Annotated in this window: 54 protein-coding genes; 20 read left to right on the forward strand and 34 right to left on the reverse strand. The window is 62.0% G+C overall.

What is annotated here, in order from left to right; genetic code table 11:
- Positions 1-53 precede the first annotated feature (53 nt).
- Both AC6CIG_RS21550 and AC6CIG_RS21555 read right to left on the reverse strand, forming a co-directional pair.
- Complete coding sequence (locus AC6CIG_RS21550) at positions 54-956, reverse strand: sugar phosphate isomerase/epimerase family protein (protein ID WP_100670336.1); 903 nt, start codon at positions 954-956, stop codon at positions 54-56.
- Positions 957-969: 13 nt separating this feature from the next.
- Positions 970-2001: a Gfo/Idh/MocA family protein gene (locus AC6CIG_RS21555; protein WP_018096980.1), complete on the reverse strand. Its 1032-nt coding sequence runs from the start codon at positions 1999-2001 to the stop codon at positions 970-972.
- A gap of 222 nt (positions 2002-2223) precedes the next feature.
- On the opposite strand from AC6CIG_RS21555, the gene AC6CIG_RS21560 reads away from it, so the two are divergent.
- Both AC6CIG_RS21560 and AC6CIG_RS21565 read left to right on the forward strand, forming a co-directional pair.
- Positions 2224-3273, forward strand: a complete 1050-nt coding sequence (locus AC6CIG_RS21560) for a LacI family DNA-binding transcriptional regulator (protein WP_018096981.1) — start codon at positions 2224-2226, stop codon at positions 3271-3273.
- A 200-nt stretch (positions 3274-3473) separates the two neighbouring features.
- Entirely contained in the window at positions 3474-3773 is a 300-nt protein-coding gene (locus tag AC6CIG_RS21565; protein WP_102762427.1) for a hypothetical protein, read from the forward strand.
- A gap of 84 nt (positions 3774-3857) precedes the next feature.
- On the opposite strand, the gene ampC is transcribed toward AC6CIG_RS21565, so the two are convergent.
- The 7 genes from ampC to arfA form a co-directional block, all read right to left on the reverse strand.
- Positions 3858-5048, reverse strand: coding sequence for a class C beta-lactamase (ampC, locus tag AC6CIG_RS21570; protein WP_498323748.1), 1191 nt, complete (start codon positions 5046-5048; stop codon positions 3858-3860).
- 278 nt (positions 5049-5326) lie between these two features.
- Positions 5327-6247 (reverse strand): ArsR/SmtB family transcription factor, encoded by a 921-nt coding sequence (locus tag AC6CIG_RS21575; RefSeq protein WP_018096984.1) that lies wholly within the window; start codon positions 6245-6247, stop codon positions 5327-5329.
- A gap of 121 nt (positions 6248-6368) precedes the next feature.
- Positions 6369-7193: a carbohydrate ABC transporter permease gene (locus tag AC6CIG_RS21580; RefSeq protein ID WP_004434537.1), complete on the reverse strand. Its 825-nt coding sequence runs from the start codon at positions 7191-7193 to the stop codon at positions 6369-6371.
- A 3-nt stretch (positions 7194-7196) separates the two neighbouring features.
- On the reverse strand, positions 7197-8072 hold the full coding sequence (locus tag AC6CIG_RS21585; RefSeq protein ID WP_018096985.1) for a carbohydrate ABC transporter permease: 876 nt from the start codon (positions 8070-8072) through the stop codon (positions 7197-7199).
- A gap of 79 nt (positions 8073-8151) precedes the next feature.
- Positions 8152-9420, reverse strand: a complete 1269-nt coding sequence (locus AC6CIG_RS21590) for an ABC transporter substrate-binding protein (protein ID WP_018096986.1) — start codon at positions 9418-9420, stop codon at positions 8152-8154.
- 85 nt (positions 9421-9505) lie between these two features.
- The gene (locus tag AC6CIG_RS21595) at positions 9506-10594 is read right to left on the reverse strand and encodes an ABC transporter ATP-binding protein (protein ID WP_498323749.1); all 1089 of its coding nucleotides are present in this window, start codon (positions 10592-10594) and stop codon (positions 9506-9508) included.
- A 61-nt stretch (positions 10595-10655) separates the two neighbouring features.
- Positions 10656-12176 carry an arabinosylfuranosidase ArfA gene (gene arfA, locus AC6CIG_RS21600; RefSeq protein ID WP_102764459.1) on the reverse strand — a complete coding sequence of 507 codons (1521 nt, stop codon included), beginning with the start codon at positions 12174-12176 and terminating at the stop codon, positions 10656-10658.
- 277 nt (positions 12177-12453) lie between these two features.
- Between arfA and AC6CIG_RS21605 the strand changes: the two genes are divergently transcribed.
- Positions 12454-13575 carry a site-2 protease family protein gene (locus AC6CIG_RS21605; RefSeq protein WP_102764458.1) on the forward strand — a complete coding sequence of 374 codons (1122 nt, stop codon included), beginning with the start codon at positions 12454-12456 and terminating at the stop codon, positions 13573-13575.
- Between the two features lie 121 nt (positions 13576-13696).
- A complete protein-coding gene (locus AC6CIG_RS21610; RefSeq protein WP_498323751.1) occupies positions 13697-14197 on the forward strand; it encodes an anthrone oxygenase family protein in 501 nt (166 codons plus the stop codon).
- An 8-nt stretch (positions 14198-14205) separates the two neighbouring features.
- On the opposite strand, the gene AC6CIG_RS21615 is transcribed toward AC6CIG_RS21610, so the two are convergent.
- Positions 14206-14688 (reverse strand): DUF1772 domain-containing protein, encoded by a 483-nt coding sequence (locus tag AC6CIG_RS21615; protein WP_498323752.1) that lies wholly within the window; start codon positions 14686-14688, stop codon positions 14206-14208.
- Positions 14689-14854: 166 nt separating this feature from the next.
- On the opposite strand from AC6CIG_RS21615, the gene AC6CIG_RS21620 reads away from it, so the two are divergent.
- Entirely contained in the window at positions 14855-16105 is a 1251-nt protein-coding gene (locus AC6CIG_RS21620; RefSeq protein WP_102762416.1) for a S41 family peptidase, read from the forward strand.
- Positions 16106-16157: 52 nt separating this feature from the next.
- Here AC6CIG_RS21620 and AC6CIG_RS21625 read toward each other — a convergent pair whose 3' ends face one another.
- Both AC6CIG_RS21625 and AC6CIG_RS21630 read right to left on the reverse strand, forming a co-directional pair.
- Positions 16158-17156 carry an ABC transporter permease gene (locus tag AC6CIG_RS21625; RefSeq protein ID WP_498323754.1) on the reverse strand — a complete coding sequence of 333 codons (999 nt, stop codon included), beginning with the start codon at positions 17154-17156 and terminating at the stop codon, positions 16158-16160.
- Between the two features lie 29 nt (positions 17157-17185).
- Positions 17186-17926 (reverse strand): ATP-binding cassette domain-containing protein, encoded by a 741-nt coding sequence (locus AC6CIG_RS21630; protein ID WP_018097000.1) that lies wholly within the window; start codon positions 17924-17926, stop codon positions 17186-17188.
- Between the two features lie 416 nt (positions 17927-18342).
- Here AC6CIG_RS21630 and AC6CIG_RS21635 point away from each other — a divergent pair, with 416 nt between their 5' ends.
- A complete protein-coding gene (locus AC6CIG_RS21635; RefSeq protein WP_102762414.1) occupies positions 18343-19332 on the forward strand; it encodes a sugar-binding protein in 990 nt (329 codons plus the stop codon).
- Positions 19333-19403: 71 nt separating this feature from the next.
- Here the strand turns inward: AC6CIG_RS21635 and exsH are convergent, their stop codons facing one another.
- Positions 19404-20801, reverse strand: coding sequence for an endo-1,3-1,4-beta-glycanase ExsH (gene exsH, locus AC6CIG_RS21640; protein ID WP_102762413.1), 1398 nt, complete (start codon positions 20799-20801; stop codon positions 19404-19406).
- A gap of 177 nt (positions 20802-20978) precedes the next feature.
- Here exsH and AC6CIG_RS21645 point away from each other — a divergent pair, with 177 nt between their 5' ends.
- Together AC6CIG_RS21645 and AC6CIG_RS21650 are read left to right on the forward strand one after the other, a co-directional pair.
- Positions 20979-23702, forward strand: a complete 2724-nt coding sequence (locus tag AC6CIG_RS21645) for a PAS domain S-box protein (protein ID WP_498323755.1) — start codon at positions 20979-20981, stop codon at positions 23700-23702.
- Entirely contained in the window at positions 23699-24082 is a 384-nt protein-coding gene (locus AC6CIG_RS21650; RefSeq protein ID WP_498323756.1) for a response regulator, read from the forward strand. The genes AC6CIG_RS21645 and AC6CIG_RS21650 overlap by 4 nt, the downstream gene beginning before the upstream one ends.
- Positions 24083-24168: 86 nt before the next feature.
- On the opposite strand, the gene AC6CIG_RS21655 is transcribed toward AC6CIG_RS21650, so the two are convergent.
- The gene (locus AC6CIG_RS21655) at positions 24169-24420 is read right to left on the reverse strand and encodes a helix-turn-helix domain-containing protein (RefSeq protein WP_018097005.1); all 252 of its coding nucleotides are present in this window, start codon (positions 24418-24420) and stop codon (positions 24169-24171) included.
- An 868-nt stretch (positions 24421-25288) separates the two neighbouring features.
- Between AC6CIG_RS21655 and AC6CIG_RS21660 the strand changes: the two genes are divergently transcribed.
- Positions 25289-27109, forward strand: a complete 1821-nt coding sequence (locus tag AC6CIG_RS21660) for an ABC transporter ATP-binding protein/permease (RefSeq protein WP_498323757.1) — start codon at positions 25289-25291, stop codon at positions 27107-27109.
- A 46-nt stretch (positions 27110-27155) separates the two neighbouring features.
- Here the strand turns inward: AC6CIG_RS21660 and queE are convergent, their stop codons facing one another.
- From queE to queC, 3 genes are read right to left on the reverse strand one after another with little or no spacing between them, the layout of a single operon-like run.
- On the reverse strand, positions 27156-27893 hold the full coding sequence (gene queE, locus AC6CIG_RS21665; protein WP_498323758.1) for a 7-carboxy-7-deazaguanine synthase QueE: 738 nt from the start codon (positions 27891-27893) through the stop codon (positions 27156-27158).
- Entirely contained in the window at positions 27890-28246 is a 357-nt protein-coding gene (queD, locus tag AC6CIG_RS21670) for a 6-carboxytetrahydropterin synthase QueD (RefSeq protein WP_026168810.1), read from the reverse strand. Before queD ends, queE begins: the two co-directional genes overlap by 4 nt.
- Positions 28246-28956, reverse strand: a complete 711-nt coding sequence (gene queC / locus AC6CIG_RS21675) for a 7-cyano-7-deazaguanine synthase QueC (RefSeq protein ID WP_018097009.1) — start codon at positions 28954-28956, stop codon at positions 28246-28248. The genes queD and queC overlap by 1 nt, the downstream gene beginning before the upstream one ends.
- A gap of 400 nt (positions 28957-29356) precedes the next feature.
- On the opposite strand from queC, the gene AC6CIG_RS21680 reads away from it, so the two are divergent.
- The 3 genes from AC6CIG_RS21680 to AC6CIG_RS21690 all read left to right on the forward strand — a co-directional run bounded on the left by AC6CIG_RS21680 (position 29357) and on the right by AC6CIG_RS21690 (position 30796).
- The gene (locus tag AC6CIG_RS21680; RefSeq protein ID WP_498323760.1) at positions 29357-29896 is read left to right on the forward strand and encodes a hypothetical protein; all 540 of its coding nucleotides are present in this window, start codon (positions 29357-29359) and stop codon (positions 29894-29896) included.
- 64 nt (positions 29897-29960) lie between these two features.
- Positions 29961-30338 (forward strand): hypothetical protein, encoded by a 378-nt coding sequence (locus tag AC6CIG_RS21685; protein ID WP_498323761.1) that lies wholly within the window; start codon positions 29961-29963, stop codon positions 30336-30338.
- An 11-nt stretch (positions 30339-30349) separates the two neighbouring features.
- On the forward strand, positions 30350-30796 hold the full coding sequence (locus AC6CIG_RS21690; protein ID WP_498323762.1) for a hypothetical protein: 447 nt from the start codon (positions 30350-30352) through the stop codon (positions 30794-30796).
- Positions 30797-30952: 156 nt separating this feature from the next.
- On the opposite strand, the gene AC6CIG_RS21695 is transcribed toward AC6CIG_RS21690, so the two are convergent.
- Positions 30953-32767 carry an ABC transporter ATP-binding protein gene (locus tag AC6CIG_RS21695; protein ID WP_100670354.1) on the reverse strand — a complete coding sequence of 605 codons (1815 nt, stop codon included), beginning with the start codon at positions 32765-32767 and terminating at the stop codon, positions 30953-30955.
- Between the two features lie 531 nt (positions 32768-33298).
- On the opposite strand from AC6CIG_RS21695, the gene galE reads away from it, so the two are divergent.
- Entirely contained in the window at positions 33299-34285 is a 987-nt protein-coding gene (galE, locus tag AC6CIG_RS21700; RefSeq protein WP_498323764.1) for a UDP-glucose 4-epimerase GalE, read from the forward strand.
- An 88-nt stretch (positions 34286-34373) separates the two neighbouring features.
- On the opposite strand, the gene exoZ is transcribed toward galE, so the two are convergent.
- From exoZ to exoY, 4 genes are read right to left on the reverse strand one after another with little or no spacing between them, the layout of a single operon-like run.
- Entirely contained in the window at positions 34374-35381 is a 1008-nt protein-coding gene (gene exoZ / locus AC6CIG_RS21705) for an exopolysaccharide production protein ExoZ (protein WP_498323766.1), read from the reverse strand.
- Positions 35378-36685, reverse strand: coding sequence for an O-antigen ligase family protein (locus AC6CIG_RS21710; protein ID WP_498323768.1), 1308 nt, complete (start codon positions 36683-36685; stop codon positions 35378-35380). Before AC6CIG_RS21710 ends, exoZ begins: the two co-directional genes overlap by 4 nt.
- A 7-nt stretch (positions 36686-36692) precedes the next feature.
- A complete protein-coding gene (gene exoF / locus AC6CIG_RS21715) occupies positions 36693-37958 on the reverse strand; it encodes an exopolysaccharide production protein ExoF (protein ID WP_498323769.1) in 1266 nt (421 codons plus the stop codon).
- Between the two features lie 53 nt (positions 37959-38011).
- Positions 38012-38692 (reverse strand): exopolysaccharide production protein ExoY, encoded by a 681-nt coding sequence (gene exoY, locus AC6CIG_RS21720; protein ID WP_018097018.1) that lies wholly within the window; start codon positions 38690-38692, stop codon positions 38012-38014.
- A 770-nt stretch (positions 38693-39462) separates the two neighbouring features.
- Between exoY and exoX the strand changes: the two genes are divergently transcribed.
- Positions 39463-39759, forward strand: coding sequence for an exopolysaccharide production repressor ExoX (gene exoX, locus AC6CIG_RS21725; RefSeq protein WP_004434938.1), 297 nt, complete (start codon positions 39463-39465; stop codon positions 39757-39759).
- A 133-nt stretch (positions 39760-39892) separates the two neighbouring features.
- The gene (gene exoU / locus AC6CIG_RS21730; protein ID WP_498323771.1) at positions 39893-40921 is read left to right on the forward strand and encodes a succinoglycan biosynthesis glycosyltransferase ExoU; all 1029 of its coding nucleotides are present in this window, start codon (positions 39893-39895) and stop codon (positions 40919-40921) included.
- Here the strand turns inward: exoU and exoV are convergent.
- Both exoV and exoW read right to left on the reverse strand, forming a co-directional pair.
- A complete protein-coding gene (gene exoV, locus AC6CIG_RS21735) occupies positions 40912-41862 on the reverse strand; it encodes a succinoglycan biosynthesis protein ExoV (RefSeq protein ID WP_338280987.1) in 951 nt (316 codons plus the stop codon). The two genes, exoU and exoV, sit on opposite strands and share 10 nt — an antisense overlap.
- A gap of 114 nt (positions 41863-41976) precedes the next feature.
- Complete coding sequence (gene exoW, locus AC6CIG_RS21740) at positions 41977-42936, reverse strand: succinoglycan biosynthesis glycosyltransferase ExoW (RefSeq protein ID WP_498323773.1); 960 nt, start codon at positions 42934-42936, stop codon at positions 41977-41979.
- 124 nt (positions 42937-43060) lie between these two features.
- Here exoW and exoT point away from each other — a divergent pair, with 124 nt between their 5' ends.
- The 5 genes from exoT (at position 43061) to AC6CIG_RS21765 (ending at position 46725) form a co-directional block, all read left to right on the forward strand.
- Positions 43061-44545: a succinoglycan biosynthesis transport protein ExoT gene (gene exoT, locus AC6CIG_RS21745; RefSeq protein ID WP_498323775.1), complete on the forward strand. Its 1485-nt coding sequence runs from the start codon at positions 43061-43063 to the stop codon at positions 44543-44545.
- Positions 44546-44918: 373 nt separating this feature from the next.
- On the forward strand, positions 44919-45494 hold the full coding sequence (locus AC6CIG_RS21750) for a thermonuclease family protein (protein WP_498323777.1): 576 nt from the start codon (positions 44919-44921) through the stop codon (positions 45492-45494).
- Positions 45495-45513: 19 nt separating this feature from the next.
- Positions 45514-45771 carry a hypothetical protein gene (locus AC6CIG_RS21755; RefSeq protein WP_018097026.1) on the forward strand — a complete coding sequence of 86 codons (258 nt, stop codon included), beginning with the start codon at positions 45514-45516 and terminating at the stop codon, positions 45769-45771.
- 146 nt (positions 45772-45917) lie between these two features.
- Entirely contained in the window at positions 45918-46208 is a 291-nt protein-coding gene (locus tag AC6CIG_RS21760) for a type II toxin-antitoxin system TacA family antitoxin (protein WP_018097027.1), read from the forward strand.
- The gene (locus tag AC6CIG_RS21765) at positions 46201-46725 is read left to right on the forward strand and encodes a GNAT family N-acetyltransferase (protein WP_498323778.1); all 525 of its coding nucleotides are present in this window, start codon (positions 46201-46203) and stop codon (positions 46723-46725) included. The genes AC6CIG_RS21760 and AC6CIG_RS21765 overlap by 8 nt, the downstream gene beginning before the upstream one ends.
- Before the next feature lie 531 nt (positions 46726-47256).
- On the opposite strand, the gene AC6CIG_RS21770 is transcribed toward AC6CIG_RS21765, so the two are convergent.
- From AC6CIG_RS21770 to AC6CIG_RS21815, 10 genes are all read right to left on the reverse strand, one after another.
- Entirely contained in the window at positions 47257-47640 is a 384-nt protein-coding gene (locus AC6CIG_RS21770) for a VOC family protein (protein ID WP_018097029.1), read from the reverse strand.
- Positions 47641-47791: 151 nt separating this feature from the next.
- Positions 47792-48292, reverse strand: a complete 501-nt coding sequence (locus AC6CIG_RS21775; RefSeq protein WP_437405909.1) for a GNAT family N-acetyltransferase — start codon at positions 48290-48292, stop codon at positions 47792-47794.
- Positions 48293-48294: 2 nt separating this feature from the next.
- The gene (locus AC6CIG_RS21780) at positions 48295-49425 is read right to left on the reverse strand and encodes an ABC transporter ATP-binding protein (protein ID WP_018097031.1); all 1131 of its coding nucleotides are present in this window, start codon (positions 49423-49425) and stop codon (positions 48295-48297) included.
- An 88-nt stretch (positions 49426-49513) separates the two neighbouring features.
- The gene (locus AC6CIG_RS21785) at positions 49514-50743 is read right to left on the reverse strand and encodes an ABC transporter substrate-binding protein (protein WP_018097032.1); all 1230 of its coding nucleotides are present in this window, start codon (positions 50741-50743) and stop codon (positions 49514-49516) included.
- A gap of 29 nt (positions 50744-50772) precedes the next feature.
- Positions 50773-51630, reverse strand: a complete 858-nt coding sequence (locus AC6CIG_RS21790) for a carbohydrate ABC transporter permease (RefSeq protein WP_102762398.1) — start codon at positions 51628-51630, stop codon at positions 50773-50775.
- The gene (locus AC6CIG_RS21795) at positions 51627-52511 is read right to left on the reverse strand and encodes a carbohydrate ABC transporter permease (protein WP_102764449.1); all 885 of its coding nucleotides are present in this window, start codon (positions 52509-52511) and stop codon (positions 51627-51629) included. The genes AC6CIG_RS21790 and AC6CIG_RS21795 overlap by 4 nt, the downstream gene beginning before the upstream one ends.
- Positions 52512-52523: 12 nt before the next feature.
- Complete coding sequence (locus AC6CIG_RS21800; RefSeq protein WP_018097035.1) at positions 52524-53684, reverse strand: Gfo/Idh/MocA family protein; 1161 nt, start codon at positions 53682-53684, stop codon at positions 52524-52526.
- 188 nt (positions 53685-53872) lie between these two features.
- Positions 53873-54610 (reverse strand): ABC transporter permease, encoded by a 738-nt coding sequence (locus AC6CIG_RS21805; protein WP_102762395.1) that lies wholly within the window; start codon positions 54608-54610, stop codon positions 53873-53875.
- On the reverse strand, positions 54610-55548 hold the full coding sequence (locus AC6CIG_RS21810; protein WP_437405910.1) for an ABC transporter ATP-binding protein: 939 nt from the start codon (positions 55546-55548) through the stop codon (positions 54610-54612). The genes AC6CIG_RS21805 and AC6CIG_RS21810 overlap by 1 nt, the downstream gene beginning before the upstream one ends.
- Positions 55545-56744 (reverse strand): ABC transporter permease, encoded by a 1200-nt coding sequence (locus AC6CIG_RS21815; protein ID WP_498323780.1) that lies wholly within the window; start codon positions 56742-56744, stop codon positions 55545-55547. The genes AC6CIG_RS21810 and AC6CIG_RS21815 overlap by 4 nt, the downstream gene beginning before the upstream one ends.
- Between the last annotated feature and the right edge of the window lie 77 nt (positions 56745-56821).

The following is a 56821-nucleotide window of genomic DNA, read 5'->3' on the forward strand; positions in this document are numbered from 1 at the left end:
TCTTTCGGGTTTCTCCGCAGCCGGCGCCCCCCGTGCCGGCCGTCGGGCATGTCTCAGGCCGGATCGGCGACGAAGTCGCCGCCGCGGCAGCCTTTCAGATAATTCAAAGCGTGCACCTGGCCCGTCATTTCCAGCGCATCGCGATATACCGGGTCATGCCAGCCTTCGATGTCGATCGAACCGGACCAGCCGGCAAGCCGGAGTTCCGAGATGATGTCGGTCCAATTGCTGTCGCCGAACCCGGGCGTGCGCATGAAGACGAACTTCTCCTTGCCGAAGATGCCGTGCTCGCGGATGACGTCCCAGCGGATCGTCGCGTCCTTGCCGTGCACATGGAAGATCTTGTGCGCCCATTTGCGGATCTGCGGCAGCGGATCGATCAGATAGACCATCTGGTGGCAAGGCTCCCACTCCAGGCCGATGTTATCGTCCGGCGTCTCGTTGAAGATGAGTTCCCAGGCGTCCGGATTGTGAGCGATGTTCCAGTCGCCGGTCGCCCAGTTGCCGTCCATGGCGCAGTTCTCGAAGGCGATCTTTACGCCCTTGTCGGCGGCGCGCTGGGCGAGCTCGCGCCAGACCTTGCGGTAGCGCGGCAGGCTGTCGGTCAGCGGCCGGTTGCGGATGCGTCCGGTAAAGCCGGCGACGCATGTCGCGCCGAAATGGTGAGCGTTGTCGATGCAGTCCTTCCAGCCCTGCAGGCTCTGGAGGTCGATGTCGGTCTCCTCCAGCGGATTGCCGAACATGCCGAGCGTCGAGATCGTGATGTCGCGGTCGCCGATCGCCTCACGGCAGCGCTTGCCGAGCTCGGCAAGATCCTGGCCGTTGGTGGTCTGCCAGAAGAAGGGTTCGAAGCTTTCGAAACCCAGATCGGCGATCTCGCCTATGCGCTTCGCGGCTTCGCCCTTTGTGGCGCTGATCATGGTGCCGACGCGGATGGATTTGGCTGGATTGCTCATCAGATGCCTCACTTCAGATTGTCACGCGTTGCCGGGTGCGGGCGCTTTCGATCGCCGCAAAGACCATGGCAAGGCTGTTGATATTGTCGTCGCCCGCCGTCTCCGGCTTGGTGCCGGATCGGACCGCAGCGACGAAATCGGCGATGACGCTGGCATGACCGTGCGTCTCAAGCGGATCGGCTGGTTCGGGAACTTCGACCGGTACGAGTGGACGGAAGAAGCCCTCGCTGCCGGCGACACGGTTGGCGCTCAGCGCCTCGGCGCCATCCCAGAGCAGCGTGCCCTTGGTGCCGATGATCCGCCACTCGCTTTCCCAGCTCGTATTGGCCCCTTCGGCACACCAGGAACCGCGATAGGTGAAGGTCACATCGTCCGAAAGCTCGAATATCGCGGTGGCCGCCGCGCCGTGCGCGTACCAGGAGCCCTGCGGGTTTTCTTCGTGGCAATATACGGCGAGCGGCGTCTTGTCGGCGATGAACCGGGCGGCATCGAAGGTGTGGATCGCCATGTCGAGAAGCAGCACATGCTCCATCTCTTCGCGAAAACCACCGAAATGCGCGCCGATGAAGAAGTCGCAATGGATGCTCGTCAGATCGCCGATCGCGCCGCTTTCGATAAAGCGGCGGATGCGGCGTATGCCGGAGATGAAGCGGCGATTCTGCACGATTGCATGGATCCTGCCCGCATTCCTGGCGAGTTCGATCAGCTCGCGGCCGGCCTCGAGTGAGCTCGCCATCGGCTTTTCGCTCAACACGTGACAGCCGTGCCTGAGCGCGGTGGCGACCACGTCGCGGCGCGCCGTCGGTACGACAATGTCGAAGAGGATGTCGGGTGCCGCCTCCGTCAACACGCTATCTAGGTCCGAACCGATAACGGCGTCTTCGATCTCGAACTCCGCCGCGAGCGCACGAGCCGCTTCCGGGTTCACGTCGACAAGCCCGACGATCCGGATTGCCGACTGGAGTTCGCGGTCCGCGGCGATCGCCTTGAGCCAACCTTTGGCCATAGCTCCGCACCCGCACAGAACTGCGCGCAAAATCACCATTCTCCTCCCGCAAACCTGCGTTTCCGGCTTGTTTCAGCCACCGTAAACGTTTACGGAACTATGCGGACTTTCCGAAACATGTCAATAGGGATTCGGAAATCCGGGTCGGTGCCGGGAATGGCGGGCTGCTTATGGCCACCTGCCCGGTTCAACTGCACAGTATCTCGCTCGTGTCGATTGCCGGTCGATGTGACCGGTGACCAGAGAGGAAAAGCGCTTCGCATGAAGGGAATTCGGCGCCTGGCGCAACATCTCGATATTTCGATCGGAACCGTTTCGCGCGCACTGAACGGCCGCCCCGACGTCAATGAGGAGACGCGCAGGCGTGTCCTGGAGGCGGCTGAAAGGCTCGGCTATGTGGCGAACCAGTCTGGCCGCAGCCTGAGGCAGGGCACCACCAACATCATCGGCTTCATGATGCAGACCGGAACGGAGATCACCGGCCAGGGCGACACGTTCTTCATGAGCGTCTTCGACGGCGTGCAGGCGGTTTTCGCCAGGCACAAGCTCGACCTCGTTGCCCTGCTCTGCTCGTCGGAGGAAGATCCGACCGATTACCTGCGCCGCGTCGTCGCGCGCGGTTTTGCCGACGGGTTGATTCTTTCGGCAACGCGGCGCCACGATCCGCGCATAGAGTTTCTGGCCGAACGCAATATCCCCTTCGTAACGCTCGGCCGAAGCCTGACGGATGCCGGCCGCCCCTGGCTCGACCTCGATTTCGAGGGGATGGCGCAGATCGCCATCGACCGTCTGGTCGCGCGCGGACATCGCCGCATCGCGGTCACCCGTCCGCACGACGATGCCAACCTCGGCTACATCTTCGTCGACCGTTGCCGAGAAGCGCTTGCCGCGCATGGCCTTCCCTTGGAGGAAGAGTTGATCTTCCGATCGACGCCGAACGAGACCGGCGGCTATCAGATCGCGCGCGAACTCCTGGCGCTCGAGGATCGACCGACGGCGGCCCTGCTCGTCAATGAGACGATTGCCATCGGTTTCTACCAGGGCCTCTCCGAAGCGGGCGTCAGGCCCGGCCGCGACATCGCGGTGATCGGACGCTACAGTCCGCATGCACACTTTCTCTCGCCGCCGCTCACCTGCTTTCGCTTGTCGCTGCGCAACCTCGGCATAGCGCTTGCCGAAACGCTTCTGTCGACGATGCCTGCCTTCAAGCAGCATTATCCGCAAGCGCCGGCAAACGCAGTCTGGCCGATGGAACTGGTCGAGGGCGAGAGCGACGGCTTTCTCGTCAATGGCGACGAAAGTCGTGGCTGACATAAGCCTCGCCGCGGTGGATCATTTTACCGATCCGCAGGTTTGAAGCTTGCTGCATGATTCCTTAAATCCGAGCCGATTGCGGGGCAATGTCATGGAGTACGCGAAGTGCTAGGCGGGTTCTGCGCTTTGGGCACACGCCGCCGTAGGAACCTGCCGGCTGCAGTCCGGATCGGTGACTGCTCCTGAAAGGAGACCCCATGCGCGGATTTTTCTTCCTACTCGCCGGGCTGTCCGCAACGACGGCCTTTGCCCACGACGCTCCAAGCGGTTGGCAGTATCCGAGCGCCTGCTGTTCAACAATGGATTGCCGCCAGGTCGCGCAGACCGCGATCAGCGAACAGCCGCAAGGCTATATCGTCAGAGCAACTGGCGAAGTCCTCCCCTATGCCGACAGCAGGGTCCGAATGTCGCCGGACGGCGAGTACCACTGGTGCTCTGCGGCGGGCAAAGCCTATGGGAAGACGATCTGCCTGTTTGTACCCCCGAGGGGTTATTGAATAACCGAGGCGTCGAGGGCCGCACTTCTCGTCATGCGGGTCCGGCACCGCGCCCGATCGGAGCGCGGTACGATGGCGGCCGCGTCAGCGGGCGTCTGCCGATCCGGGGTCGCTCTCGAGCGTCGACAGGATTCGGTATGCGGCTTTCACACGGGCAGGAATCGGGTAGTTCCTGTTGGCTAGCATTACGATGCCGATGCGCTCGGCCGGGACGAAGGCTGCATAGGCGCCGAACCCGTTGGTCGAGCCGGTCTTGTTAATCCACACGTTTTCCCGGGGCGCCGCGGGTGGAACGAGTCTGGTGACCTTGTGCGGTTCGAGCGCCATCTGACTGGAATTGCCGGCAAGCAGATCGTCGAGCTTCGTCGGATAGGAATACATCTCCCAACCGAGCCCCTGCGTCATGGCGCCGACCTTGAAATATCCCGTGTGCGTTGCGGCGATCGCGCGCCGCATCGTCTCGTCCAGGCTTGTGCCATCCATGTTCGCCTCAACGACGCGGATCAGATCTGCAGCGGTCGTCTTTACGCCGTAAGCTTCAGAGTCGAGAACGCCGCGCGTGACGCGGATGGGCTTGCCGGCTTTCGAATAGCCATAGGCATAGTCGTCCAGCCGGTCCTGCGGCACGGCTATGAAGGTGCTCGTCAAGCGGAAGGCCGGGAATATCCTCTTCTCCATCAGATCGGCGAAGGGTTCGCCCATGCTCTTTGCGGCGAGATAGCCGAAGAGGCCGATGCTCGGGTTCGAGTAGCGCCTGTACGTGCCGGCGGCATAGGTCGGGCGCCAGCCCCTGTAGTAGTCGATCATGCTCTTCTGATCGGTAACGGAATCGGGAAACTGCAAGGGCAGTCCGCCGGCGGCATAGGTCCCGAGATCGAGAAGGCTGATCTCGTCGAAGCTCGTTCCGGCGAGCGCCGGCAGGTATTTGCCGGCGGGATCGGACAGGACCAGATCCCCACGCGCTTCGGCATAGGATGCGAGCGTCGCCGTGAAGGTCTTGCTGATCGAGCCGATCTCGAACAGCGTTTCGTCGGTGACCTTCTGCGCGCTCGTCTTCGACGCGAGGCCGTAATTGAAGATGTACCTCTTTCCGCGGGCGGTGACCGCGACCGCCATTCCCGGAACGCCATTCTCCTTCATCAGCGGCCGGATCGTCTCGTCCACTACGCGTGCAAGCTGTCCTTCATCGCTTCGGTCGGCGGCGTGCGCACCGGCTCCGCAGCACAGCAAAGCAGCCGCAGCCATTGCTAATTTCGTCGCGGAAATCTTTGTCATGACAGGTGTCTAGCCTCGTGTTCGTTTGGATCTCCCGCATAGCGGGTGCGGCCGTCCGTCAGCCCGAATGCGCCGGAGCTGCGGCGCGTGCCCGGCGCACAGCAACCGGACGAGGCAAACGGACAGGACATGCTTATGAGCCCTGTGCGCATTTCACAAACGACAAGAACTTGCGCGAGCCATTAGAAGAACTTGGGCATCGCATTGCATGTGGTCGCCTCCGGGCCCGGCTTGTCGAGACCACGAACCGGCGCTACCCTTTGCCCGACACCGCGACCCTAGAAATAGATCGTCATGACGATGTCCTGATCGAAATCGCCGAAACCCTTGCCGAAGATATTCAGCCCTCCGGGGTTCTCTGCCTTCTCATCGATGCCTATCCGGAACCGTATCGAATGATGATCCGGTATGCCGAGGGAATTTATCGTCTGAGTCGACACCATCGCGCCGTCGATCCATGTACCGCGGTCGTCGATGGACCAGGTCTTGAGCTTGCCGTATTGCGAGCCGCTGAGTTTCCACCAGGCCGGCGAATACATGCCCCGCCGGTCGCCATAATCACCGGGCGACGTCCAGTAGCCGGCCTTGATGCCATTGATCCAGATGGAGATATCGGAGGGCCAGTTGGCGTTGGTGGCCGGCGTCTCGGAGCTCAGTTCGGCGGAGAACTCGATCTTCCGGACCGTCCGTCCCGTGACCTTGGCATTGTTCGGAAACTTGTATTCGACATAGCCGCGCGTGAACCAGAGCAGTGCGGCCTGCATGCGCTGCGGATCGAGAAAGACTTCCTGGACGTCGAGCATGCCTATGACGTTGTTGACCGAGCAGAGTCCGCAGGGCGCTTCAACCTCGAATTCGGTGAAAAGGCCGATCGGCATGCTGACGGTCACGACGTCGTCCGCAAGATTGGTGCGGTCGTCGAAACGGATGAGGATCTCGCCGTAGATGCTGGAACAAATCTTCTGATTGCCCTTGGTGGCCTTCATCGTATGCGTCTGGATGAGGCCGGCCCTCTCCAGAGACTTGAGGTTGGTCGCCGTCGTCGATTGAGGCAGGCCCATATGGGTCGCGATCTCGTTGACGTTCAGAGGCCCCTTCAGGCGCAGAAGGTTGAGTATCTCGATGCGCGTTGCCGAGCCCAATGCCTGGACGACATCCGCATCCTTGATCGGGTCCACTGTAAGAAGCTTCGTCTCCATACTCTGCTACTGCCGCTCCGGCTCAGGCGTGATCTGCGCTGATAACACGCCCCTCCGCCAATTGTCGCACTGTTTCGTTTCACGAATGCCGATCCGGTCGAAACCGCCGCGGATCGCCCGCTCAGCCCTTGATGCCGGATGACAGCATCAGCGCCTGCGTCACCCTCTTCTGGAAGAGCAGATAGGCGAGCGCGACCGGCATCGCCGCGAGAATTGCGACGGCCATGTCGCGTGCATATTTCACGCCGAAGGCGTCGTCGACCTGCGTGATACCGACGGTCACCGTCATCATCTCCTCCGAATTCGTCACGAGGAACGGCCAGAGGAAGGCGTTCCAGGCCATGATGTAAGTGATGATCGCCAGCGCCGTCGTGATCCCCCAGTTGAGCGGAAGATAAAGCCGGAACAGGATCTGGAAATCGCCGCAGCCGTCGAGCTTCGCCGCCTCGCGCAGCTCTTTCGGCACGGAGTCGAAGAATTGCTTGTAGACGATCACGACCACCGGGACGATGAGCTGCGGCAGGATGATGCCGCCCCAGCTGTTGATCAGGCCGAAGCGGTACATCAGCACGAATTGCGAAACGACCAGGGCCTGGGAGGGAACCATGAAGCTCGCGAGAATGATCCCGTAGAGGAGCCGCCGGCCCGGAAAGACGATCTGCGACAGCGCATAGGCGCACATGACGCTGATCAGGATCACGACCACGGTGACCGTTATCGAGGTGACGAGCGAGTTCACATACCAGGTTGCGAGATTGGTCTCGAACAGAGCGAAATAATAGGCCGAGAAGTTGAAGACGTCGGGGATGAAGGTCGTCTTGCTGATGACTTCCTGTTCCGGCTTCATCGACGTCACCGCCGCCCAGTAGAGGGGAAAGGCCCACATGCACGCGACGCACAGGGTAAGAAGCAGAAGAAGGATATTGCCGATGGATTTCCGTTGCATCGCTCAGCGCCCCCTCACGCGCAGAAGCTGGTACTGAAGCACCGATACGGTCACGATGATCAGGAACAGGAAGACCGCCACAGCCGAGCCGAGCCCGCCGTGGTTGAGGCGGAACGCCTCGCGATAGACGAGCTGAAGCAGGACGTAGGTCGAGTTGAAGGGACCGCCTTCCGTCATCAGATAGACCTGATCGAAAATCTTGAGCTGCAGGATGAGTTGCAGTGTCAGGACGAGCGCGGTGACCGGCCAGATCAGCGGCCACGTGATGCGCTTGAAGCATTGCCAGCGCGTCGCGCCGTCGAGCATTGCCGCCTCGTAATAGTCGGCCGGAATGTTGCGCAGGCCGGCTATGAAAAGCAGAAGATTGAAGCCGTTGGTCCACCAGACGGTGACGAGGGCCACCATAGGCATTGCCCACAGAGGGTCGCGAAAGACACTGATGCGCCTGCCGGTGACGAATTCGATGACATGTTGCGCAATCCCGAATTGCTGGTCGAGCACCCACTCCCAGATCTGCGTCACGACCGAGACAGGCAGGATATAGGGCAGGAAGAACAGCACCAGGATGAGGCTCTGAAGCCAGCCTTTGAGGCGCACGACCATGAGCGCCAGACCGAGACCGATCAGCGTGTTGGGTACGACGGTGAGCACGACGAAATAGCCCGTGTTCCACACCGATGTGAAGAACAGTTTCTGGTTGAGCAGCTTCAGATAATTGTCGAAGCCGACCCACTCGCCTTCGCCGATCAGCGGCGCGTTGGTAAAGCTCAAGGCGAACATCTTGTAGACGGGATACGCGAAGACCGTCAGATAGGTGATCACGAACGGTGTGATCATCAGAACCGCGGTCAGCGTCTTGCTCCGTCTCTCGCTCGTCATCACCGAAATAGTCCTCCCCGTTGCCGAATGTACGAACCACCGGCCGGCGCAGTGGCCGGCCGGTTCGTTGATTTTCGCGTTACATCTGGCTCTTCAGTTCTTCGCGCATCTGCTCGATGGCATCCGCCGGATCGAGCTGGCCGTTCAAGGCAGGCACGATGAAATTCTGCGTCGCCTCGTAGATCGGTCCGCCAACGCCGGCCAGCGGAGAGACGGGATCGAAGACCGCGGTATCGGCGAGCTTGACGTAGGTCGAATTCGGCTGCATCGCTTTGAATTCGGCGCTCTCGGTCACCGGTTTATAGGCTGGAATGTGGCCGGCACCGGCCCAGGAGATGCTGTGTTCGTTCATCCAGGCAATGATCTGGAGAACCGCTTTCAGCTTCTCCGGCGAGATCGGCCTTTCTTCGCTGTTCGGAACGGCAAAGGCATGGGAGTCCGCCCAGGTTGCGGGCTGTCCCATCAGAACCGGGATCTGGACAGCGCCCCATTCGAAGCCGAGATCGTTGTTCTTTTCGAGATCGACCATCGTCGGCACTTCCCAAACGCCGTTGATGTGCATGGCCGCCTTGCCGGAGGTGAAAAGAGCGATCGAAGCCTCATAGGATATGAGTTCCGGCGAATAGCCGGACGAAACCCAGTTGGCCATCGATGTCAGCGCCTTGACGCCGGCCTCGCCGGGCAGGATCTCCTCGCCTTCGATGAACTTGGCGCCCTGCTGGGAAAGGAGCGTGTAGAACACCCGCCACATCGAGCCGCCTTCGTCGGTGTGGAGCGAAAGCGGATATTGGACCTTGCCGGTCGCCTTGATCTTTTCGAGGGCGGCGTTGAAGTTGTCGAGCCCGTCCAGGCCCTTCGGCAGGCCGTCGTCCCCGAGCAGGCCCGCCTCCTTCAGAATGTTCTTGTTGTAGTAGAGGACAACCGAATGCACGTCGAAGGGAATGCCATAGGTCTTGCCGTCGGCAGAAGCCGAGTTCCAGCTCGCTTCGACATAGTTTTCCTTCTTGATTCCGGCTGCCTCGAGCTCTTCAGGTGCCAGCGGCCGCAGAACGCCCGAGGGTATGGCAAGCGGGAAGCGTGACAGATGATAGGTCATGATGTCGGGCTGCTGGCCGACGGCGGCCGCCGTCTGGACCTTGCTGTAGAAGGGTACGCCCCATTCGAGCGTGGTCGCGTTGATGCGGATGTCCGGGTGCGTGTCGTTGAACTCCTTGATGAGCGCCTTCATGCGGACGCCGTCGCCGCCGCTCAGGAAGTCCCACCAGGTAATGTCCGTCTGTGCATGGGCAACTGCCGAAGGCAGGATCGCCAGCGCACCCGCAAGGGCAAGTTTCAGTAGCTTCTTCACGTCTCTCTCCTCCTGTTTTGAAGTTCAATCCACCGGCTTGCGCCGCATTGCTCCTCGCCCGGATGGGGTCCCATCCGAACCGCTTTCAACGGAGCCGATCGCCGCTTCCCTCGAAGGCGAACATCTCCTGGGGTGCCAAGGTCAGGTGGACCGCCTGCTTGGGTTGCGGCCGCTCATCGCCGCGGCACTCGATGGTCATTTCCTCCCCCGTCGTCGTGAGGGCATGCAGGTAACCGGTCCCGCCGAGTTCCTCGATGAACTCGGCCGTCACGACCAGGCCGACGCCGCCCTCCCGTTCGCCGAGCGTGATGTGCTCCGGCCTCACCCCGATGAAAATCTCTTCGCCCGCTGCGACACCCGCCCGAGCCGGAATTTCGAACGGAACTCCGGGGGCGTCGTGGAGCTCGATCGTGAGCCTGTCGCCGCCGCCGGGAACGACGCGGGCCTTCAGGAAATTCATCCCAGGCGAGCCGATGAAGCCCGCAACGAACATGTTGTCCGGATTGCGATAAAGCTCGAGGGGCGCACCCGTTTGTTGAACGACGCCGGCCTTCAGCACGACGATCCTGTCCGCCAGCGTCATCGCCTCGACCTGATCGTGGGTGACGTAGACCATCGTCGCCCCGATCTGGCGGTGCAGCCTGGCGATCTCCATGCGCATCTTGACCCTGAGCTCGGCATCGAGGTTTGAAAGCGGCTCGTCGAAAAGGAAGACCCGCGGCTCGCGCACGATTGCGCGCCCGATTGCGACCCGTTGACGCTGGCCGCCCGAAAGCTGGCTCGGCTTGCTGTTCAGATAGTCCGAGAGCCGTAGGATCTCCGCGGCTGCCTTGACCTTCTGCTCGATCTCCGCCTTCGGCCGGCGGGCGATGGAAAGGCTGAACGCCATATTGTCGAATACGGAGAGGTGCGGATAAAGCGCATAGGACTGGAAGACCATGGCGACGCCGCGCTTCGATGGCTCCCTATGGGTGACGTCCTCGGCATCGATCCTGATTTCGCCGCCGGTCGTCTCCTCCAGCCCCGCGATCATGCGCAACAGTGTCGACTTCCCGCAGCCCGAGGGCCCGACGAAGACAGCGAACTCGCCCTGCCCTATTTCGATATCGACATCATGGATCACCTTCACGGCGCCGAACGACTTGCTGACGCCGGTCAATTTGATTCCGGACATTGAACCTCCCCGATAGTGAATTCCGGCCCGGGCGTCACCCGGCCGCCCGGGCCGGAAAGGCTTATGCAGAAGCGACGGACAAAAGGACGAAGTGGTAGGAGCGCGGCGGCAGCGAACCGACCAGCGTCCCCGCATCGTCGATGGCGAGTTCCCTGCCAGCCTTGGGAACGATGCGGTTCTGATCCTCGACCGAGTTACGCGCCTTCAGGTCGTCGCCTGCGAGCATCTGGTGCTCGACGATCTTCGCCCCCTTGAAGCCCTGCAGATCGAGGGTGAGGCCGAGCGGCTCGTCGAGGCTGCGGTTGATCGCGAAGACGGCGATCGACTTGCCGTCCTCGTGCAGCACCGCCGACAGGTCGAGATAAGGCACGTCCTGAGCCACCTCGCAATCGTAGGTGGGGCCGGACTGCGCCACGGTGAGCGCGGTGCCGCGGCCGTATTTCGAGGCATATTGAAGTGGATAGTAGATCGACTGCCGCCAGGCGGGGCCGCCGGCCTTGGTGAGGATCGGCGCTATGACATTGACGAGCTGTGCCATGCAGGCGATCTTGACGCGGTCCGATCTCCGGATGAAGACGTTCAGCAGAGAGCCGACGAAGATCGCATCCTCGAGATTGTAGAGCTCTTCCAGCAGCGGCGGCGCTTCCGGCCAGTCCCAGCTGGCGATCCGCTCGCCGTCCTCCTTGCGGTCGTGATACCAGACGTTCCACTCGTCGAAGCAGATCTTGACGTCGCGCTTCGAACGCTTCTTCGCCTTGATGTAGTCGATCACGCCGCCGATCGTGACTATGTACCGGTCCAGCTCGATCGCCTTGGCATAATAATTGAGGGTGTCCTGCTCCTCGTTGCCGAAATATTTGTGCAGCGAGATGTAGTCGACGCTGTCGTAGCTCGCTTCGAGAACCGTCGCCTCCCATTCCGGGTAGGACTTCATCTTGTCGTTCGAGGAGCCGCAGACGACGGTCTCCAGCGTCTTGTCGAAATATTTGAAGGCCTTGCTCACCTCGTTGGCGAGATGGCCGTATTCGGCCGCACTCTTGTGGCCGACCTGCCAAGGTCCGTCCATCTCGTTACCGAGGCACCAGATGCGTACATTGTGCGGCTCCTTGTAGCCATGCTTGGCGCGCAGATCGCTCCAATAGGTGCCGCCGGGATGATTGCAGTATTCGAGGAAGTTGCGTGCGTCGTCGAGACCGCGCGAACCGAGGTTCATCGCCAGCATCATCTCGGTACCTGCAAGCTTTGCCCAATCGGCGAACTCGTTGACGCCGACCTGGTTGGTTTCGCGCGTGCGCCAGGCGAGATCGAGGCGCACCGGACGCTCCTCGCGCGGCCCGATACCGTCCTCCCAGCGATAGGCGGAAACGAAGTTGCCGCCGGGATAGCGGACGATCGGCATATCGAGATCGCGCACCATATCCAAAACATCGGTTCGAAAGCCGTCCTTATCCGCATTTTCGTGGCCGGGCTCATAGATCCCCGTATAAACGGCACGGCCCATATGCTCCAGGAACGAGCCGTAGACCCGCTTGTCGACGGACGAGATTGTATATTCCCGATTAAGGGTAGCCTTCGCTCGCATGGTGTTTCCTCGTTTATTGAAGTCGATTTTGGATGAAGCTAAATTGTATGATTTTTTATTTCAAGAGTTTTGTTTTATATCAAAATATCCGATACAGACGCGAACGCCTCCCTCGATTTTTCGCCCTTGGCCTCGTCTCGCCACCGCCTGCGGAACGATCCCCCGGCCAACCGATTAGACGGCTAAGGGCACCTGCGATTGTGTGGCGCGGCAGCAACTGTCATGATGGGACGGCGCTTCCTCAGCGGGCCTGAGAACTGGACGGAGCATATCGCTCATGGCTTGGTCCTTCAGCATCGGAACGATTGCCGGCACGGTAATTCGCGTGCACGTGACCTTCGCGCTGCTTCTGATCTGGATATGGCTGATGCACTACCGGATCGGCGGCACGCCGGCTGCGATGGAGGGGATTGCTTTCATAGTCGCCGTCTTCGTCTGCGTCGTGCTCCACGAGTTCGGCCACATCGCCGCGGCACGCCGTTTCGGGATCAAGACGCCGGACATAACGCTGCTGCCGATCGGCGGCGTCGCCAGACTCGAGCGCATGCCGGAAGAGCCCGGCCAGGAATTCGTAATCGCCATCGCCGGTCCTCTGGTCAATGTGGCGATTGCCGCGGTACTCATCGCCATCCTCGGCAGCTCGGCGGGCATGGAGCAGATAGCGGGCGTCGAAGACCCCCAGAGCGGATTTCTGGCACGGCTCGCCGGCGTCAATGTTTTCCTCGTGCTCTTCAACATGATCCCCGCCTTCCCGATGGACGGCGGCCGCGTATTGCGGGCCGCTCTCGCCTCGCGGCTCAGCTGGTCGCGTGCGACCCAGATCGCCGCAACGATCGGCCAGGGCCTTGCCTTCGTCTTCGGCTTCGTCGGTCTGTTCTACAATCCTCTTCTCATCTTCATCGCCATCTTCGTCTATCTGGCCGCAACGGCGGAAGCCCAGAACGCCCAGATCCGCGAGATCTCCGGCAGCGTGATGATCTCAGACGTGATGATCACCGAATTCGCGACCCTTGACCGGTCGGCGACCATCGACGACGCCATCGACACGCTGCTTGCCACCACGCAGCGCGAATTTCCGGTGGTCGATGCCGCAGGCCACTTCGAGGGATTGCTGACGCGCGACGACATGATCCGCGCTCTGAAGGAGAAAGGCCCATCGACACCGGTGGTCGCCGCGATGCGCCGCAACCTGCCGACGATCCATCATCGCAAACGCCTCGAGGAAAGCCTGCGGCTCATGCAGGAATCCCATTCGCCGGCGCTCGCCGTTCTGGACGGCTCCGGCCGCCTCGTCGGGCTGATGACGCACGAAACGATCGGCGAGATGATGATGGTGCGCGCGGCCGCCCCGGGCCGCTTCCGGTTCGGCCACCTGCGGCAGACCGGAAGCCGAGGCTGAGCCCGAAGATTGATGGAACCGAATCGGCGCTCCGGAGTTCGGGCCACAACCCTACGGCGCTGCGCGTCTTGGGGAAACACGCAAGTCGAGGAACCTGCAGCAGGCAAATCGGATCGACTTAATGCTCGTGACGGTAGAAGTTCTCACGATCGTCCTGGTCGCGACAGCAACGGCACTGGCCCTTGCCCATGCACTCGAGTTGCCCGGCAAATTGCGATTGCCTAGAGAACAATATCTGGCGATGCAGGCAATCTACTATCCGGGCTTCACCATCGGGGGCGCAGCAGAGCCGGCGGCGCTGCTTCTTACTGCCGCTCTCCTCTTCCTGATGCCCGGCGGAACGGCGGCCTTCTGGCTGACGGCCGGGGCATTCGCCGGGCTGCTGGCGATGCACGCGGCGTACTGGATCCTGACGCACCCCGTAAACAACTTCTGGCTCAAGGATACGCAGTTGGGAGGAACGGGTGCGCGCTTTTTCGCTTTCGGCGCCCAACGCCCTTCGACGGCCGCGGAAAGCACGGACTGGACCGCCCTGCGGGACCGCTGGGAGCGATCCCATGTCGTACGGGCCGTTCTCGGCCTCGCCAGCCTCGTATTGCTCGCAACGGCGATAGCTCTCTGAGGACTGCGCTAGGTGCCACTACCAAGGCGCGGTGCCAGCAGGGCGATAGAAATCGACCCGAAGGCGAGGACCTTCAACGCGGCGACGGCCATGTGGCCCGTCTCCCATCTGAGGCGTATCGCTTCGAAGTCCGGCGGGATCGGGCCTGGTTTCCAGGTGGCCAGGATCGCATTTGCCGGAGCGACCAGCGTGAACCACACCGCCAGCGCTCCAGCAAATAAAATCGCGCCGGCGAGGGCGAACCAGAACGCCGGCCGCTCGTTGGCGAGCAGGTAGGAAAGAAAGCACGCCGCCAGTATCGTCGTGACGTCGAGCGGCCCGCCGACCTTTGCAAAAAGCGCGAACTGGCCGTTGAAGACGGTTGCCTCGCGCCACAGTTCCGGCGCCCAGACGAACAGCCGGGGCGGTGCCTCCAATACATGGGCAAAGGAGGGGCCGAGGCTGAGAGCGGCGAGCAGCAGCGATACAAGGCCTGTAAGATAAACGACCATTTCCCCGCCTTTCATCGGCGCCTGGCCTACAACTTTGGCGAGGGGCAAGTGTTCCATGAAAAGAGAGACTATGCCGCTCTCGCCGACCTCACGGAATGTTGTTGAGAGAGGCCTCACTGCAGTCGCCGATGTGCCGGTATGATCCCCGGACAACGGAGATCGATCCATGCACGCGAAGATGCCCGGGGGCCTGTTGGCCGGGTTCCTGCTTCTCCTCGTTCCTGCCCAGGGCTTCGGCCTCGACCTGCCGCGCTCGGGTCATCCGATATTCGACCGCGTCGTCACGCTTGTCGTCGACAACTTTCACGATCCCGCAGCGCTCGACGGCTTCGGCGCAGCGGTGCGGCAGGAACTCGACGGCGGCGACCCGCTGAACCCGAAGAGCACGGAGCCCCGGGTCGATGCTGCGGTCGAGAGAGTCCTCGCGAGCCTCGACGCGTCGCATACCGCTCGCTTCACTCGGGATACGATTGCCTATTACGAACTCGCCGACATATTCCGTTACGCTATCCGCCACGACATGAAGCGGCTGTTCCCGCCGGATGGCCGGGCCAGCTATGCCGGGGTCGGCATGGTCGCCCGGATGGAAAACGGCCTGCTGTTCGTCAGCGACGTCTATGACGGTTCGCCTGCGGACAAGGCGGGTATCCGGGTGGGCGACGAGGTTCTGTCGGTGGATGGCGCGCCGTATCGCGAAATCGAATCCTTCCGCGACAGGATCGGACAAAAGGTGGAGATCCGCCTGCGCCGTAATCCCGGCGCACAGCCCTTCACGGCCAGTGTCGCGGTCGAACGGCTGCGGCCCTTGCCCACATTCGAAAAGGCGATCGAGAACAGCGTGTCCGTCAACGAGAGCGACGGGCGACGCATCGGTTACCTGCGTCTTTGGACCCTTTCAAGTCCCGACGGTCTCGACATCGCGGCGCGTGAACTGGCGACCGGCCGTCTCAAGGACGCCGATGGCGTCGTCGTCGATCTGCGCGGACGCTGGGGCGGCGGTCCGCCCGACGCTGCGGAGCTCTTCGTCGGCGATACGCCGAACTTCAGGCTGATCTCCCGCAACGGCAAGGATATGCTCGCCAATGTCCGCTGGCGCCGCCCGATCGTCGCCATCATAGACGAGGGATCGAGAAGCGGCCTCGAACTCTTCGCCTATGCGCTGAAGGCCAACGGAATCCCGCTCGTCGGGACGCGCACGGCGGGGGCGCTTCTCGCCGGCCGCGCCTATATCCTGCCGGACGACAGCATTCTGGAGCTTGCGGTTTCCGACGCGGTGATCGATGACGACGTGCGGCTGGAGGGGCGCGGCGTCGAGCCGGACGTAACCGTTCCGTTCCCCCTGCCCTATGCCGACGGACACGACCCCCAGCGCGAAGCCGCCATGGAAGAGATGCGGCGCATCCTCGCCAAAGGCTGAGCCGGCGAACCGGTTCTTGAATGCGGGCCGCGTCGGCCCGCCCTTCCCTCGTCTATTCGCTTTGCCGGAAGTTTCGGAGCCGATCGAAAAGCACCGCGAGCACGATGGCGCCTCCGATGAAGGCGCCCTGCCAGAATGCGTTAATGCCGAGCAAGCCGAGGCTGTTGCGGATCACCTCTATCAGCGCAGCTCCGATCAGGGCACCGGAAGCCGTGCCGGCGCCGCCGGCAAGATTTGCGCCGCCGATGACGGCAGCGGCGATGACCTGAAGCTCCATTCCTGCACCGATATTGGTCGTCACGGCGCCGAGCCAGCCGGTCTGGATGATGCCGGCAATCCCCGCCGCGAGCGCGGAGATCATGTATACGGCAACCTTGATCCTTCTCACCGGAACGCCGGTGAGCGTCGCGGCGTGCTCGTTGCCGCCGATGGCGAAGACGTAGCGGCCGAACTTCGTCCAGCGCAGAACGAAGCCGGTGATGAGGGCAAGGACGATCATGTAGAGCACCGGATTGGCGATACCGAAGAACCAGGCGCCGCCGCCAAGAGCCAGGAGCGTGTCGTGGTCCGGGCCGAACTCGAATACGACCGTATTGTTGGAGGCGACCATCGCCAGGCTTCGCGCGATCGAGAGCATTCCGAGGGTGATCACGAAAGGTGGAAAGCCGAGATAGGCTATCATGACCCCGTTGAATGCGCCGGCGACCAGAGCCGTGCCGATCGAGGCGGCAATACCCACCTCTATGCCGTAGCCGGCATGCATGACCACGGCCAGCACCATGCTGCACAGGCAGAGGACCGACCCGACCGACAGATCGATGCCGCCGGTAATGATGACCAGCGTCATTCCGAGCGCGATGATCGCGACGAAGGTGAAGTTGCGCGTGATGTTGTAGAGGTTTTTGGCCGTTGCGAAGGAGTCGGTGGCAACCGACAGGAAGAGGCAGGCGAGGATGACCGCCACCAGGACCCAGAATGCCTGGCTGGCCAACAGGAACGAGAGCCATCCGCGGTCTCTCTGTCCGACTGCTCGATCGAGCGTAATTGCCATTGTCGACCTTCGCTTTCTTTCCGAATGGTTCACACCTGTTCGATGGCGCCGGTGATCAGGCCCGTCACCTCCTCCGGCGAACTCGCGGCGATCGGCTTGTCGGCAACCTTCCTGCCCCGCCGCATGACGATGACCCGGTCGGCGACGGTAAAGACGTCCGGCATACGGTGGCTGATCAGCACGACGGCGATGCCCCGGTCGCGCAACTCGCGGATCAGGTTCAGCACCTCGGCCACCTGCCGTACCGAAATGGCTGCCGTCGGTTCGTCCATGAGCACGATCTTGGCCTCTGAAAGCATCGTTCGCGCGATTGCAACCGCCTGCCGCTGACCGCCCGACATTTGCCTGACCAGGTTGCGCGGCGGCGTCTCCGACTTCAGTTCTTTGAAAATCTCGCCGGCGCGGCGATACATCGCCCTGTAGTCGAGTATGCGCAGCGGCCCGATGCCGCGCCTGATCTCCCGCCCGAGAAAGACATTTGCAGCAGCCGTGAGGTTGTCGCAAAGCGCCAGATCCTGATAGACGATCTCGATGCCGTGCTGCCGCGCCTCGACCGGGCGATGCATCACGAGTTCCGCACCGTCGAGCCGGATCGTTCCATGGCTCGGCCGGAAGTTGCCGGCCATCATCTTGACCAGTGTCGACTTGCCGGCGCCGTTGTCGCCCATGAGCCCGACCACCTCGCCGCGGTCGAGCGAGAGCGACACGTCGCTGACAGCCTGAATGGCGCCGAAATGCTTGGAAATATTGACGAGTTCGAGAACTGCCACAGCCGTCTAGCCTCCCGAAGCAGCGGGCCGCCTCCTCGGTCGCTTGCCCCGCTCTCGCGCTCTCCCGGCAAGGCGACCGCTTCCATTTACGCAAATGCGCGGGAAAGCGTCAATCAATAGTCCTACAAATCGCTCCGCACATACGCTGAAACGAATATTGTCATACAAATAGTCGTTGACGTGCCGTTCGCGCGGATATTAGCTGGTTCTGGGAGGAGAGCATGCTGATCCTTGTCCCCGAGGCACGGACAGGGTCAGGCGGACCTCATCGCGGCGCTGCTTGACGATCCGCGCGCGACCGGCCGCTCTTCAATGCCTCGATGGATCGACGGCTGCGCGACGCCGCCGCCTACCCGAAACTCTGATATTTCAAGGCGCGGGCACGCGCGTGTCCGCTTGTTTCAAGGGAGGAAGGAATGAGGAAGGCACTATTGCTTGCCGTTGCCGCTCTGGCACTCAGCGCCGGAACGGCCATGGCCCAGAAGAAACAGCTCGTCATCGTGGTGAAGGGGCTGGACAATCCCTTCTTCGAAGCGATCAACCAGGGTTGCCAGAAGTGGAACAAGGAAAATCCGGACTCGGAATACGAGTGCTTCTACACGGGTCCGGCTTCGACCTCGGATGAGGCCGGCGAGGCGCAGATCGTTCAGGACATGCTGGGCAAGGCTGAAACCGCCGCAATCGCGATCTCGCCATCCAATGCGAAGCTCATCGCCCAGACGTTGAAGACTGCCAATCCATCGGTTCCGGTCATGACCGTGGACGCCGATCTCGCCGCCGAAGACTCTGCCCTGCGCCAGACCTATCTCGGGACCGACAACTATCTGATGGGCTACCGCATCGGCGAGTACATCAAGAAGGCCAAGCCCGATGGCGGCAAGATCTGCACCATCGAGGGCAATCCCGGCGCCGACAACATTCTTCGCCGCGCCCAGGGCATGCGGGACGCCCTGACCGGCCAGAAGGGCCTGGCGGAACTCAAGGGCGAAGGCAACTGGACCGAAGTGGCGGGCTGCCCGGTCTTCACCAATGACGACGGCGCCAAGGGCGTACAGGCGATGACCGATATTCTTGCCGCCAATCCCGACCTCGATGCTTTCGGGATTATGGGCGGGTGGCCGCTGTTCGGCGCGCCACAGCCCTATCGCGATCTGTTCAGGCCGATGGCCGACAAGATCGCCAAGAACGAATTCGTCATCGGCGCTGCCGATACGATCGGCGAGGAGGTCGCCATCGCCAGAGAAGGATTGGTTACCGCTCTCGTCGGGCAGCGGCCATTCGAAATGGGCTACAAGGCCCCGCAGGTCATGCTGGACCTGATTGCCGGCAAACCGGTCGAAGATCCGGTCTTCACCGGCCTCGACGAGTGCACCAAGGAAACTGCGGATACCTGCATACAGAAATAGATAGCCGGGTCGAAGGCCGGCAGCCAGCCGCGCGCGGCCCCGCAGGTTTGCCGGCCTTCGAACTTCCTGGTTCAGATCTGCCAGTCCGCGTCGAGCGAATAGGCTTTGATGTAGTCGATCTTCATTTCGGACCCGTCGGCGAGACCGTCGCGGGGCGTGCCGGCGATGCCGCCGACCGCCAGGTTGACGAGCATGTACATCGGGTCGTGCATGTCGGAAGGCGTATCGGCGCGCGCGATCGCCGCATCGTCGAAATACCAGACGATCTCTTCTTCCGTCCAAAGCACCCCGTATGTGTGAAAGCCGCTCGCATCTGCGACCTTCACCGCATTCTCGATGCTCGTCCTCGATCCCGTTTCGTTGGAATGCACCGTGGCGATGACGGTATTCGGGTCCTGTCCGCGCATTTCCACGACATCGAGTTCCGGCGGCCAGGAACCGTCGGCGGGCAGCAGCCAGAAAGCCGGCCAGACGCCCTGGTCGTCCGGCATGTCCGCGCGCATTTCGAAATAGCCGTAGGTTTGGGCAAAGGACGAGTAGGTCGTCAGCATTCCGGACGTGTAATCATAGCCGTTGATCTCGGCCTGGATCGACTCCGACGCCGGCGCGGCCGTGATCGTCAGCACGCCGTTGTTGACGGAGAAGGGGTTGACGGAAGCGGTCGGCTCATAGCTCGGATTGATGTACCATTGCTGCTCGCCGTTACTGGAAAGCGTCGCTCCCTTTTCCGGCGCCCACCAGAATTTGGCGTCCCAGACCCCGCTTGTACCGTTTCGGAGCTGAAGCGTATTGAACTCGTCCGAGAAAGTCTGAGACAGGACGGAGCGGTCGAGGCTCAGCCTGAACTGGTGCGCCTGCAATTCGTCGGCGGTGGTGTTCGCGAATACCAGACTCTCGCCATCGGCGAGATGGAGCCGGAGATCCGCGCCCTCCTGCGCCACATTGGACAGAATCTGCTCGAACGACGTGAAGCCGTAGCCGTCGAGGCGTACGATGTCGTCATAGTTGAAATCGGTGATGAGGTCGCTTCCATTGCCTCGCGCAAACACGAAGGTGTCGGCACCGCCCGCGCCGATCAGGACGTCGTTGCCGCCGCGCCCGTCGATCGTCTGCGTTCCCGACGCGCCCTTAATGATGTTGTCCGTATCGTTGCCGAATGCGAAACGGCCGCTTCCGGTAACCGTGAGGTTCTCGAAGTTCGCCGGCAGGGTGTAGCTCATCCACGTGCTTATCGTGTCGACGCCCTCGCCGGCCGCTTCCGATGCCCGGTTGATCGACGAATACAGGTAGTAGATGTCGTCGCCCCTGCCGCCGATCATGGTGACGTTCACGGAGCTGTCGCCCCACATGGAATCGTTGCCGGCAGTGCCATGGAGCGTGGGGCCAGAGCCGGTGGCGGAGAACCAAGCAGTCGAACTGCCGCTGTAGTAAAGCGGCGTTCCCACGGCGTTCAATACGGTTTTGCTCATCGAAATGTCTCCGGTTTGATGTTCGGTTTCCTCCGCTCACCCCGGCGCTGATCGCGTCCTCAGGCCTAAACTAGACGGGGCTGCCGTTTTAATAACCCCCAAGAGTTTGGGGGGCGGGCGCGGAACAAAGCAGCGATGGCTGCGTTCTTTGAAGTTGGCGGCGGCTGCGGAGGGAACATGCACGGCGCAGAAATTCTACCCAAAACGACGATCGACGATGTCACGACTTCAGAAGCGACCGATTATCGGGCCGTGCTCGACGCACTCGCGGTGCCGGTTTACGCGACCGACGCTGAAGGTATCGTCACCTACTGCAACGCCGCGGCCGTGGCCATCGCGGGGCGCAAGCCGGAGCTCGGTAAGGATCGCTGGTGCGTCAGTTGGCAACTGAGGCGGCCGGACGGCTCGCCTCTTGCGCACGACCAGTGCCCGATGGCGCGCGCATTGAAAGAAGGGCGGCCGATAAGGGGGGAAGAACTGATCGCGGTCCGGCCGGACGGCACCTCGGTCCCGCTTCTCCCGCATCCGACGCCGATCTTCGATGATGCGGGCGCAATGACAGGAGCCGTCAATCTTCTCGTGGACCTCAGCGGCGCGAAAGATATGGAGCGCAGTTCCCGCTATCTCGCCGCGATCGTCGAGTCTTCAGACGACGCGATCGTCGCGAAGAACCTGGACGGGATCATCACCAGCTGGAACCGCGGCGCGCAGCGGCTTTTTGGCTATACGGCGGAAGAAGTCATCGGCAAGTCGATCACCATCCTCATACCACCGGAACGTCTGAGCGAGGAGCCCGGCATTCTCGAACGCATTCGTAGAGGCGAACTGGTCGACCATTTCGAGACCAAGCGCCGGCGCAAGGACGGGACTCTGGTGGACATTTCGCTCACCGTTTCGCCCGTCAGGGATGCAACCGGCCGCATTATCGGCGCCTCCAAGATCGCCCGCGACATCACCGAGACGAAAAGCGCGGCAGAGGCATTGGCTGCGCGCTTTCGTGAGCAGGCCGCACTGTATCGTCTGACGGAAAGGGTTCAGCGTACCAAACGGATAGAGGAAGTCTACGAGGCGACACTGGACGCCATCCAGGGCGCGTTGAAATGCGACCGCGCCTCGATTCTGCTCTTCGACGATTCCGGGACCATGCGGTTCGTCGCCGCTCGCGGCCTTTCAGAGCATTATCAGCGCGCTGTCGACGGACACTCCCCTTGGCATACGGGAGCGAACGAACCCGAGCCGATCTTCGTCGAGAATATCGACGAGACGGAAATCTCGCGAGAGCTGAAGGAGAGCATAGTCGGCGAAGGCATTGGTGCGCTCGGCTTCTTCCCGCTCGTCACGGAAGGCAGGCTGATCGGCAAATTCATGACCTATTACGACCGGCCACATCGGTTTGAGGAAACCGAGATCGGCATGGCGCTTACCATCGCGCGGCAACTCGGGTTCAGCATCCAGCGCATGAGAGCCGAATATGCGCGGCGCCAGGCGGAAGAGCAGTTGCGCCGCAACGAGGCCAACGAAAGGGCGCGCGCGGCCGAGTTGGCCGCGATCATGGAGGCCGTCCCGGCTTTGATCTGGATGGCCCGCACGCCGGATTGCCGCGTCATCAGCGGCAATAACAGCTCCTACGAGATTTTGCGGCTACCGCACGACAGCAATCTTTCGATGTCGGCGCCTCCCGGCGAGCACCCCACCAACTTCCGCGTTTTCTCGGAAGGGCGCGCATTGTCGCCGGAGGAGATGCCGGTACAAAGGGCGGCGCGCGGCGAAGAGGTGCAGAACTTCGAGCAGGAAATACGCTTCGACGACGGAAGCTCCCGTCATATCTTCGGCAACGCGACTCCGCTGCGCGACGTCACAGGCGAAGTGGTCGGAGCCGTCGCTGCCGCTGTCGACATCACCGGACGCAAGCAGGCCGAGGAGGCGCTCCAGGAAAGCGAACGGCGCCTGCAGCTCGCACTGGATGCCGGACATATGGGCGCCTGGGAGTGGAACCTCGAAACGGGTGAGGTGATCTGGTCGCCGGGGCTGGAGGCGCTTCACCGTATCGAGCCCGGATCGTTCGGTGGAACGCTGGCCGACTTCAAGCGCGACGTACACCCGGACGATCTTCCCTTGATCGAGCGCGAGATGGCCAGGGCGATCGAAGCAGAGGGAGACTACCACGTCGTCTACCGTGCTCAGTTCCCCGACGGGGCCATCCGGTGGATCGAGGCTTTCGGACAGCTTTCGCCGCGCAACGGTCCCAAAAGGCGTCTGATCGGCGTCTGCATGGACATCACGGAGCGCAGGGAGGCCGAAGCGCAGCGCAATCTCCTCGTCGCCGAGCTCAGCCACCGCGTGAAGAACACGCTGGCGATCGTCGGTTCGATCGCACGACAGACCTTCTCGACCAATCCGGACGCCACCGCGGCGCACCGTTCCTTCGATGCGCGCATAAGGGCGCTCGCGCAGACGCATACGCGCCTCGCGGAGGCGAGCTGGTCTGGAGTTTCCCTGAAAACCGTGCTGTTCGACGAACTGGCGCCGTATCAGGACGACGGCAGGACGAACGTGACCCTTGCCGGGCCGCCGGCGATGTTGCCGCCCAAGCATGCGCTCACCCTCGGCATGGCGGCGCACGAGCTTGCAACCAACGCCGCGAAACATGGGGCACTCTCCGTCAAGAGCGGAAAAGTCGATATCGAGTGGATGATCGACGTCGCAAGTGAGCGGCTGCGGATATGCTGGAGCGAGACGGGCGGACCGGCGGTTGTTGCGCCCAAGCACAACGGTTTCGGGCGTCTGTTGCTCGAGCGGGTCCTCGCCTCGGATCTTGGCGGTGAAGTGCATCTCGAGTTTGCGCCGCAAGGCCTGGTTTGTACGATCGACGTTCCTTATCCGCGCGGAGCTCCGGGATGAACCCCGGCGACCGATGCCGTGTGCTCGTCGTCGAAGACGAGTTTCTTGTCGCGCTTCAGATTGAAGACGATCTCGTCGCGGCGGGCTATTCGGTGATCGGCCCGTTCACGAGCCTCGCACAGTCGATTTCCGCAGTCCGCGCACACCCGTTCGATATCGCGACCCTTGACCTGAACCTGCGAGGCGAGTTCGCCTATCCACTTGTCGATGAATTCATGGAGCGCGAGGTGCCGGTGCTTCTGTTGACCGGTTACACCGTGTTTGACTTGCCTGAACGATTTCGTGCCCTGCCTCGCCTGGCAAAACCGTTCAACGGCACGCAGCTCATCCAGAAGATAAAAGGGCTCCACCCGTTTAATGGCAGCCCGGCCGGCGTGTGAGCCGGCCGGGCCAGATTACAAACGGGTCAAGGTGCTGAGCGCTTCCGGCAGAGGGTGGCGGAAGCGCGCACCTCGTTCTGCCGATCTCACATTTCCGTGGGCAGGAAATGGGAAAGCGGCACCTGCAGTGCGCCGGCGACGCGCTTGAGCTTCGCCGGGCTGAACTCCGTGCCGTTCTCGATATCGTTGATTTCGACGACGGCAAGGCCGCAGGTGACCGCGAGATCCTCGATGCTGTAGCCGACCGCTTCACGCGCGGCCTTGACGCGAGCGGCGATGTCGCCGTTGGGCATCGGAGCGGCTTCCTTGTCGCCAATGTTGGAGGGTGAAATAGACATAAATGTCTCCTTCTCTTGGCATGAAAATTCTTACGAATTTTGCTGTTGAGTACGGGTCGACACGCGTCACTGCATGCCCCCTGAACCGCAATTCAAGGGAAAAGACATGCAACAGATAAAAGTGCTGCAGCAACCTTTGTGCGCGTGAGACGCGCGGCGCTGCAGGACGGCGGTAACGTTTTATGTCATCGCTGTAACATGGACAAGCCGAAATCGCTATTGTGCACCGGAAGCGCCAGTCGGGCACTGGAACGTGGATTTCGGCACCGGGGGGTGCGATGTCCCGATTCGGCGACCGGGCCGAGAATCGCGCTCAATATTGCTGGCGACGAGCAAATGTCCGGCCGCGATAACGGTCAGACCTCGTAGATCACAAAAGTTTACTGTATAGCCGGTGGGACCTGTCAGGTACTTCCCAAGCGACAATTGCAGAAGAAAATCGCGAATACATTCAAAGGGTCGCACGTCGCGGCTGCAGGCTCAGCGATGCCGTTCCGGAAAACGGGTGGGGTCCGACTGTCTCGGAACGGATCAAAATCCAGTTTTCAGGCGGCGCCGTTGTCCATACATTGAGCGGTATGGGGATTTCTAATTTAGCTCTATTTCAGATTTTTAACGGTCTATTTGCTTCGTACCGACTGTTGCTCGGCACTGAATCTCCACTTGTCGGACCGCCGCCGCCGAGCATGAAAAGGGGCACTGCCATACGGCACTCGCCCTGGCCGGCAGATTGTTCAAGCCACACAGGCGACCGTAAACACAACGTCCCGGATCTGTCCGTTCACGCTTTTCGCGGGCCCAATGGCCGCGCGTACCGACCGTCGGATTAGATGGGGATCCCGTGTGCGCCGAGGGGAAGGAATTGGAGATGAAGAACCAAGCCGGCAATGAGACTCAGGCCCGAACGCCCACCGCCCCACCCGAAGGCAGCAGTATCTGGCAGCAGTTCGAGATGATGCGGCACGCCTTCGTCGACTCGCCGGTTTTGAAGCCTATCCTGTGGCTCGCGGCCGGCAGCTTCACCATAATCATCGCCACCGCCATCGGGCAGATCGTTCTCAATCGCTGGTATCGGCCCTTCTTCGACGCGATCGAGCGGCGTGATCTCAACAGCTTCTTCTATCAGCTCATGTTGTTCGTCCTCCTCGCCGGCGTGCTCCTGGTGTTCAACGTCGCCCAGCAATGGCTCAATCAGATGGTGCGCTTGAAGCTGCGCGAAGGGTTGACATTGGACTTGATCGGCCAGTGGATGCGGCCGCGACGTGCCTTCCGGCTGGCCAATGCCGGCACGATCGGCGTGAACCCGGATCAGCGCATGCAGGAGGATGCCGGACACCTTGCCGATCTCACGACCAGCCTCGGATTCGGGCTTTTGCAATCGTCGATCTTGCTCATTTCGTTCGTCGGCGTCCTCTGGTCCCTTTCAGCGGGCTTTGCCTTCCAGATCGGCGGACGATCGCTGGAAATTCCGGGCTACATGGTGTGGGCTGCAATCCTCTACGCCGGCTCCGCGTCGTGGCTGAGCTGGCTCGTCGGTCGCCGGCTGATCGTTCTGAACGGCGAGCGCTACGCCCGCGAGGCCGATCTTCGCTTCTCGATGATGCACGCCAATGAGCATATCGACGGCATCTCGCTTGCGGGCGGCGAGGCTGGAGAGCGACGGCGTCTGCAACTCGACCTCTCATCCGTGCTCGATGCCACGCGCAACATATTCCGAGCCGAAATCAATCTTGCCTGGGTTCAGGACGGCTATGGCTGGGTCACTGTCGTCGCGCCCATTCTGGTTGCGGCGCCCGTCTATTTCGCGGGGAACATCAGCTTCGGCGGCCTTATGATGGCGGTGGGGGCGTTCAATCAGGTGCATTCGTCGCTGAAATGGTTCGTCGCCAATGTGAGCGCGATAACGGACTGGCGGGCAACGCTGCTGCGCGTTGCGGCCTTCCGCCGCGCGCTGATCACCGCAGACACGCTGCATGGCGATGAACAGCGTATCGACTTCGTCGAGAACGACAGTGCCACCATGACGTTCGAGAACCTGGAGGTGGTCTCCCGCTCGGGGCGAACCAGGCTGGAAGAGTCTCGTATCGAGATCGCCCCTGGTCAACGGGTCAACATCATCGGCGATCCGCGTGCCGGGAAGACGCTGGTCTTTCGGGCGCTCGCCGGGCTCTGGCCCTGGGGAAGCGGTCGCGTGGGCATGCCTGCCGGCGAAACCGTGGCCTTCATTCCTCGCGCGCCTTATTTCCCCCGCGGCCGGTTGCGCGACGCCCTTGCCTATCCGCACGCAGACAGTTTCCCCGACAAAGTGCTCGTGACTGCGCTTTCGAAGGTCGGGCTCGACCACCTTGCGACTTCGCTCGATCGCGAGGCCCGTTGGGAACGCGAACTCGGCGACGACGAGCAGCGCCTCCTGGCCTTCGCCCGGCTTCTCGTGCAGAAACCCCGCTGGGTCGTCATCGACGAAGCGCTGGAGACCATGGACGCCGATGCCCTGAAACGGGCCCTTTCGATCTTCGAGGCCGACCTGCGGGAGACCGCGGTAATCAAGATCGGCCGAACGCCGCGGAACGGAGTGCAGTTCTCTCGCGTGATCCATCTCGTCAAGGACGCCGAAGGTCCGGCCCTGAAGCCGGTTCGCCTCGGCGGAGGCGTTTCGGGCCTGGAGGTGGCCGCACGCGGTGCGCCTTGAATTCGAATCAGCGTGCTGCGGCCTGACGAGACACGTGACTGCTGCTTCAAACGCCTCGCCTGTTGCCCCAGATGAGGACATGCAGTTGCGGCAGGACCCGCGCCCCGAACCACCGGTCTGCAACGACCCTGTCGACCAACCAGCGCATACGCTCCATCACGCCGTCGATATCGATCGGCGCGTCCGCCTGGTCTGCGGGCGGCGGCGTATGATTGCCGGGCTGCAGATAGACGGGCAGATCCGGCTGGCGGGCGGCGGCCGCCCTCGCATAGGCATAATCCCTCTCGTCGAAGACCACGAACTTCAACACCGTCTGCGGCTTGCTCCCAGCACTGCGGCGACAGTCGTCCAAGGCTTCCCAGTCGGTCTCCATCCCGCTCGAGGGCGGCTTGGGACTGAGCACCAGAACGTCGAGAGCGGCGAACCAGTCGCGGGCAACCGAACCTTGCGTTTCCAGGGCAAAGCGATAGCCCTTTTCATGCCCGCGGGCGATCAGATCGCCAAACGGCTGTATTGCCGGGTTGCCGCCCGATAGCGAAACCATCACAGCTTCTCCGCCCGAAAGCCGAACGATTTCCTGCCAGACCTCCTCGGTCGACATCTTTTGCCATTCATGCCGGTAGCTGCTGTCGACGGCATGGAGGCTGTCGCACCAGGAACAACGGAAATCGCAGCCGCCGCTCCTGACGAATACCGTCGGCAGGCCGATCAGCACCCCCTCCCCCTGGATCGTCGGTCCGAAGATCTCGCTGACGCGGATTTCGTCGGATCGGGTGTGCATCATGGGCGATACTCCGCCCAGGTCTTCGCCGTCTCGCTGACGCGAACGGCCGTCGTCTCGGGTAGCCGGGCTCTGCACCATTCGTAGAAATGCTGCGCCAGGCATTCCGCAGTCACCCGATCGTGCCCGAGCACGTCGTTCAGATGGCGGTGGTCGAAGCACTCGTCGATATATTGCTTCAGCGGTGCGAGCTCGTGATAGTCGCGAACGAATCCATGCTCGTTCAGCCTTTCGCCGGAAAGCTCGACCTCGACGATGTAGTTGTGCCCATGCAGTCGGGCGCATTGATGCTCGGCCGGAAGGCTCTTCAGCTGGTGCGAGGCGGAGAAATGGAATTCCTTGGTGATGCGGAACATCATTTCACCTCTTCGGCAACGAAGGAGCCGGTCGCCGCGACCCAGAAAACCGGATCGTCGTACTCCGTCGGATCAGGGACACCCGCGAGGTGAAAGGCTTCGCGCCGCTCGACACAGGTGCCGCAGCGCCCGCAATGGTGGGCGCCGCCCTTGTAGCAGGACCATGTCTCGGCAAAGGGCGTGCCGTGCCTGGCTCCGTCCGCGACGATATCGGCCTTGGCGACGTTCACATAGGGCGCATAGAGCGCAACATCCGCATATCCGTCGAGCGCGCGGTTCTGCATCGCCTGGAAAGCGTCGATGAAACCCGGCCGGCAATCGGGATAGATGAAGTGGTCGCCGCCATGCACGGCGGTCGCGACTGCATCCGCCTTGCGGGCCGCAGCGACGCCGAAGGCGATGGCAAGCATGATGGCGTTGCGGTTCGGCACCACCGTCGCCTTCATCGTCTCTTCGGCATAGTGCCCGTCCGGCACGTCCAAATCGTCGGTCAGCGCCGATCCGGTGAGGTGGCGGCCGATCTCGCGGATGTCGATGATCTGGTGCGGGACGCCGAGGCGCATGGCGCAGGCGGCGGCGAAATCCAGTTCCTTGCGGTGCCGTTGGCCGTAATCGAACGACAGGAGGCCGGAAAGCTCCTGTTCAGCCGCGACCTTGTGCGCAAGCGAAACGGAATCCAATCCGCCGGAGCAGATTACAATTGTCTTCATGACAGGTGTCCTTGTTTTGACCGGGTAGGCTGCGACCGGAGTTCTACTGCGCGCCTTCTAGGCCATAGAGGACTGTTTGTGAATGGCCGACCGGTATGGAAGGAACGGATTGTCCAACGGACAGAGCCACAGGTCTCCCCCCGGGAGCAAGCACTGTCAGTTTGTTGAAAAGGGTTGCCCGAAAACCAAGGGCACAAAACGAACCGCATGCCTGCCCGGTTCCATTCGCAATCGCCGCTCGGACCTATGCACGCGCCGAACCGACAAAGGTCCGATCGGCTTCCAGACTATGTGCCGGCATCCCTTCGGTCCGAAGTCCCAGCCCGGAACACGTTACGCGGGTTTGGGTTGGTAGGCAGGTTGCAGCCTCAAGGACATCAACGTCAGGAAAGGAACTCCAATGCGGTATTTCATCAGGACGGCCCTCGCGGCGGGCCTTCTCGCGGGCACCACCCTCGGCGCGTTCGCGCAGTCGAGTACAACGATCGGCACCGGCGGCACCAGCGCCGGCGGCGGGACCTCAAGCAGCACCGTCGGAACTGGCGGAAGCTCGGCTGGTGGCGGTTGCGATCCGAACACCAGCGATTGCCAGTCCGGCTCTGCATCGACACTGGGAACGGGCGGATCTTCGGCCGGCGGCGGTACGTCAAGCAGCTCGGTCGGGACGGGCGGATCGGCCGCCGGCTCGGGTAGCGCCGGCTCCGCTTCGACCCTTGGCACCGGCGGCTCGTCCGCGGGCAGCGGAAGCTCCAGCAGCTCCGTTGGAACCGGTGGTTCAGCCGCCGGCTCGGGTGGCGGAACATCGGATGAGACCACCGGCAGTGTCCAGGGCGATGAAAACAGCGCCCGCGACGCCGCTCAGGATGATGAGAGCAACAAGAATTGTCCTCCTGGCCTCGCCAAGCAGGACGCCTCAAAGGGCAACAAACCGTCCTGCTGACGTCAACTCGGCTGGCTTCGGAGCGCCCTCCGAAGCCAGCGTTCTTCAAAAAGGAGGAGCTCCGATGACCTCCAGTTCATTTTTAATCCCGGTTGTCACGGCACTGTTCGCGGCTGCTATGGCCGCCCCGGACCATGCCGTGGCGAAAGAGATCAAACTCGACGACGGTTCGACATGCATGGTCATCGAACATGAACAGTCGGAAGGGGGCAGCGTTTCGTCGTCGGTCACAGCCGGTTCTGGCAGCGTATCCTCGTCCACGACGGTTGGCGGCGGCACAGCAGCGAGCGGTGGGTCTGCCAGCAGCAGTTCCGCATCCTCGGCGACGAGCGGATCCTCCGGCGGAGAGAGCTTTGCGATCGCGAGCGTGACCCGCCCCGATGGCACCACCATTACGCGCCGGTCGGATGGAACCTGCGCAATCCTCCAGCCGAAAAAATGAAAGGAGCTGTGATGCTTCGAAGAACGATACTCGCAATTTCCGTCGTGATGTCGGCGTCGGCTGCCTTCGTACCAGCGCACGCTCAGGACTGCGATGTGGCCGGAACTGTCGGATCTGGCGGAAGTGCCGCGGCCGGCGGCACCTCAGCCAGCACGTTGGGAACGGCCGGCACATGCAGAACCGATGACGGAACGACATCGTCGATCGGCGTCGGCGGAAGCGCAGCAACCTCGCAAGGAAAGGCAAAGAGCCAGACGAAGGTAAACGAGAATCCCTCCCAGCTGCAGGGCCAGTCCAAGGCTCAGGCCATGGACAAAGGAACGTTCAGCAAGTCACAGACCAAGACCAAGGTTACGGACGACGGACTGCAGAGCCGGACGAAGACCATGTCCCATGTTCCGGGCGAGCAGCCGACCAAAAGCACGACGAATACGTTGATTCCGTTGCCGCAAGAGTGACTGCGGCATTCGGACCTCAGGCAGGCCCAAGGCCTTGTAACTCGTTGAAAATTGGCGCGGCCCTGCCCGCCGAGCCGTGCGCCTGTCTACACGACCGGTCGATCGCCGCATCTTTGCTCGCAGCGGTCGACCGGCCGTTTGCCCGGGCTTGTGGCCTCATCCCTCGCTGAGAATGAGCCCCTTCGTCAGCTCCAGTGCCTGTCTTTCGAAGAGACTGCGATAGATGCCGCCCTTCACGCGGATGAGTGCCCCGTGATCGCCTTCTTCCGCAATGCGGCCCCGATCGAAGACCAGCAGCCGGTCCAGCGCACGCACCGTGGAAAGCCGGTGTGCGACCACGAGCGTGGTGCGCCCCGTCATCAGTCGCTCCATCGCCTGCTGGATCAGCACCTCGGACTCCGAATCGAGGCTCGACGTCGCCTCGTCCAGGATGAGGATGGGTGCATCCGCCAGGAAGGCGCGGGCAATCGCCACCCGCTGACGCTCGCCGCCGGAGAGCTTCACGCCACGTTCGCCGACCAGCGTCCCATAGCCCTTGGGCAAGGCGGCGATGAAGTCATGCGCGCTGGCAAGCCTTGCCGCCTCCTCGATGTCGCGTTGCGTCGCTCCCGGCCGTGCATAGGCGATATTCTCGGCAAGCGAGCGGTGAAACAGGATCGGCTCCTGCTGCACGATGGCGATCTGCTGGCGCAGCGACGCCTGGGTGAAGTCGGCGATATTCTGTCCGTCGATGCGGATCTCGCCGGCATTCAAATCATGGAGCCGCTGGATCAGCTTGATGAACGTCGTCTTGCCGGAACCGGAATGCCCGACGAGACCGACACGCTCGCCGGCCGCGATATTGACCGAGAATCCCTCGTAAAGGGGTGCGCGATGGGCTCCGTAGTGAAACGTCACGTCGCGGAACTCGATCTCGCCCTCGGTGATGCGGATGGGCTTTGCGCCCGGCCGGTCCTCGACGCCGAGCGGCTGGCCGTGAATGGCGACGAGCTCCTCCATGTCGTTGATCGACCGCTGCAGGTTGCGGATATGCATCCCCACCTCCCGCAGATAACCCTGCAGGATGAAGAACGAGGTGAGCACGAACGTTATGTCGCCTGCGGTCGCCTGCCCTCTCGCCCACAGCAGGAGGGCAAAGCCGATCACGGCCGCGCGCAGGACGAGCAGCATTGCGCCCTGCGCCGTACCGTTGAGCGTGCCGCGCGACCAGGTACGACGCGTCCGGTTCTCCCATTTGCGGAGAACCTTGGCGAGACGCGCGTCCTCGCGCCCTTCCGCACCGAAGGCCTTTACGACGGTATTGCAGCTGACCGCATCGGCGAGCGCCCCGCCAAGCCGTGTGTCCCAGCTGTTGGCAAGGCTCGCCATCGGCGCCACATAGCCGAGCGACAGGGAAACGGTAACGGCGATGAAGGCGATCGAGCCGAGACCGATGATCACACCCATCATCGGCCAGTACCAGGCCATCAGCGCCGTGGACCCGACCAGCATGACGATAGAAGGGAAAAGCGCGACGAGAAGCGTATCGTTCAAGAGATCGAGCGCCCACATGCCGCGCGTCACCTTGCGGACCGTGGAACCGGCGAAGCTGTTGGCATGCCAGTCACTGGAGAACCGCTGGATGTGATGAAAGGCGGCAGCGGCGATATCCGACATCATCTTCAGCGTGAGGCTGACGATACCCATGAAGGTCACATGCCTGAGGATGATGGCACCGAACGACAGGGCCATCAGCATCATGAAGGCCGCCATCGCCGCGTTCCAGGCAACCTCGTCGCTCGCCGCACCTGAAATCACCGCGTCGACCAGCCGGCCGGAGTAGAGCGGCGTAAGCACATCGGCGAGCGTCGAAAGCAGCACGGTTGACAGTAGAGCCGCGAGCCGCACCGGCTGCTTCTTCCAATGGGCCCAGGAGAATCGAAAAACGCTACGGAAGGCGCGATTGCGCGCCGTGAAACGAGTAAATGCCATAGGTGTTGCCCGGTGACGAGCGCACCGGCCTCAATATTTCGAAAGCGTGAAAATGCCGTTGGGGAAGGGGTCAGAACGGCATCAGCGGATCGCCGGCTTCTAAGAAGAAGCGGTGGGGCGATGACAATTCCTGCCTGCTGCGAAGAAGCGCGAACGCTTGCGTCAGAAGGTCAGGATCGTGGATCCGCCCCGTAGGGAGAAGAAAATGCCTGCATCGTAACCTCCCTAATCTGATTGCCGGAGGACCGCTTATAGTTGAGGACGCGGCGCGCGCCAAGCGCCAATATTGTATTTTCCTGCAAGCAGAGCCGGCGTGCTGCAAGTTTGCAACAGTCTGCCGGATCACGCCGCGACATGCGGCCATAGCCTGCGGCATCCGGGATCGAACGTCGGTTCAGTCTGGGGCCCCGCCGCGAAGCTGTTGAAAATGCCGCGATTTTGCAGAACCTTCATAATGTGTTGGAAATTTCGCCGCTATTCATTGCAAAGCCTGCCCTGTCGAATTTCAGAAATCATCCTCAGAGGTTGCCCGTGCAGAACAACAACATTCTCGTGGTCGGCGGCGCCGGCTATATCGGCTCGCATACCTGCCTTCAGCTTGCGGCAAAGGGTTACCAACCCGTCGTTTACGACAACCTCTCCAACGGCCACGAGGAATTCGTCCAATGGGGCGTCCTTGAAAAGGGCGACATCCGTGACCGGCAGCGTCTTGAAGAGGTTCTTGCCCGGCACAAGCCGCGGGCGATCCTGCATTTCGCGGCGATGATCGAGGTGGGCGAGTCGGTCAAGGACCCGGCCGCCTTCTATGAAAACAACGTCATCGGCACGCTGACCCTTTTGTCTGCGGCGCTTGCCGCGGGCATCGATGCCTTCGTCTTCTCATCGACGTGCGCGACCTACGGACTGCCCGACAGCGTACCGATGGACGAGAGCCATAAGCAGGCGCCGATCAATCCCTATGGCCGCACCAAGTGGATCTGCGAGCAGGCGCTGAAGGACTACGATCTCTACAAGGGTCTGCGCTCGGTCATCCTGCGCTATTTCAATGCCGCGGGCGCAGACTTCGAGGGCCGCATCGGCGAATGGCACGAGCCTGAGACCCATGCGATCCCGCTCGCCATCGATGCGGCACTTGGGCGGCGCGAGGGCTTCAAGGTCTTCGGCACCGACTACGACACGCGCGACGGAACGTGCGTCCGCGATTATATCCACGTCCTCGATCTGGCGGATGCCCATGTGCGGGCGGTCGACTATCTCCTGGAGGGTGGCGAGAGCGTCGCACTCAATCTCGGGACCGGCACCGGTACCACGGTGAAGGAGCTGCTGGACGCGATCGAAAAAGTGGCCAAGCGACCGTTCAACATCGGCTACGCCGAGCGCCGGGAGGGCGACTCGACCACGCTTGTCGCCAACAATGACAAGGCGCGTCAGGTTCTCGGCTGGGAGCCGCAATATGATCTCGCGGCGATCACCGAATCGGCCTGGAACTGGCACTCGCGCAGAAATCAGGGCGGCTGATCTTCCCGACCAGCGACCGTGGCTGCCGGAAACGATGGGGGCAGCCCGGTCTTCCAGGTAAACCGTTCGGGCTTTTCCTGGAGGTGCTCTATTCGGCCGCTCGGCGTGCCGGGCCCGCCGTGACACGCCGGGCGCGGCCGCGCCGCAGCAACGGGCGTTCGAGCATCATATAGGCAGCGATCCCTAAGAGCGTTCCCGAAAGAACCCCCGCGAACATCGTTGCGGGCGCGCCGAGCCCGATCGCAAGGCCTGCCTTGGCAACGACCGAAATCGCAAATGTGTGCCAGAGATAGATCGAATAGGAGGCGTCTCCTAGAAGCCCCGGCAGCGGCAGCGCCCGCACGCAGCCGTTCACCTCGAGCGAAAGCACCCCGGTGACGAGCAGAACCGCCAGCGGCCCGGTCGTCAGTTCGTCGAATGGCAGACCGAGCACACCGATGAGAGCGAAGCCGCCGAGCGAGCAGGCGAGCAGCGCAGATCCGACGGCGAGCGGCGGTACCCTGCCCTTCAGCCAGAACTCCCCGATGACCATGCCGGCGACGAATTCCAGAATGACCGGTCGCGTATAGGTCAGCATCACCGGATCGTCGAAGGCGACCACGCGGCCCGCGATCACCAAGGCAAGGAACAGCCCTGTGACGACGGGCAGCCGCCAGTTGCGCGGCATGAACAGCGAGCCCGCGAAGACGGCGTAGAAGAGCATCTCGAAATTGAGCGTCCAGCCCTGCACCAGCACAGGCCAAATCTCTCCACTGCTCGGCGAGCGCGCGGGGACGAAGAACAGCGACGCCAGAACATGTTCCAGTGTCAGCACCAGATTGGGGAACAGACCCGCCAGTGCGCCCGCGACCATCACGGCGGTCGCGAGCCAATAGACCGGCACGATGCGGCGGCAGCGATCGGCGATGAATTCTACGGGGGTCACGGATCGGCGGTCGCTGATGACCCACATGATGAAGCCGCTGATGACGAAGAAAACATCGACGCCGGCGGCTCCGATCGTGAAATGATGGCCTGTCTTTTCCGCAGCATGGAAGAGCACGACGGCGATTGCCGCAGCCGCGCGAAGATATTGAATGCCGTAGATCGTCTTCAATGGCCGTCTCCCGGCCGCGGCATCATCGGGCCGAAAGACCGCCCGTATGGCGCCGGATGGAATCCTGCCGGCCAGAGCAGGGTCGCTGCCTGCCGGCGACGCGGTATCGTCAGTTTCCCCGCCGTGAAGTACAAAAGGAAGGATCCGACGTGGTAGGGAGTGAGTATATCGATTTCGACGAAGGCACGAACGAAGAGCAGCGCGCCGACACCGAAGAGCACCATCGCCTCCGGATCGCGATCCTCCGCGAGCAGGCGCTTCAACTGGCCGACGAGCGCTATGACCAGCACCATGGTAAGCAGGATCAGGCCGACCAGGCCCGTCTCCACGACCGCTTCGATAAAGGTGTTGTGGAAATGGAACCCGGCGCGCGAACCGATATAGAACTCCTCCCATAGCCGCTCGGCCTCGGAGAAGCCCTGCACCCAATAGGCCTGGTAGCCGACGCCGAAGAGCGGCGACGCCTTCGCCGCCTCGATGCCCTGCTGCCAGAGATAGGTGCGCCCGGTGAGCGTGGAATCTTTGCCGAAGGCGCCGAGGATCAGATCGACGCCGCCGGCATAGATCATCGCGACGGCGGCAACGCCGCCGAACACCGACGCGGCAATGAAGAGGAGCTTCCTGCTCGCGGGACGCAAGGCCGTGATCGCCCGCATCCCGATGCAAAGACCGATGACGGCCGCGGTCGTCAACACGGAGGTCGCCGATTGCGACGTCAGCAGGCAATAGGCGGCAAGCAATCCGGCAACCCCTGCCGCGCCCATCCATAGGCCCTTTTCCCCGAGCACAAAGACGGCCGCGAAGGCGAAGTAGATGCCGAGCGAGGCGTAGAAGCCCAACTGGTTCTTCGACGCGAATGCGCCAACGAAGCTGTAGGTGCCGTCCAGCGGGTCGTAATGATAGGTACCGAAGAGCAGCGAATAGAGGAGCACGATTGCGGCGCCCGCAATCATGCCGCGCGTCAGCGTGCGGATGTCGATCGTGCGCATTGCGATGAGCGCGCAGACGACATGGCTCAGATACTGTATTCCGGTGCGCAGCGACAAGGACGGGGCCGCAGACCAGAAGATCGAAATGCAGGCGAAGATGGTGAAGGCGAATATCCAGAGATAGCTGGCGTAGTTGCCGAGAACCTTTCGGTAGTCCACGAGGACGAGCGGCAGCCACAGGCCATAATAGGCGAGGATAGAAACCTGTCCGAAGCGCGCCGAATAGGCAAAGACGAAGAGCGACAAGGCCAAGGCGAAGATGCCGTAGACTTCATTCGCTCCAGGTCTGACAAGGCTCGCCTTGGATATCCTCATGCCTGCCTCACCGCATTGCCAGTGCCGTATTCACCTTGATGACATCGCCGGGCAGCACGGGTGTGTTCTCCTCGGCGGCGATTTCGGTCGGCTTGCCGTCCTTGTCGCGAATGATCGAATAGGTAATCTCGGCGGCCTGATCTTCGAGCTGGGCGGCATCCGCCGACTGCAGCAGCGCCTCGGTCATGAGATCCCGGCTGGTGCCGAGCTTCAACGTCAGCGTGTCCAGCTCGGCTTCGGTGTTCTGCAATTCCTGAGCGAGCTGAGCATCCCAGTCGTTGCGGAGATTCGTTTCGTCCTGCGCCGCCTTGCTCGCATCCTGCTTTGCCTTGAGGGATGCGGTGTCGATGTCCAGCAGCGACGCCTGAACGTCCGCGACCCGCTGCTCGAGGGACAGTTTGCGCTGGCTGAGCGCCAGCCCTTTTTCGGCAAGACTGTCGACCTTGTCGCGATCCTCGGTGGCAAGTTCGAGCTGGCGCGCCTGCGTTTCGGCTTTCTTTGCGAGCGCTTCTATCTCGCTTTGAAGAAGGGACCTCAGATCGGCAAGCGCATCGAGCTGACGCTTCTGGCGCTTGTCACGCGATTCCATAAGCGCGGTCTCGCTGGCGAGCAGCTTGTCGGCGTCCGGAACGTTCTTGAGCTCCTCGGGCATGGGGATTGTGTCGCGCTTGCCGATTTCGGCAAGCAGTCGCGCGCGGCGAATGAGCAGGCGGCTGCGCTCCGCAACCTGCACCGCGGATTCCCCGCTGGCATTTATGTAGTCGCGCGCGAATCGCTGGCCGTTATCCGCCCGCCGCAGCCCTCCCCCGAGACTGACGGCCTTCAAGACCGTCAAGTTGGGAGCATAGGGGTATTCTCCGGGCGTCTGCACCTCGCCGGAGAGATAGATCGGACGATATTGCGCCATCTCCACCGACGCGGATGGGCGATCCCTGAGGCCGAAAAGCTTCTGCATCTTGACGCCGATCTCTTCGGCCACCTCCGACGTCGTCTTGCCGGAGGCAGGCAGATCGCCGACGAAGGGCAGGGAAAGGTTGCCGGATGGGCCCACCGTATAGTCGCCGCTGACGGCAGACCAGTCGCGGACCGTTCCTTCGGCGGTTTGCCACTCGGCCACGCGAACCCGAAGCTTGTCCATGACGCCGAGCCGGTATTCATCGGCCGACGCCAGCGACGCCCCTGAGGCTGCGAGTGCAGCAAGGAGCGCCAGGCGGGTAAAACAGGAAGCCATGCGGGAACCAGCGGATTTCGCTGATCGTCTATTCGATTGCATTTTTGGATATTTCCGTTGCTCGACGTTGCCCGTGCCGGGCCGGCGCCAAGATTTCAGTAGCTGCCGCGGGAGAGGCAGACGGCAGGGATCGTCTTGAAGACAATGACAAGGTCGGCGAAAAGCGACCAGTTCTGGACATATTGCGTGTCGAAAGCGACGCGCGTGGCGTAGGAGACGTCGTTGCGGCCGCTGATCTGCCAGAGCCCCGTCAGGCCGGGACGCGAGCGCAGATAAAACACGGCGGCCGAATCATAGAGTTCGAGTTCGTCTTCGACCACCGGACGGGGGCCGACGACGCTCATTTCACCGCGAATGATGTTGAGGAGCTGCGGCAACTCGTCGAGGCTGAGCTTACGCAGGACTGTCCCGACAACGGTCACACGCGGATCGTTCTGAAGCTTGCGGGTCGTACGCCATTCTTCATAAGCATCGGGATTGTTCCTGAAAAACTCTTCCAGGACCTGGTCGCCCCTTTCCATCATCGTACGGAATTTCAGGCACTTGAAGGATTGGCCGTTGTGACCGATTCGGCGATGGCCATAAAAGACGCTGCCGCCGTCCGAGAACTTGACGAGGGCCATAATGAGCAAAAAGAGCGGGCTGAAGAGAAGGAGGGCCACGGAGGCGGCAAGAATGTCGAAACTGCGTTTTGCCATGCCCCCGATCGGTCGGACTGCCCCGGTTTCCTCGGGGATAAAAAACGGCGAACTGGCCGAGCGAGTCGCGGACTTCATAGAGGTGACTCCATTTACGTTGGCGATTGTCGGTCCCGTGGGACGCGGGCTCATCTAACGTGAGTGTGTGGTCAGAATTTGTTTTTTGAAGGCGGAATGATGGCAGCCCGCCGGCGCCCGTCCCCCAGAGGGTTCAGGGCAGCTAAAGTCGCGAAATATTACGAAGAGTTAATTTTGGAGAGCGCAAATCAGGGTTAGGATAGTTCCCCGTGGCATCGCACACCGGAAACATCATCGAGGGCTAGTTATTTCGGATTATAAAGTATTGTTAATAGACGCATCATTCTGCACTGGCGGACAGCGGACCACTGGCGCACGAAATTGACGCGCGGCAACTTTCCTCGACAGTTGTTGCATCGCAACATTTTATTGCGGCGCACAGTTGCTCGGGCTGCCCGCCCAAACAGGTGTAACAAAAGTTGATTGGAAAAAAGGGCCGGCCACACGCCCTCAGAGGCAGCGTGCAAGACAGTTTTACGAAAGGCCCTGCAATTTTAGGGGCACGACGACCGCGTTCGCTCCGCATCCATTTCACGCGGCAAACTGCCCTCGAAATGGGGAACTTATCCGCGATCACACCCGTTTGAATTGTGCGAAATGGAGCCAATGCTTAAAGACGGCGGAAAGATTTCCGATGTATGCTCGACTGCAACAAAGTAGCGTTTCCCGGTTGAAGAGAAAAGCGGGCGCTAATATAGTGGCTGGGCAGGAGGAGAGGGCAACAACTCTAATGAGGTTCCCAATCGCAGACCCGAAGGTAGGTTAGCGCCATGTTCGCACCGCGTGTTTTTCTGAGCATGATCGGCGCGTTGGCGGCTTTTGCCGTTGCAACTTATTACCTCAACGGATCGCTCGCCTCGACGGCGATTCAGACCCTGATCTGCGCAGTCCTTATTCAGGTCGGCTACTTCGTCGCCGTTCTTTTCCTCGTATGGAAAGAGGCACGGGAGCGCCGCAGGCTTTCTTCTCAGAAGCAGTTCGTGACGGCCGAAGCCGCCAACGATGAGAAGCAACCGGGGAAGGTCTCGTTGCGCAGACTGAACCGGCCTCATCATCTCAATTCCTGAGCGGCTGACACTGCTCTCCTTCGCACTTGCAAAAAGTTTTTCGCCTGACGCGTTTGCGACATGATCGCGCGGCATGGTTCGGCACCTTCGCGCCCTTGAGGCGCGGCAGCCGATAACTTGCTGGAGGCCTCACATGACCGCAGCCGCGCCGACGGACGTCTGCATCATCATTGCCGCAAAGAACGCCGCCGACACCATTGCGTGCGCCATCGCTTCGGCGCTTGCCGAACCGGAGGCGTCAGAAGTCGTCGTCATCGATGACGGCTCGACCGATGATACCGCTTCGGTGGCACGCGCTGCGGATGACGGAACGGGGCGGCTGAATGTCGTTCGCTTCGAAGAAAACCGCGGCCCCGCGGCCGCGCGCAATCATGCGATTGCGATCTCGCATTCTCCGCTTATCGGCGTGCTCGACGCGGATGACTTCTTCTTTCCGGGACGTCTGGGCCAATTGCTTTCGCAGGACGGCTGGGACTTCGTCGCCGACAACATCGCCTTCATCGATGCCGCGCAGGCGGCAAACGCGCATGGCAGGATCGACCGATTCGACCCTACTCCCCGGCTCATCGATCTTGTCGGCTTCGTCGAAGGAAACATCTCGCGGCGCGGCTTGCGGCGCGGCGAAATCGGCTTTCTGAAGCCGCTGATGCGGCGCGCCTTCCTCGACCAGCACGGCCTGCGCTACAACGAGACGCTGCGCCTCGGCGAAGACTACGATCTATACGCTCGCGCGCTCGCCAATGGCGCACGCTACAAGATCATCCACAGTTGCGGCTATGCCGCCGTCGTCCGCGGCAACTCGCTGAGCGGCAGTCACCGGACGATCGACCTCAAGCGTCTCTATGAGGCGGACCGTGCAATTCTCGCAGGGAGCCGACTGAGCAGCGACGGGGAAGCGGCGGTCCGCCGGCATGAGCGGCACATTCGCGACCGCTACGAACTACGGCATTTTCTCGATCTCAAGAACGAGCAGGGCTTTGGTCGTGCAATCGGCTACGCCCTGACCCATCCGGCCGCACTGCCGGCGATCGTTGGCGGAATTCTTGCGGACAAGACCGAACGTTTTCGTCCGTCCGGTTCGCCCGCGCCCCTCGCTCTCGGTGGAAAGGGCGAAGTGCGCTATCTGCTCGAGACTCTCGCCGTGGATCACCCTCAAAAATAATCCCGGCGTATGCCGTCGAGCACCGTGCGGAAGCGCTCCTTGCGCTCTGCCAGCGCACTGTCCCTGCTCAATTGCGGCGCCGCCCGGCTTGCCTGCCACAGCGCCAGCGTCGCCGGCGCAGCGAGCGCTCGCTTGGCGGCAGCGCGCAATGACGTCTGGCGTGGCTCACGCTCGGCGACGGCCAGGTCTCCGTCAATCTGCCGGCGGTTCGGGTCCTCCGGCTGCGGCTCCTTCGCCTGGAAACCCATGCCCCAGAAACGGGCACCCTTGATCATGGCTTCCGCCCGCGTCGACACCGGCACCCGCCGGGGGCGGTAGGTGACACCGAGGGTCTGGGCCCAGTCGTTCCACTTGAAACTGTTGATGCTGTGCGACGTACTGACCGCGGTCCAGGGAACGCGGAACGCGTCGGCCAGGATGGCGCCGTGCATGGATTCGGCGACGATAAGCTCCGACTGCCCGATCTTTCGGATGACGTCCTTGGCCTCGCCACGCGGGTCGATATAGTTGAGACCGACCGCGTCGCAGATCGCCGGCCACAATCCGGCGATCGCCGATTCCCAGTGTGGTACGAAGCTTCTTTTATAGATCTTTCGAAGGTCTTGGAACTCCGGAAGGTCAGCGACCATCACCGCAGGATCGATGATGCCGAGCTCGGGAGCCACGCCGACCTTCGCAGCCGTCAGCGGGCCACGGACCGAGCGGATATCCCACTCCTTAGGGTCGCTCATGTCGGGAAGCGTGCCGTAGCCGAAACCGCTGCCGATGACGAGCTTATGGGTAGCCTCGGGCAGCAGAGCGCGGTTCAAGACCGTCCCGACCCCCACGAGCAGCGTCTCCGGATGGACTTCGCGAAAACCGGGCAGCAGGAAATCCCAAAGCCACAGGTTGAGGTCGTCACCAAAATTTCCGTGCTGGGATTCCCAATAATACGGCTTCATGACCGTCTCCGTTTGTAATGTGAGGCGACCCGACACGCGCCGCGGCAAATGTCGTCGCTTGATTTCCGGGTGTTGTCAGCGCAAGCAGCGCGTGCCCGATCGGGCCGAAGGAAGTTAGCGGGATAGTTTTCCAACCGCCAATTCGGCGGCGCTGCCGATCAATCGCGGGTCTCGCCAGAGCCAGCGGGCAAGCAGATCGAATTGCGGCAGTTTCCTGCGCTTTATCCGGCGTGCCTGGCTCCATAGCGCCTGCCGCCGCGCCGTATGCTTGTAGGATCGGATCGCCTCCATCGCCTTTGGCCGGTTACGATATCGGCCTTCGAGCGTGTCGAGTGCAACCCAGGTGTTGAACTGCTGCTTCAGGAACTGCGGCGAGTCGTTATCGATCGAATGAAAGATGTTGAGCCCTTCGCCGCGCACCGCGCCCGCTGCATCGCAAAGAACGACGCGCTTGGATGCGAGCACGCAGTCGCAGAAGAAGAGCACGTCCTCGGCCGCAAGCTTGAGCGTGGCCTCGAAACGCACCTTTTCGAAGAGCTTGCGCCCGATCACCATGCAGGACATGTGGAGAAAGCTCCAGTTCTTCAGCATGACGTCCTGAAGCTCGGGGAGCTCGACGACGAGCGGGCTTTCCGAGAGGCGCGTGACCGTCTCGCTCTTTTCGAGATCCGCGACCCCGAAATGATAGTAGAAGGCGTCGCCGCCCGTGATCGAGGCCCAATAGCAGTCGGCGTCGAAACGCGTCATGCTTTGATAGGCGTTCAGGAGATGATCCGGCCTCCAGACGTCGTCGGAATCGAGGAAAGCGACGAAGTCGCTGTCGGCAGGAACATTATCGAGACCGGTATTGCGCGCGCCACCCGGCCCGCCGTTGGGCTGACGGATGACGGTGATGCGCTCCCTTTTTTCCTGGGCGAGCCCGGCAAGCTCGTCCGCTATCGGATAGGGGGATTCGTCGTCGATCACGAGAACGTGGAAATCCTCGAGCGTCTGAGCAAAAACGGATGCCAGCGCGCGCCGGAGAATTCCGGGTTCCTTCTGGTAGTACGGAATGACAACTGTGAGCTTCGCCATCTTTTCGCCCCTGCGGTTTCTCTAAAAAGAGTCTGCGTGGTCTCCTCCCACCGGGTCGCGGCCGTATATCTAGAGTCTGTCCTTTGCATTCCTCCTTCAAAGGACTTTCACGGAATCCTCGCCAATGACCCCAACCGTTAACGCAAAAACCGTAACGCGCAACGTCGGCTGGAGCGTTCTTTCCAAGACAGGGACATTCGGGCTTAAATTTGTCACGGTGCCGATTCTGGCCCGCATTCTGTCTCCCGAGGAGTTCGGCGCCGTCGCCGTTGCGCTCACCGTGGTGCAGTTCCTCGCCATGATCGGCGGCGCCGGCCTCACCTCCGCACTCGTCATCCAGCAGGATGAGGAGATGGAAACCGTGCACTCGGTTTTCTGGGCAAACCTCGCCATCGCGCTCATGATGGCGCTCGGACTGTTCGTTTTTGCCGAGCCTCTGGCCACGCTGCTCGGCGCGCCGGAGGCTGCCTACCTGCTAAGGATCATGAGCCTGCTGATCCCGCTGCAGCTAGGCGGCGACGTCGCCTATTCGCTGCTTGTCCGGAGGATGAATTTCCGCAAGGACGCCGTCTGGAGCATGATCTCCGAATCGCTCGGTGCCGTTATTGCCGTCCTTCTGGCGCTGCTCGGTTTCGGCATATGGTCGCTGCTCGCCCAGCTTTTCGTCTCGGCGCTGGTGCGCCTGTCCGGCCTCTATGCCGTTTCCCGCTATGCACCGCGCTTCGTATTCTCGCTGCAACGCGTCCTGGCGCTCAGCCGCTTCAGTTTCGGCATGATGGGTTCCGAGATCGCGAACTTCATCACCTTCCAATCCCCGATGGTCGTCATCTCCCGCTATCTCGGGCTGTCCGATGCCGGCGCCTATTCGGCGGCGAATCGGTTCGCGAGCATCCCGAACCAGGTCGTCCTCTCCGCCGTCATGGGTGTGCTGTTCCCAACCTTCGGCCAGATGATGCATGATCGCGAGCGGCGTTCACAGGCGCTGATGCTCAGCACTCAGGTGACCACCGTCCTGCTGGCGCCGATGATGTTCGGCCTCTGGGCACTTGCCGAGCCGGCGATGCTCGTACTTTTCGGGAGCCAATGGGCCTTTGCCTGGCCGGTCCTCGGACTTCTCGCGCTATCGAAAGGGATTCTCACCCCCTGCAGCACGTTCATCCCCTATCTGAAGGGGGTCGGCCAGGGAGCCGTCCTGTTCTGGTGGGCACTGATTCGCGCGATTGCGACAACGGGTGCGGTCGCCTACGGAGCCATCGACGGCTCGCTGGTCGAGGCGATGATCTGGCTGTGCATCGTCAATGCCGTAACGCTTGTCGGATACTCCTGGGTGGTGTTTCGTGCCGACAGCACGCCCTTCGTCAAGGGCTTGTTCCTATCCAGCCGGCCGATGATCGCGGCGCTGCTGATGGCGCTCGTCGTCCGTTTCCTGCTCGAGCGTTTCGGCGCCCATGTGCCGAACGCCGTTCTGCAATTGGTCGCCGGAACGGTCATCGGCACCGTCATCTACACGGTTCTGATCCTTCTGACGGAGCGATCGCTGTTGCGGAGGCTCCTGGAAATGGCACGAGCACGCAAGCCGAGAGCCGCTCCCGCAGCAGCCGCCGAATAGTCAGACGTGCCCGACTGTGGAGAAAAAGGGACGGGTCGTCCCGCCCTTTTGTCACCAACGGGGCGCGGCCGCGGGAACGGTTTGCGGTACGCCGCGTTACAGTTCGACGGCAACAACATGGATGGTCGAGATGAAAGGCATTATCCTTTGGTTGATGGGCGTTCCCCTCATCGTCATTATCCTGCTCTATATGTTCGTCTTCTGACCGCGCGGTATCGCGAATCATCCGCCTGACGAGCAAAGTCGCGCGACTGCACGCGCTCAGTCACGTCGTTATGCACGCCGCGGTGGCATTCACCCATAGTTTTGAAGGATGTGAATGGCACCCACCTGGGTTAGCCTGTTCGGGTATTTCGGCTGAACGGGGATGGGCATGATCGGCATCAAGAGCGCTGTAGCTGCCGGCGCCAGGCGCGCGCCGCACTCGGCACCACGGGTCTCTGCCGGGGCGCGGGCGCTCGGCGCCGCTCTGGCGGCGCTTCTGATGACCCATAACGCCGAGGCCGCAGATCCGATCATTGGTCAAGCCTCGGTGATCGACGGAGATACTATTGAAATCGCGGGCGAACGCGTCCAACTTAACAGTGTGGACGCGCCGGAAGAGTGGCAGGTCTGCCTCGATGAAAGAGGAGCAGATTATCGGTGCGGCAAGGAATCGGCCTCGGCCCTGGATGCATTCTTGTCGGCATCCCGTCCGACCCGCTGCGAGTTTGCCGGACGGGATCGTTACGGCCGCTTCGTCGGAACGTGTTTCCGGGCCGATGGCAAGGACGTGAACCGCTGGCTGATCGAGTCCGGCAATGCAGTCGATCGCGACACGGACAACAAAGGCCTCTATGCATCCGCGCAGCAAACTGCCAAATCAAACGGTGCTGGAATCTGGCGCGCACAGCCCGAACATGCCTGCGCGGCGCGCGTCGGCCGCGTAAACCGAAAGCCGAATTGTTGAAGGCTGCAAACGAGAGCCAATGATCTTAGAATTCTGGATACTGTGCGCCATTGTGACCGCCGTCGTCGCGGCGGTCCGAGGCGGCCATAGTCTGCTCTGGCTGCTCATCGGCTGTCTTCTCGGGCCGATCGGTGTTCTGGCGGCGATCTTCGTGCCTTCGCTCAAATCGAAGGACCCTTTGGTTGCGGCAAAACGCCAGAGCGAGGTTGACGAGCTGGCGAAGCCGCTTCGCGAAGGCGACACCAAGACCGTCTCCGCAAAGCCGAAGGATCGCTGAATCCCGATAATTTCAGGTCGGACCGTGCGCCCTTGGAGCGACCTATGGCCTGGCTCTGCCGACTGCACGGGCTAGGGCCGTTGAGCGTCATCTTGATATTCTTCTATGGTACGGCTATTATCCGTACGTATAGAACGGAGATCGTTATGGCCCAGATGCAAGCTAATCGTGACGACCGCATCGAACTGCGCACCACGCGCGACGAAAAGCGGCTTCTCACCGCCGCCGCCGCCCATGAGCGGCTGGACGTAACCAGCTTCATCATGCGCGCTGTCCTGCCGGCCGCGCGCGAGGTGGTTGAGAACGCGGAACGTATTTCGCTGTCGGAGCGGGATTCCCTGCGCGTGCTCGATCTTCTGGAAAATCCGCCGGCCCCGACGCCGGCTCTGCTCGCCGCAGCCCGCCGCCGTATCGCACGAGACGGCAAGAGTGCTTGACTGGCGGGAGGAACCTATCGGACGCCACCATGACCGCAAGGCGTTCGATTGCGGCACGCCGGAACTGAACGAGTATCTGCGCCGGCACGCCCGTCAGAACCACGAAGGCGGCGGCTCCAAGACCTTCGTGGCGGTGGCTCCAACCGCGCCCGAAACCATACTCGGCTACTATTCAATCAGCCCCGCTTCGATTGTCTTCGCAAAAATCCCCGCCTCCCTGACGAAAGGGCTGGGCCGCTACGAGGTCGCCGTGTATCGGCTTGCCCGTCTGGCGGTGGCGCTTCCGCTGCAGGGTCGGGGGCTTGGCGGCGATCTTTTGCTGGCAGCCGGTGCGCGAGCGCTTGCCGTTGCCGCGCAGGTCGGCGGGGTGGCGCTTGCCATCGACGCCAAGGACGAGAAGGCGGCGTGCTGGTACGAGCGTTTCGGCGCAATGCCGCTGCTCGACAGCAGCCCCCTTAGCCTGATCCTGCCATTCAAGACCATCATCGACGCTCTGGATGCCGCGCAGGGCGAATAGCCGATCAGAAAAGGACAACGAGACCGTCTCCGCAAAGCCAAAGGATCGCTGAATCCCGATAACGACCTATGGCCTAGCTCTGCCAACTGCACGGCCCTCAGGCCTGTTGAGATCGAATACCCGCCGCCGCTTGTTGAATTCCTCATTCCTGCGCTTGTCACAGGAATCCAGCCAGACCAAGTCCTTGGACTGAAAGAACGCTTCCCGCGCCGCCGACGCGGCGCTACTCTCATCCCTGTGACGAGCACAAGGATGAGGTGAGGAGAGATTGCAGCCCTCCGAAAAGTTTTCCTATAGCGTCGCGCCTTCCGAGACACGCAAAGGTCGCTGTAGCACTTTGAGCTGCTGCATGTTTTTGTCCATTGATCGGCTACGATCAAAGGAAACATTCAGTGGGCGCACCGTGCCATTCGCCCTCTCGACAGGGACGGTGGATACGGCATCTTTCGGGCGCACGTAGCTTCTAAGGGCTATAGCGTTTCACTGTTTCACAGGAACAGTGAACCGCTCTCGACTCGGAACCCGCAGCGGTCAGCGAGCCGCCGGCTGAAACAGCTCCACCATATTGCCGGAGGGATCGATCAGCAGTATCTGCGATCCGCCGGGTCCGGTCACGACGTCGTTGCGAAACCTGACGCCGGCGGCGCGCAGGCGCTCGACCTCGACAGTCAGGTCGTCGACGATGAGATGAATCCGGTTCCAGCCGCCCGGCGAAGGACGTTCGCCGTCCGGCATCGGCCGTCCCGCAGAGCTCAACGGGCCGCTCAGCAACAGCCGCAGGGCACCCCGCCTGACATCCGCGAAAGCGGGAGCGTGGTTGGAGAGAAGCGAAAAGCCGAGATGCTTCGTGTACCATTCGACCGCAGCTTCGACGTCAGCCACCATATAACGCACGTTGACGGTTGTTTCCGACATTCCCGCCTCCCGATCCGAGTTCACCAAAACAGCCCGAATACGCCACCGATTTTCGCGCGATTATTGGCGACGTCAATGTCCCTTTCGCGACTGCTGGTCCCCACCTCGTGCGGCGAGGGGGGGGCGGCCCGCACGTGAGACGGGCCGGCACTCAATCGGCGACGCGTTTCACCATGATGACATCGTCAATCTCCCGGCCCTCGTGAAGAAAACCGCCTGGAATGCGGCCGGCTACAGAAAAGCCCTCGCGATGGTAAAATCGGATCGCCGTCGGGTTGTCGGCGCTGACGGCAAGCTCCAGCTGTTTGATGCCCTCATTTCGTGCGTAATCCGCGACAGCATCCAGAAGCCGCCTCGCTAGCCCGGTTCCGCGATGTTCCCGGCGCAGATAGACCATGACGAGCGTCGCGCGATGCGCCATCTTGCTGGCGCTCTGACGCATCAGCCCCATGATGCCGACTGGGACATCGTCCTGGAAGGCAACGAAGACGGGGTTGCCGACGGTTCTGCGCCGCCACTCCTCGTCCGGCAGCTTTTCCCAATCTTCGGCGCTGCTGGCAAAGGAGGCAGGCTCCGTCCGAAGCGCCTCCAGCCGAATGCTGCGGAAGGTCGCGACATCGTCGATAACGAGCAGTCTGATCGTCGTGCTCACGATCACGCCGCCGGGTCGAAGAGCGCCATGTCGATGTCGGTCATCTCGACCCGGCGCTCGAAGGCGACCCCGTTCTCGTCGAAAAGATGGCAGTCGGCGGCGCGGATGCCGGTCCTGATCGTTTCGTCCGCACGGATCGCGAGCGTTCCCGGCAGCATGGCACAATAGTTCTCGCCCTCCCCGTCGAGCGCCACATAGGCCACGGTGTGAGCGCCGAGACGCTCGATTACCGATGGGGTGACCGTCAGCGTCAGGTCGGCGCCACCCATCTGGATGTGTTCCGGCCGGACTCCGAGCGTCAGGGTTCGGCCGGTCATGCCCGCGCGGGGCGTGACCGGCACAAGGACAGTCTGCCCCTTGTAGTCCACTTCCACGCCGGCCTCCGTGACGCCGGTGCAGGCGACCGGCAGGAAATTCATCTTCGGATGCCCGATGAAGCCGGCGACGAATATATTGGCGGGCTTGTGATAGAGTTCGAGCGGCGCTCCCGTCTGGGCGATCTCACCGGCATTCAGCACGACGATCCGGTCCGCCATCGTCATCGCCTCGACCTGGTCGTGCGTGACGTAGATCATCGTCGCCTTCAATTGCCGGTGCAGTTTCGCAAGCTCGATGCGCATGTCAGCGCGCAATGCCGCGTCGAGGTTCGACAGAGGCTCGTCGAAGAGAAAGATCTTCGGCTCGCGCACGATCGCCCGCCCGATTGCCACACGCTGGCGCTGGCCGCCCGAAAGCATGCCTGGCTTCTGCTCCAGCCGCTGGTCGAGATGCAATATGCGGGCAGCATGCTCGACCTTCGCCTTCAGTTTCTCCTCCGGCATTTTCTCGACCCTGAGCGGAAAGGCGATATTCTCGAACACGCTCATATGCGGGTAGAGTGCATAGGACTGGAAGACCATGGCGATGCCCCGCCTGACCGGCGGCAGATCGTTGACGCGCTTCCCGTCGATGACGATGTCGCCGGCGGTCGTCTCGTCAAGCCCCGCGATCATTCTGAGCAAGGTGGACTTGCCGCAGCCGGAAGGCCCGACAAAGACCACGAATTCGCCATTCCCGACTTCGAGCTCGATGCTCTTCAGCACCTCGTAGGTGCCGTAGAATTTCTGAACCTTGTTGAGAGTGAGCTGTCCCAATAATCTGTCTCCGGCCACCGGCGAAGCGGCATTTCCGCCACTATGGAAGGCGGGACCGCCGAGCCGAGGCCCCGCGGTCCCGGCGGGCTTATTTGTACTGTTCGAGGTCGTCGGCCGCCTTCTTCAAGGCATCCGCCGGCTCGGCATTGCCGGTCACCACCGACTGAACCATCTCGATCATCGTGTTCTGGAAACCTTTGAAGTCCTTGAAGAGCGGCTCCGGACCACCATAGGCTATCCCGTCGATAAACGGCTTCCAGGACGGATCGGCCTTGACGAATTCGTCTACCTTCGGAGACGGCCGAAGCGGCGTCAGACCCGCACCGCCCTGCAACTCGTACTCGCCCTGCGGGCCGGGTGAGGTGATGAACTTGGCGAATTCGATCGCTTTCTCCTCGACACCCGTATCCTTGAACACCACAAGGCTGTCGGTGATCAGCAGGGTGCCTTCGCCCTTGGCCGAAGGGCCGAGCGGCAGCGGCGCTACACCCCAATTGACCTTCGTTTCCTTCAGTCGGGCGGCAGCTCCGGAGCCCGACTGGATCATGCCGACTTTCCCGTCAAGGAAGATGGCGCGGATTTCGTTCTGCTCGTAAGCCGTCGCCCCTTCGACCGAATAGGGGGTGATGTCCTTGTAGGCCTGCAGGGCGGCAAGGACTTCCGGGCTGTCGATGACGATATTGTCGCCGTCGATGACCTTGCCGTTATTGGTGTAAACCCAGTGCATGAACTGGTGCATGGTGTTGTCGAAGGTCTTGGCCGGAAGTCCGTAGCCCGCAATGCCGGTCTTTTCCTTGATCTGCTTGGCGAAGGCGATCTCTTCGGCCCAGGTTTTGGGCGGGACTTCCGGATCAAGACCGGCCTGTTTGAAAAGGTCCTTGTTCCAGTAGAGCGCCTTGGTGGAAAATGCGATAGGCACGCCCCACTGCGTTCCCTCGAAGGTTACCGTGTCGACGATATTCGGATAGTAGCCTTTTTTCTCGTCCTCGGTCATGGGGACCGGAACGATCAATTCGTTCTCGGCGAACTCCTTGAGCGCGCGCGATCCAACATAGGCCATGCCGACAGGCGTCCCGGCCACGGCAAGCGTCGTCGCCTTGTCCTGACACTGGGCCCAGCCGACGACTTCGGGCGTGACCTTCCAGCCGGGATTCTTCCCCTCCCATTCCTTGATGTATTTCTCGTGGATAGGATCGATCGTGTCGCCGCAATAGATCCAGCTGATTTCCTGGTCCGCGGCCTGTGCGGCAACGCTGCCGAGAGCGGTCGATCCGAGCAGCGCAAGCGTGAAAAAGGTAGCTTTGCAAGCAATAGTCACTGATGAAACTCCCCTGTTTTAATGATTGCTTATTGTTTCACCGCGCCGGCGGTCAGGCCGCTGACGAGATAGCGTTGAAGGAAGAAGATCACGATCACGGCCGGAGCGATGCCGACGAAGCTTGCCGCCATGAGCTCGTTCCAGACCACCTCCTGCCGGCCGAAATAGGCGAAAAGGCCCACGGGCAGCGGCATGTACTCGCTCTTTGAGTTGAAGGTCAGCGCGAAAATGAACTGCTGGGCATAGGAGCCGATGAAGGTCGTGATTGCCACAACCGTGATACCCGGCATGGCGATCGGCAGGATCACCCGGCGAAGCGTGTAGAAGTGGCTTGCACCGTCGACGAAGGCTGCCTCGTCCAGCTCGCGCGGGATGCGCATCATGTAGGTGCGCAGAAGCCAGATAGCAGACGGGATCAGGAAGGCGACACCCGGCACGATCATGGCGAAATAGGTATTCAGCACGCCGAAGCTGCGCATCAGCCGAAAGAGGGGGATGAGCAGCACGGCGCCCGAGAACATGTTGACCGCCAGGAAAGCGGCAAGCAGCGCCCCGCTGCCGCGGAACCTGAAGCGCGCAAAGGCATAGGCCGCCGGCACCACCAGCACCAGCACGACGGCTGTCACGATGACGGAAATGAAGAAGGAATTGAAGATATAGCGGGCGAAGCCCGGCACGCTCACCCACATGGTGCGATAGGCTTCGAGGGAGCCGTCCTCCGGCCAGAAGCGGTAGGGAGAGGAAAAAAGGCGGCTCAGCGGCTTCAGAGATACGAGGAAGCCTTCGACGAAAGGCGCGAGGATGAAAGTGAGAAAGACGAAGATGCCCGCATAGATGCCGACGAGCTCGTACCAGCGATAGCGGTTGATCATTGCGGGCTGGCTCATCGGCTTTCTCCCGTGGCAAGGCGGTGCGTGACGCGGAAATAGGCGATGCAGAAGATCGACAGGAAGATGCAGATCAGTACGGCGCGCGCCGCGCCCTCCCCGTATTTTTTCGAGCCGATCGCGGTCCGGTAGGTGTCGATGATCATCGTCGTCGTGTCGCCGTTCGGCCCGCCCTGGGTCAGGATCCAGATGATGTCGAACGAGTTGAAGGTGGCGATCAGCGACAGCATCGACATGGTGATCATCGACGGCACGAGGAGCGGCAGGGTGATGCGGCGAAAGCGGTAGAAGCGCCCTGCTCCGTCGGTCCAGGCGGCCTCGTAGAGATCCTGCGGGATCGCCTGCATCGAGGCGAGCATATAGAGCGTTACCAGAGGCACGCCGATCCAGACGTCGGTGACGATGGTCGCCCAGAAGGCGGTGGAGCCATGCGCCAGGAAGGCGACCGGACCGTCCACCAGCCCCCAGTTCTGGAGCATACCGGAGATCATCCCGAACTGGCCGTTATACATCCAGCCCCACATGAAGATGCCGATCGCCATGGGCACGATCCATGGCGGCATGGTGAGCAGGCGAAAAAGCGCCCGCCCCGGCACTGCGGCGTTCAGCATCACGGCGCCGAATGTGCCGATGATCATCTTGATCGTCACCGAGAAGGCGGTCCAGACGAAGGTGCGGAGGATCACTTCCGCGAAGGTGGCGTTGAAGATCTTGTCGTAATTGGCTGTGCCGACCCAATTGGTCGTCTTCTTCAGCGAGGCATCGGTGAAGGACAGGATGAAGGTATCGACCAGCGGATAGGCGACGATAACCGTCACGTAGAAAACGGCCGGAAGAAGCAGGATCCAGGCGAAGATGATCGTGCTGCGCCGAACGCTCATCCCCTCCCCCTCTCAAGCCGCACGGGCATGCAGGGCTTCGTCGAAGCGGTCCCAGAGGGGCCGAAGATCGACGACCGTCCGTTTCATCCGCGCCTCGTCCATGGACAGCGCCAGTATGCCCGCTTCCAGCGCGTCGAGCGGCGAGACCGGCAGGGGACCGCCATCCCGCACATGCGCGATGATCTCGGCCGCCATCTGCTCGTCGGCGCCGTAGTGTTGCGAAAGCGCCGTCTCTTTGGCGTAGCGCTTCTCGACGACCTTCCTGCCCGACAGCACCTCGTGCACGTCCAGATAGCCGCGAATGAAGTCGCCTTCCGCCATGCCGCGCGAACCGACGACGCAAAAGCGGCGGAACTGATCCGGCACGTTGAGGTTGGTGTGGAAGTTCATCGCGACGCCGTTGGCATATTCGACGATGGCGACCTGATAGTCGATGATATCGCCGTCACTGTCGAAGACCTTGTCGGATCCGAGCCAGCCGCTCGGCTTTCGGTGGAAAAGCTGCAGGTCGTTGACGCCGTCGCGGCTGGGGTCATTGGCCGGAATGAAGCTCTTGCGGCCGCCGAAACTGGCGACGCGTTCCGGGCGCGCGCCGACGACGCCATTGTAGAGATCGAGATCGTGACAGCATTTCTCGAGCATGAAGCTTCCGGCATAACGTCCGTAGCGGCGCCAGTCGCGCATGAAGAATGCGCCGTGATAGGGCTCTATGTGCTCGGCGGCCTCGATCGAAACCACGTGACCGAGCGTTCCCGCGGCTTGCGCAGCGCGCAGGTCACGATAGAGCGGCGCATAACGCAGCACGAGACCGACCATCAGCCGGTCGGGCCCGTGTTTCGAAAGCAGTGCCGCAAGTTCCAGGCTCTGCTCGATCGTACTGACGATCGGCTTCTCGCAGAAGACCTTGATGCCGGCCTCGAGACCGATGCGGATATGATCGAGATGCATGTGGTTCGGCGAGCCGATCATCAGGAGATCGAGCTCTTCGCCGGCGATCAGCTCCTCAGGCGTGGCGTAGGCCCTGCCGGCGGAAATGCCTTTTTCGGTAAGCGTGGCAAGGCCGGCTGGTTCGGGATCAACATATCCCGCGATCTCGAAGGCTTCGTCGATCGCCTTGAAGACATAGCCCAGATATCCCAGACGGAATCCGAGTCCGATTATCCCGACTTTCATGCTCGCGCTGTTCCCTTGTCTCGGCGTAATTATTTTTCGTAGACTGGGCCAGAATTTTCACCTCGTCAATAAAAAATCGGAAATTGCGGCAGATTGTGAAATTCATTTTCATTCTCAGGCGTCAAGCTTAGCGCACGCGCAAGCAGCGGCCTGACGCATCCCGTCAATTCGACCGGACGCGAGGCGCTTCAGATGTGCGCTCGACCGGCGAATGCCCGTTCAAGCCCCTGGAGCGCATCGTGAATGAGGACGGCAAGCGCGCCGACGATCAAGCCGCCCTGGAGGACAAAGGCGAGGTTGTTGGACTGAAGCCCTGCGATGATGACCTCGCCAAGCGTCTTGGCCGCGACGGTCGAGCCGATCGTCGCCGTCGCGAGACTGATCACGACGGAAAGGCGGATGCCCGTCAGGATCACCGGCAGCGCCAGCGGAAGTTCGATCCTGAAGAGGCGTTGGCGCCCGGTCATTCCCGCGCCGCGTGCGGCCTCCATCACCGTCGGCGGCAGCGTCGTCAGACCGGTCAGGGCATTTTCGAAGATCGGCAGAAGGCCGTAGAGGAAGAGGGCGATCAGGGTCGGCTTCTCGCCGAAGCCGTAAATCGGGACCGCAAGCGCGAGGACCGCCACAGGCGGGAACGTCTGGCCGATGTTCACCAGACTGCGCGAGAGCGGCAGAAACTCGGCTCCGGCCTTCCGTGTAACGATGATCGCCAGTGATACGGCGACGAGGGTCGCGGCCACGGTCGCGACGAATACAGTCCGCAAGTGCAGGACCGTCAGCCAGAACAGGCTGCCCTGGTTGTAGACGGCCGGCGCGTTCTCCTGCACCAGAGGTTTAAGCAGCGGCTCGAACCAGGCGGGCTGCAGCAGGAAAGCCAGCAGCACGGCGAGCACGGTCAGCCGAAACAGATTGGGCAGGGTGGCCATCACTGCCGCCTCGCCGCACGCTTCACGATCGCTTCGAGCGTGATCTTGCCCAGGATCGCGCCGTCGGCCGCCGCGACCGGCAGTGCCGAACGGCCCGTCCACAGAAGCTCCGACAGCGCGTCACGCTGGCTGAGAACCTCCGGGACCGGCCGACCCTCGGCCGAGCCGGGCTCGACCGCCTCGCCGACTGTCTCGATGCCCAGTAGCCGGAATGGACGCTCGCTGGCGCCGACCAGCGTCTCGACGAAAGGTGTGGCGGGCCTGACGAGCATTTCGGCGGGCGTGGCATATTGCACCACCTCGCCCTTGTCCATCACCGCGATCCTGTCGGCAAGATGGAAGGCCTCTTCCATGTCGTGCGTGACCAGGATGATCGTAGTGCCGAAATGTTTCTGGATGGCGGCGAGATCGTCCTGCGCCTTGGCGCGGATGATCGGATCGAGCGCGCCGAAGGGCTCGTCCATCAGGAGCACGTTGGGCTCCGCCGCCAGTGCCCTTGCAACGCCCACCCGCTGCTGCTGCCCGCCGGAAAGCTCGTGGGGGTAGCGCGGTCCGAATTCCGCGGGATCGAGCTGGAACAGCTTCAGCAGCTCCTCGACCTTGGCATCGATGCGGGCTTTTTCCCAGCCGAGCAGCGTCGGCACTGTCGCGATGTTCTGCGCGACCGTCCTGTGCGGGAAGAGGCCATGGCCCTGAATGGCGTAGCCGATGCGCCGGCGCAGCTCGAAACCGGGAATCGACCGGTTGTCCTCCCCGTCTATCCTGATCGTCCCGGCCGTCGGCTCGACGAGGCGATTGATCATTTTGAGGAGCGTCGTCTTGCCGGAGCCGGAGGTTCCGACGACGACGGTGACCGTATGCGGCGCGACCGTCAGCGACACGTCGCTCACGACTGCCGTATCGGCATAGCGCTTGGTTATTCCCTCGATTTCGATCATGCGGCGTTGCCTCGGCTGCGGTTCGGCATGGTCATCTCGATCAGGGCGTCGAGCACGATTGCGGCGGTAAAGGCCAGTACGACGGTAGGAATGGCACCGAGCAGCACCAGGTCCATCGCCGTCTGACCCACCCCCTGGAAGACGAAAACCCCGAACCCCCCGCCGCCGATAAGGGCGGCGATCGTCGCAAGCCCGATGTTCTGCACCAGCACGATGCGGATGCCGGTCAGGATAACGGGAAAGGCCAGCGGAAACTCGATCGCGACGAGGCGCTGCCGATCCGTCATGCCGATGCCTCGCGCCGCGTCGGTGGCCGCGTGCGGCACGCCGGCAAGCCCGACGACCGTATTCGCGACGACTGGCAGCAGGGAGTAGAGGAAGAGCGCGACGAATGCGGGGGCGGCCCCGATGCCGCGGATGCCGATCGCCGCAGCGCCGGGAACATTCGCCGCGACCCAGCCGAGCGGCGCGATCAGAATGCCGAAAAGTGCAATGGAAGGGATCGTCTGGATGGCATTCAGGACACTGAGCACGCCGGCCCGCAACCGTTCGACGCGGTGACAGAGAATGCCGAGCGGCAATCCGACGACGGTCGCCGCGGCAAGCGAGCCGAGCGCCAGCGTCACGTGACGGCCCGCCTCGGTCCAGAACAGTTCGGCGCGGTTGGCATATTCCTTCATGATCGAAAGGTCGTCCCAGCGGCCGGTGACGAGCATTCCTCCAGCGAGGACGAGGACGCCCGCGAAAACGAGAAGCCGCAGACCAGGCCCCGGGTTGAGGCGGGTCAAGGCGTCCGCGAGCAACAATGAGAAGGCAAAGACCAGGACCCAGAAGCCGGAAGCCGGAGACACGCGTGCAAAGCTGTTGTCGGGCGGCGTCAGGTGATCGGCTGCCACCCCGATCAGAAGGGCGAGAGCTGCCAGCGCAGCCAGTGCCACGGCCATCCGCAAGAGGCGCGGCGTCCTCGCAAACGCGACGGCGGCGCCGGCGACCACGAGGGCGAGGAGCCCGTAGCCGAGCGGCGGCGGAAGTGCCTCCAGGATGGCCCGCGCTTCGCCCTGAATGATCCGGTTTGCACGAAACGTCGCGAAAGGCGCAAGGAAAGCGCCATAGAGGACGAGGATCGCGATGATCAGGCCGAGCTTGTCGAAACGGAAGGCCAAGCGTTCCTTTTTCTGGATGATGCCAATCGCCATTCAGCCGTCCGTTCGACGCAGGATGAGGGAGAGCGCGGTCGAAGTCTTATCGGACCAGCGCCCTTCCCCGGCGTCAA

Source organism: Sinorhizobium sp. GQ132 (genome assembly GCF_059758575.1).

Excerpts from the sequence above, each read along its gene's own strand:
- AC6CIG_RS21550 (WP_100670336.1), bottom strand. The coding sequence starts at position 956 with ATGAGCAATCCAGCCAAATCCATCCGCGTCGGCACCATGATCAGCGCC.
- AC6CIG_RS21555 (WP_018096980.1), bottom strand. The coding sequence starts at position 2,001 with ATGGTGATTTTGCGCGCAGTTCTGTGCGGGTGCGGAGCTATGGCCAAA.
- AC6CIG_RS21560 (WP_018096981.1), top strand. The coding sequence starts at position 2,224 with ATGAAGGGAATTCGGCGCCTGGCGCAACATCTCGATATTTCGATCGGA.
- AC6CIG_RS21565 (WP_102762427.1), top strand. The coding sequence starts at position 3,474 with ATGCGCGGATTTTTCTTCCTACTCGCCGGGCTGTCCGCAACGACGGCC.
- ampC (WP_498323748.1), bottom strand. The coding sequence starts at position 5,048 with ATGACAAAGATTTCCGCGACGAAATTAGCAATGGCTGCGGCTGCTTTG.
- AC6CIG_RS21575 (WP_018096984.1), bottom strand. The coding sequence starts at position 6,247 with ATGGAGACGAAGCTTCTTACAGTGGACCCGATCAAGGATGCGGATGTC.
- AC6CIG_RS21580 (WP_004434537.1), bottom strand. The coding sequence starts at position 7,193 with ATGCAACGGAAATCCATCGGCAATATCCTTCTTCTGCTTCTTACCCTG.
- AC6CIG_RS21585 (WP_018096985.1), bottom strand. The coding sequence starts at position 8,072 with ATGACGAGCGAGAGACGGAGCAAGACGCTGACCGCGGTTCTGATGATC.
- AC6CIG_RS21595 (WP_498323749.1), bottom strand. The coding sequence starts at position 10,594 with ATGTCCGGAATCAAATTGACCGGCGTCAGCAAGTCGTTCGGCGCCGTG.
- arfA (WP_102764459.1), bottom strand. The coding sequence starts at position 12,176 with ATGCGAGCGAAGGCTACCCTTAATCGGGAATATACAATCTCGTCCGTC.
- AC6CIG_RS21605 (WP_102764458.1), top strand. The coding sequence starts at position 12,454 with ATGGCTTGGTCCTTCAGCATCGGAACGATTGCCGGCACGGTAATTCGC.
- AC6CIG_RS21610 (WP_498323751.1), top strand. The coding sequence starts at position 13,697 with ATGCTCGTGACGGTAGAAGTTCTCACGATCGTCCTGGTCGCGACAGCA.
- AC6CIG_RS21615 (WP_498323752.1), bottom strand. The coding sequence starts at position 14,688 with ATGGTCGTTTATCTTACAGGCCTTGTATCGCTGCTGCTCGCCGCTCTC.
- AC6CIG_RS21620 (WP_102762416.1), top strand. The coding sequence starts at position 14,855 with ATGCACGCGAAGATGCCCGGGGGCCTGTTGGCCGGGTTCCTGCTTCTC.
- AC6CIG_RS21625 (WP_498323754.1), bottom strand. The coding sequence starts at position 17,156 with ATGGCAATTACGCTCGATCGAGCAGTCGGACAGAGAGACCGCGGATGG.
- AC6CIG_RS21635 (WP_102762414.1), top strand. The coding sequence starts at position 18,343 with ATGAGGAAGGCACTATTGCTTGCCGTTGCCGCTCTGGCACTCAGCGCC.
- exsH (WP_102762413.1), bottom strand. The coding sequence starts at position 20,801 with ATGAGCAAAACCGTATTGAACGCCGTGGGAACGCCGCTTTACTACAGC.
- AC6CIG_RS21645 (WP_498323755.1), top strand. The coding sequence starts at position 20,979 with ATGCACGGCGCAGAAATTCTACCCAAAACGACGATCGACGATGTCACG.
- AC6CIG_RS21650 (WP_498323756.1), top strand. The coding sequence starts at position 23,699 with ATGAACCCCGGCGACCGATGCCGTGTGCTCGTCGTCGAAGACGAGTTT.
- AC6CIG_RS21655 (WP_018097005.1), bottom strand. The coding sequence starts at position 24,420 with ATGTCTATTTCACCCTCCAACATTGGCGACAAGGAAGCCGCTCCGATG.
- AC6CIG_RS21660 (WP_498323757.1), top strand. The coding sequence starts at position 25,289 with ATGAAGAACCAAGCCGGCAATGAGACTCAGGCCCGAACGCCCACCGCC.
- queE (WP_498323758.1), bottom strand. The coding sequence starts at position 27,893 with ATGATGCACACCCGATCCGACGAAATCCGCGTCAGCGAGATCTTCGGA.
- queD (WP_026168810.1), bottom strand. The coding sequence starts at position 28,246 with ATGTTCCGCATCACCAAGGAATTCCATTTCTCCGCCTCGCACCAGCTG.
- queC (WP_018097009.1), bottom strand. The coding sequence starts at position 28,956 with ATGAAGACAATTGTAATCTGCTCCGGCGGATTGGATTCCGTTTCGCTT.
- AC6CIG_RS21680 (WP_498323760.1), top strand. The coding sequence starts at position 29,357 with ATGCGGTATTTCATCAGGACGGCCCTCGCGGCGGGCCTTCTCGCGGGC.
- AC6CIG_RS21685 (WP_498323761.1), top strand. The coding sequence starts at position 29,961 with ATGACCTCCAGTTCATTTTTAATCCCGGTTGTCACGGCACTGTTCGCG.
- AC6CIG_RS21690 (WP_498323762.1), top strand. The coding sequence starts at position 30,350 with ATGCTTCGAAGAACGATACTCGCAATTTCCGTCGTGATGTCGGCGTCG.
- AC6CIG_RS21695 (WP_100670354.1), bottom strand. The coding sequence starts at position 32,767 with ATGGCATTTACTCGTTTCACGGCGCGCAATCGCGCCTTCCGTAGCGTT.
- AC6CIG_RS21710 (WP_498323768.1), bottom strand. The coding sequence starts at position 36,685 with ATGAGGATATCCAAGGCGAGCCTTGTCAGACCTGGAGCGAATGAAGTC.
- exoF (WP_498323769.1), bottom strand. The coding sequence starts at position 37,958 with ATGCAATCGAATAGACGATCAGCGAAATCCGCTGGTTCCCGCATGGCT.
- exoY (WP_018097018.1), bottom strand. The coding sequence starts at position 38,692 with ATGAAGTCCGCGACTCGCTCGGCCAGTTCGCCGTTTTTTATCCCCGAG.
- exoX (WP_004434938.1), top strand. The coding sequence starts at position 39,463 with ATGTTCGCACCGCGTGTTTTTCTGAGCATGATCGGCGCGTTGGCGGCT.
- exoU (WP_498323771.1), top strand. The coding sequence starts at position 39,893 with ATGACCGCAGCCGCGCCGACGGACGTCTGCATCATCATTGCCGCAAAG.
- exoV (WP_338280987.1), bottom strand. The coding sequence starts at position 41,862 with ATGAAGCCGTATTATTGGGAATCCCAGCACGGAAATTTTGGTGACGAC.
- exoW (WP_498323773.1), bottom strand. The coding sequence starts at position 42,936 with ATGGCGAAGCTCACAGTTGTCATTCCGTACTACCAGAAGGAACCCGGA.
- exoT (WP_498323775.1), top strand. The coding sequence starts at position 43,061 with ATGACCCCAACCGTTAACGCAAAAACCGTAACGCGCAACGTCGGCTGG.
- AC6CIG_RS21750 (WP_498323777.1), top strand. The coding sequence starts at position 44,919 with ATGATCGGCATCAAGAGCGCTGTAGCTGCCGGCGCCAGGCGCGCGCCG.
- AC6CIG_RS21755 (WP_018097026.1), top strand. The coding sequence starts at position 45,514 with ATGATCTTAGAATTCTGGATACTGTGCGCCATTGTGACCGCCGTCGTC.
- AC6CIG_RS21760 (WP_018097027.1), top strand. The coding sequence starts at position 45,918 with ATGGCCCAGATGCAAGCTAATCGTGACGACCGCATCGAACTGCGCACC.
- AC6CIG_RS21770 (WP_018097029.1), bottom strand. The coding sequence starts at position 47,640 with ATGTCGGAAACAACCGTCAACGTGCGTTATATGGTGGCTGACGTCGAA.
- AC6CIG_RS21790 (WP_102762398.1), bottom strand. The coding sequence starts at position 51,630 with ATGAGCCAGCCCGCAATGATCAACCGCTATCGCTGGTACGAGCTCGTC.
- AC6CIG_RS21795 (WP_102764449.1), bottom strand. The coding sequence starts at position 52,511 with ATGAGCGTTCGGCGCAGCACGATCATCTTCGCCTGGATCCTGCTTCTT.
- AC6CIG_RS21800 (WP_018097035.1), bottom strand. The coding sequence starts at position 53,684 with ATGAAAGTCGGGATAATCGGACTCGGATTCCGTCTGGGATATCTGGGC.
- AC6CIG_RS21805 (WP_102762395.1), bottom strand. The coding sequence starts at position 54,610 with ATGGCCACCCTGCCCAATCTGTTTCGGCTGACCGTGCTCGCCGTGCTG.
- AC6CIG_RS21810 (WP_437405910.1), bottom strand. The coding sequence starts at position 55,548 with ATGATCGAAATCGAGGGAATAACCAAGCGCTATGCCGATACGGCAGTC.
- AC6CIG_RS21815 (WP_498323780.1), bottom strand. The coding sequence starts at position 56,744 with ATGGCGATTGGCATCATCCAGAAAAAGGAACGCTTGGCCTTCCGTTTC.